General features: G+C 70.7%; 44 protein-coding genes and 1 tRNA gene (1 of these 45 cut by a window edge). 24 read left to right on the top strand and 21 right to left on the bottom strand.

All coding sequences use genetic code 11. The annotated features are described in order from the left end of the window. Nucleotides 1–383: 383 nt before the first annotated feature. Nucleotides 384–2,546 carry a primosomal protein N' gene (locus Q8Q71_RS05140; RefSeq protein ID WP_305758571.1) on the bottom strand — a complete coding sequence of 721 codons (2,163 nt, stop codon included), beginning with the start codon at nt 2,544–2,546 and terminating at the stop codon, nt 384–386. 30 nt (nt 2,547–2,576) lie between these two features. Here Q8Q71_RS05140 and fsa point away from each other — a divergent pair, with 30 nt between their 5' ends. From fsa to Q8Q71_RS05120, 4 genes are all read left to right on the top strand, one after another. After that, the gene (gene fsa, locus Q8Q71_RS05135; protein ID WP_305758570.1) at nt 2,577–3,230 is read left to right on the top strand and encodes a fructose-6-phosphate aldolase; all 654 of its coding nucleotides are present in this window, start codon (nt 2,577–2,579) and stop codon (nt 3,228–3,230) included. Nucleotides 3,231–3,252: 22 nt separating this feature from the next. Next, nucleotides 3,253–3,954: a DUF484 family protein gene (locus Q8Q71_RS05130; RefSeq protein ID WP_305758569.1), complete on the top strand. Its 702-nt coding sequence runs from the start codon at nt 3,253–3,255 to the stop codon at nt 3,952–3,954. After that, nucleotides 3,936–4,865, top strand: a complete 930-nt coding sequence (locus Q8Q71_RS05125; protein WP_305758568.1) for a tyrosine recombinase XerC — start codon at nt 3,936–3,938, stop codon at nt 4,863–4,865. Before Q8Q71_RS05130 ends, Q8Q71_RS05125 begins: the two co-directional genes overlap by 19 nt. Before the next feature lie 82 nt (nt 4,866–4,947). Further along, the gene (locus Q8Q71_RS05120; RefSeq protein WP_305758567.1) at nt 4,948–5,925 is read left to right on the top strand and encodes a retropepsin-like aspartic protease; all 978 of its coding nucleotides are present in this window, start codon (nt 4,948–4,950) and stop codon (nt 5,923–5,925) included. A gap of 2 nt (nt 5,926–5,927) precedes the next feature. Here Q8Q71_RS05120 and lpdA read toward each other — a convergent pair whose 3' ends face one another. The 7 genes from lpdA to Q8Q71_RS05085 form a co-directional block, all read right to left on the bottom strand. Continuing rightward, on the bottom strand, nt 5,928–7,334 hold the full coding sequence (gene lpdA, locus Q8Q71_RS05115) for a dihydrolipoyl dehydrogenase (RefSeq protein ID WP_305758566.1): 1,407 nt from the start codon (nt 7,332–7,334) through the stop codon (nt 5,928–5,930). Between the two features lie 108 nt (nt 7,335–7,442). Further along, entirely contained in the window at nt 7,443–7,934 is a 492-nt protein-coding gene (locus Q8Q71_RS05110; RefSeq protein WP_305758565.1) for a hypothetical protein, read from the bottom strand. 65 nt (nt 7,935–7,999) lie between these two features. Continuing rightward, nucleotides 8,000–9,787 (bottom strand): ATP-binding protein, encoded by a 1,788-nt coding sequence (locus Q8Q71_RS05105; protein ID WP_305758564.1) that lies wholly within the window; start codon nt 9,785–9,787, stop codon nt 8,000–8,002. 180 nt (nt 9,788–9,967) lie between these two features. Next, nucleotides 9,968–10,099 (bottom strand): hypothetical protein, encoded by a 132-nt coding sequence (locus Q8Q71_RS05100; RefSeq protein WP_305758563.1) that lies wholly within the window; start codon nt 10,097–10,099, stop codon nt 9,968–9,970. A 1-nt stretch (nt 10,100) separates the two neighbouring features. Beyond that, nucleotides 10,101–10,697: a helix-turn-helix transcriptional regulator gene (locus tag Q8Q71_RS05095; RefSeq protein ID WP_305758562.1), complete on the bottom strand. Its 597-nt coding sequence runs from the start codon at nt 10,695–10,697 to the stop codon at nt 10,101–10,103. Nucleotides 10,698–11,006: 309 nt separating this feature from the next. Continuing rightward, nucleotides 11,007–11,081: transfer RNA gene (locus tag Q8Q71_RS05090), tRNA-Gly, on the bottom strand. An 88-nt stretch (nt 11,082–11,169) separates the two neighbouring features. Continuing rightward, on the bottom strand, nt 11,170–11,952 hold the full coding sequence (locus tag Q8Q71_RS05085; protein ID WP_305758561.1) for an SDR family NAD(P)-dependent oxidoreductase: 783 nt from the start codon (nt 11,950–11,952) through the stop codon (nt 11,170–11,172). A gap of 54 nt (nt 11,953–12,006) precedes the next feature. Between Q8Q71_RS05085 and Q8Q71_RS05080 the strand changes: the two genes are divergently transcribed. Further along, a complete protein-coding gene (locus Q8Q71_RS05080; protein WP_305758560.1) occupies nt 12,007–12,405 on the top strand; it encodes a YkvA family protein in 399 nt (132 codons plus the stop codon). Here Q8Q71_RS05080 and Q8Q71_RS05075 read toward each other — a convergent pair whose 3' ends face one another. Next, on the bottom strand, nt 12,406–13,134 hold the full coding sequence (locus Q8Q71_RS05075) for a 2OG-Fe(II) oxygenase family protein (RefSeq protein WP_305758559.1): 729 nt from the start codon (nt 13,132–13,134) through the stop codon (nt 12,406–12,408). Then, a complete protein-coding gene (locus Q8Q71_RS05070; RefSeq protein ID WP_305758558.1) occupies nt 13,131–14,132 on the bottom strand; it encodes an NADPH:quinone oxidoreductase family protein in 1,002 nt (333 codons plus the stop codon). Before Q8Q71_RS05070 ends, Q8Q71_RS05075 begins: the two co-directional genes overlap by 4 nt. A gap of 105 nt (nt 14,133–14,237) precedes the next feature. Between Q8Q71_RS05070 and Q8Q71_RS05065 the strand changes: the two genes are divergently transcribed. Both Q8Q71_RS05065 and Q8Q71_RS05060 read left to right on the top strand, forming a co-directional pair. Continuing rightward, on the top strand, nt 14,238–15,107 hold the full coding sequence (locus Q8Q71_RS05065; RefSeq protein ID WP_305758557.1) for an isoaspartyl peptidase/L-asparaginase family protein: 870 nt from the start codon (nt 14,238–14,240) through the stop codon (nt 15,105–15,107). Nucleotides 15,108–15,485: 378 nt separating this feature from the next. After that, the gene (locus tag Q8Q71_RS05060; RefSeq protein ID WP_371315929.1) at nt 15,486–15,953 is read left to right on the top strand and encodes a hypothetical protein; all 468 of its coding nucleotides are present in this window, start codon (nt 15,486–15,488) and stop codon (nt 15,951–15,953) included. 9 nt (nt 15,954–15,962) lie between these two features. On the opposite strand, the gene Q8Q71_RS05055 is transcribed toward Q8Q71_RS05060, so the two are convergent. Beyond that, the gene (locus Q8Q71_RS05055; RefSeq protein ID WP_305758555.1) at nt 15,963–16,739 is read right to left on the bottom strand and encodes an MBL fold metallo-hydrolase; all 777 of its coding nucleotides are present in this window, start codon (nt 16,737–16,739) and stop codon (nt 15,963–15,965) included. Between the two features lie 27 nt (nt 16,740–16,766). Next, nucleotides 16,767–19,472: an aconitate hydratase AcnA gene (gene acnA, locus Q8Q71_RS05050; RefSeq protein WP_305758554.1), complete on the bottom strand. Its 2,706-nt coding sequence runs from the start codon at nt 19,470–19,472 to the stop codon at nt 16,767–16,769. A 201-nt stretch (nt 19,473–19,673) separates the two neighbouring features. On the opposite strand from acnA, the gene ccmA reads away from it, so the two are divergent. After that, nucleotides 19,674–20,273: a heme ABC exporter ATP-binding protein CcmA gene (gene ccmA / locus Q8Q71_RS05045; protein ID WP_305758553.1), complete on the top strand. Its 600-nt coding sequence runs from the start codon at nt 19,674–19,676 to the stop codon at nt 20,271–20,273. Continuing rightward, nucleotides 20,270–20,935, top strand: coding sequence for a heme exporter protein CcmB (gene ccmB, locus Q8Q71_RS05040; protein ID WP_305758552.1), 666 nt, complete (start codon nt 20,270–20,272; stop codon nt 20,933–20,935). The genes ccmA and ccmB overlap by 4 nt, the downstream gene beginning before the upstream one ends. 5 nt (nt 20,936–20,940) lie before the next feature. Here the strand turns inward: ccmB and Q8Q71_RS05035 are convergent, their stop codons facing one another. After that, on the bottom strand, nt 20,941–22,389 hold the full coding sequence (locus tag Q8Q71_RS05035) for an amidohydrolase family protein (protein WP_305758551.1): 1,449 nt from the start codon (nt 22,387–22,389) through the stop codon (nt 20,941–20,943). Between the two features lie 76 nt (nt 22,390–22,465). Next, on the bottom strand, nt 22,466–22,690 hold the full coding sequence (locus Q8Q71_RS05030) for an alkylphosphonate utilization protein (RefSeq protein WP_055754537.1): 225 nt from the start codon (nt 22,688–22,690) through the stop codon (nt 22,466–22,468). 116 nt (nt 22,691–22,806) lie between these two features. Between Q8Q71_RS05030 and ccmC the strand changes: the two genes are divergently transcribed. The 7 genes from ccmC (at nt 22,807) to Q8Q71_RS04995 (ending at nt 27,874) form a co-directional block, all read left to right on the top strand. Continuing rightward, entirely contained in the window at nt 22,807–23,529 is a 723-nt protein-coding gene (ccmC, locus tag Q8Q71_RS05025; RefSeq protein ID WP_305758550.1) for a heme ABC transporter permease CcmC, read from the top strand. Nucleotides 23,530–23,531: 2 nt separating this feature from the next. Beyond that, on the top strand, nt 23,532–23,687 hold the full coding sequence (gene ccmD, locus Q8Q71_RS05020) for a heme exporter protein CcmD (RefSeq protein ID WP_305758549.1): 156 nt from the start codon (nt 23,532–23,534) through the stop codon (nt 23,685–23,687). Next, nucleotides 23,684–24,262 (top strand): DsbE family thiol:disulfide interchange protein, encoded by a 579-nt coding sequence (locus Q8Q71_RS05015; protein WP_305758548.1) that lies wholly within the window; start codon nt 23,684–23,686, stop codon nt 24,260–24,262. The genes ccmD and Q8Q71_RS05015 overlap by 4 nt, the downstream gene beginning before the upstream one ends. Before the next feature lie 34 nt (nt 24,263–24,296). Further along, nucleotides 24,297–24,521, top strand: a complete 225-nt coding sequence (locus Q8Q71_RS05010; RefSeq protein ID WP_305758547.1) for a hypothetical protein — start codon at nt 24,297–24,299, stop codon at nt 24,519–24,521. A gap of 69 nt (nt 24,522–24,590) precedes the next feature. Continuing rightward, nucleotides 24,591–25,346: a thioredoxin family protein gene (locus tag Q8Q71_RS05005; protein ID WP_305758546.1), complete on the top strand. Its 756-nt coding sequence runs from the start codon at nt 24,591–24,593 to the stop codon at nt 25,344–25,346. Between the two features lie 97 nt (nt 25,347–25,443). After that, nucleotides 25,444–26,124: a hypothetical protein gene (locus Q8Q71_RS05000; protein ID WP_305758545.1), complete on the top strand. Its 681-nt coding sequence runs from the start codon at nt 25,444–25,446 to the stop codon at nt 26,122–26,124. A gap of 10 nt (nt 26,125–26,134) precedes the next feature. Continuing rightward, complete coding sequence (locus tag Q8Q71_RS04995) at nt 26,135–27,874, top strand: CHAT domain-containing protein (RefSeq protein ID WP_305758544.1); 1,740 nt, start codon at nt 26,135–26,137, stop codon at nt 27,872–27,874. On the opposite strand, the gene Q8Q71_RS04990 is transcribed toward Q8Q71_RS04995, so the two are convergent. Together Q8Q71_RS04990 and glpK are read right to left on the bottom strand one after the other, a co-directional pair. Beyond that, nucleotides 27,871–28,947, bottom strand: coding sequence for a phosphotransferase family protein (locus Q8Q71_RS04990; protein ID WP_305758543.1), 1,077 nt, complete (start codon nt 28,945–28,947; stop codon nt 27,871–27,873). The genes Q8Q71_RS04995 and Q8Q71_RS04990 overlap by 4 nt on opposite strands. Further along, nucleotides 28,944–30,449: a glycerol kinase GlpK gene (gene glpK, locus Q8Q71_RS04985; protein WP_305758542.1), complete on the bottom strand. Its 1,506-nt coding sequence runs from the start codon at nt 30,447–30,449 to the stop codon at nt 28,944–28,946. Before glpK ends, Q8Q71_RS04990 begins: the two co-directional genes overlap by 4 nt. A 44-nt stretch (nt 30,450–30,493) precedes the next feature. Between glpK and Q8Q71_RS04980 the strand changes: the two genes are divergently transcribed. Both Q8Q71_RS04980 and Q8Q71_RS04975 read left to right on the top strand, forming a co-directional pair. Next, nucleotides 30,494–31,474 (top strand): threonine/serine dehydratase, encoded by a 981-nt coding sequence (locus Q8Q71_RS04980; RefSeq protein WP_305758541.1) that lies wholly within the window; start codon nt 30,494–30,496, stop codon nt 31,472–31,474. Between the two features lie 14 nt (nt 31,475–31,488). Further along, the gene (locus Q8Q71_RS04975) at nt 31,489–31,971 is read left to right on the top strand and encodes a MaoC family dehydratase (RefSeq protein WP_305758540.1); all 483 of its coding nucleotides are present in this window, start codon (nt 31,489–31,491) and stop codon (nt 31,969–31,971) included. On the opposite strand, the gene Q8Q71_RS04970 is transcribed toward Q8Q71_RS04975, so the two are convergent. Genes Q8Q71_RS04970 through Q8Q71_RS04960 form a run of 3 tightly spaced genes read right to left on the bottom strand, consistent with a single transcriptional unit; the run spans nt 31,968 to nt 34,646 of the window. Beyond that, nucleotides 31,968–32,552 (bottom strand): GNAT family N-acetyltransferase, encoded by a 585-nt coding sequence (locus Q8Q71_RS04970; protein WP_305758539.1) that lies wholly within the window; start codon nt 32,550–32,552, stop codon nt 31,968–31,970. The two genes, Q8Q71_RS04975 and Q8Q71_RS04970, sit on opposite strands and share 4 nt — an antisense overlap. Further along, on the bottom strand, nt 32,549–33,481 hold the full coding sequence (locus tag Q8Q71_RS04965; RefSeq protein ID WP_305758538.1) for a Gfo/Idh/MocA family protein: 933 nt from the start codon (nt 33,479–33,481) through the stop codon (nt 32,549–32,551). The genes Q8Q71_RS04970 and Q8Q71_RS04965 overlap by 4 nt, the downstream gene beginning before the upstream one ends. A 4-nt stretch (nt 33,482–33,485) precedes the next feature. After that, nucleotides 33,486–34,646 (bottom strand): DegT/DnrJ/EryC1/StrS aminotransferase family protein, encoded by a 1,161-nt coding sequence (locus tag Q8Q71_RS04960; protein ID WP_305758537.1) that lies wholly within the window; start codon nt 34,644–34,646, stop codon nt 33,486–33,488. A 166-nt stretch (nt 34,647–34,812) separates the two neighbouring features. Here Q8Q71_RS04960 and Q8Q71_RS04955 point away from each other — a divergent pair, with 166 nt between their 5' ends. From Q8Q71_RS04955 to Q8Q71_RS04945, 3 genes are all read left to right on the top strand, one after another. Next, the gene (locus Q8Q71_RS04955) at nt 34,813–35,325 is read left to right on the top strand and encodes an HAD family hydrolase (protein WP_305758536.1); all 513 of its coding nucleotides are present in this window, start codon (nt 34,813–34,815) and stop codon (nt 35,323–35,325) included. A gap of 75 nt (nt 35,326–35,400) precedes the next feature. Continuing rightward, nucleotides 35,401–36,276, top strand: a complete 876-nt coding sequence (locus Q8Q71_RS04950; RefSeq protein WP_305758535.1) for an alpha/beta fold hydrolase — start codon at nt 35,401–35,403, stop codon at nt 36,274–36,276. Continuing rightward, nucleotides 36,276–36,581 (top strand): hypothetical protein, encoded by a 306-nt coding sequence (locus tag Q8Q71_RS04945; protein ID WP_305758534.1) that lies wholly within the window; start codon nt 36,276–36,278, stop codon nt 36,579–36,581. The genes Q8Q71_RS04950 and Q8Q71_RS04945 overlap by 1 nt, the downstream gene beginning before the upstream one ends. Here the strand turns inward: Q8Q71_RS04945 and Q8Q71_RS04940 are convergent, their stop codons facing one another. Continuing rightward, entirely contained in the window at nt 36,582–38,624 is a 2,043-nt protein-coding gene (locus Q8Q71_RS04940; protein ID WP_305758533.1) for an NAD(+) synthase, read from the bottom strand. Between the two features lie 98 nt (nt 38,625–38,722). On the opposite strand from Q8Q71_RS04940, the gene ftsY reads away from it, so the two are divergent. The 3 genes from ftsY to Q8Q71_RS04925 all read left to right on the top strand — a co-directional run bounded on the left by ftsY (nt 38,723) and on the right by Q8Q71_RS04925 (nt 41,059). Then, nucleotides 38,723–39,658 carry a signal recognition particle-docking protein FtsY gene (gene ftsY, locus Q8Q71_RS04935; protein ID WP_305758532.1) on the top strand — a complete coding sequence of 312 codons (936 nt, stop codon included), beginning with the start codon at nt 38,723–38,725 and terminating at the stop codon, nt 39,656–39,658. 3 nt (nt 39,659–39,661) lie between these two features. Then, the gene (locus Q8Q71_RS04930) at nt 39,662–40,357 is read left to right on the top strand and encodes an inner membrane-spanning protein YciB (protein WP_305758531.1); all 696 of its coding nucleotides are present in this window, start codon (nt 39,662–39,664) and stop codon (nt 40,355–40,357) included. An 81-nt stretch (nt 40,358–40,438) separates the two neighbouring features. Next, nucleotides 40,439–41,059, top strand: a complete 621-nt coding sequence (locus tag Q8Q71_RS04925; RefSeq protein ID WP_305758530.1) for a MarR family winged helix-turn-helix transcriptional regulator — start codon at nt 40,439–40,441, stop codon at nt 41,057–41,059. Nucleotides 41,060–41,072: 13 nt separating this feature from the next. Here the strand turns inward: Q8Q71_RS04925 and Q8Q71_RS04920 are convergent, their stop codons facing one another. Then, nucleotides 41,073–41,371, bottom strand: partial view of a prolyl oligopeptidase family protein gene (locus tag Q8Q71_RS04920; protein ID WP_305758529.1) — the 3' end only. Its footprint extends 1,930 nt past the window's final position; only the last 299 of its 2,229 coding nucleotides appear in the window; its start codon lies off the right edge, out of view; the stop codon is at nt 41,073–41,075.

The raw sequence follows: 41,371 nt of genomic DNA, 5'->3' as shown, positions 1-41,371 counted from the left end.
GCGGACGTCGAGGGATGGCGTCCGCCTGCTCGCCGCGCGCCGCTGGATGCGGACCGCCGACGCCTGATGGCCTCGTGTCCGCCCCGCGTCGCAGGCAGCAATGTCTGCGGCGGATGATCCGGCAAGGCCCGAATGTCAGGGCCGCCAGCCGGAGAGCGCGTGGAAAACGACCGCGCGGGGCAGGTCTGTCTCGTCGAAACGGTAAAACATTCAAGCACCGGGCGAGGCCCGGCCGCCCCGCACCCTCCCCGCACCGCCGCGAAAGCAGGCGGCGAAGAGTCACGCCCGCGCTCAAGCGGCGAGCGACCGCGTCGCGAGCGATGGCGCCCTGAAGAAAGCCCCGCGCTCAAGCAGCGAGCGACCGCGTCGCGAGCGATAGCGCCCTAGAGAAAGCTGTACGGATCCACATCCACGCTCAGCCGCACCGATCCCGGGACCTTCACCCGCGCCAGCCAGGCGCGCAGGAAGCCCTGCAGGTCGACGTCGCGGTCCGCCCGCACCAGCAGCCGCTTGCGCCGCCGTCCGCGCACGAGGGCCAGGGGCGCGTCGGCGGGGCCGTAGACCTCCAGCCGCTCGGCGTTGGGGATGTTCCCGGCCAGGTCGCGGGCGACCTTCTCGACCGCCGCGGCGTTCTCGCTGGACAGGACGATGGCCGCCAGCCGGCCGTGCGGCGGCAGGGACGCGGCCTCGCGTTCGGCCATCTCCGCCGCGACGAAGGCGTCACGGTCGCCGGCCGCCAGCGCCATCAGCACCGGATGCTCGGGCGTCCAGGTCTGCAGGATGGCCCGCCCCGGTTTGTCGGCCCGCCCCGCCCGGCCCGTGGCCTGGGTCAGCAGCTGGAAGGTCCGCTCGGCCGCGCGCAGGTCCCCGCCGCGCAGGCCCAGGTCGGCGTCCACCACCCCCACCAGCGTCAGATGCGGGAAGTTGTGGCCCTTGGCCGCCGCCTGGGTGGCCACCAGAATGTCGATCTCCCCGTCCGCCATGCGCTGGATCAGGGCCCGGGCGGACCGGGCGTCGGGCGCGGTGTCGCTGCTGAACACCGCCGTCCGCGCCTGCGGGAACAGCTGGCGCACCTCCTCCTCGACCCGTTCGACGCCCGGGCCGACCGAGACCAGCGAATCCTCCGCCCCGCAGGCCGGACAGTGTTTCGGCCGGATCATGGAGAAGCCGGTCAGGTGGCAGATCAGCCGCCCGGTGTAGCGATGCTCGACCAGCCAGCTGTCGGTGTCGGGCGCGGTCAGCCGGTGGCCGCAGACGCGACACAGCACCACCGGCGCATAGCCGCGCCGGTTCAGGAACAGCAGGGTCTGCTCGCCGCGCCGCAGGGTCTCGCCGATGGCCTCGCGCAGGGGCTGGGACAGCCAGGTCTGTGGGTCGGGCGGATTCTGGCGCAGGTCCAGCAGGGCGATGTCCGGCAGCACCGCCGCCCCATGCCGCGCCGCCAGCTTCAGCCAGCCGTAGCGGCCCTGATGGGCGTTCCACAGCGTCTCCAGCGACGGGGTGGCCGAGGCCAGCACCACCGTCGCCCCCTCGATCCGCGCCCGCGCCACGGCCAGGTCGCGGCCGTGATAGACCAGCCCCTCCTCCTGTTTGAACGAGCCGTCGTGCTCCTCGTCCACGACCAGCAGTTTCAGATTCACATAGGGCAGAAACAGCGCCGACCGGGCCCCGACGACAATGTTGCAGCGCCCTGCGGCCACTGCCTCCCACACCTGACGCCGGCGCGGCGGGGCGACGCCCGAATGCCATTCCGCCGGAGCGGCGCCGAAGCGGTCGGCGATGCGGGCGATCAGGGCCTGGGTCAGGGCGATCTCGGGCAGCAGGATCAGGATCTGGGCGGCGGGATCGGCCTTCAGCGTCCGCGCCGCCGCCTCCAGATAGGCCTCGGTCTTGCCCGAGCCGGTGACGCCGTCCAGCAGGAAGGGGGCGAAGCCGCCCCGGGCCGTCGCCTCGGCCAGCTCATGCGCCGCCGCCGCCTGATCGGGATTGAGCGTCGCCGGGGCGTGGTCGGGGTCGGGCGCGTCGAAGGCCGCGACCGCCTCGATCTCGATGACCTCCAGCACCCCTTCGTCGACCAGCCCCTTGACCACGCCCGACGACACATCAGCCGCCCGCGCCAGATCGGCTCCCGGCATGGACCGCTGGCCCAGCGCCTCCAGCACCGCCGTCCGGGCCGCCGTCGGCCGGGCCGTCGCCCTGTCGCCGACGCGCCGCACGCGGCGCTCGGGCCGGGGCTTCGGGGCGCGCAGGCCCTTCAGCGCCGCCGCCGCCATCTCGCCCGGGGCGCTCAGCGTCCAGCGGGCGGCCCATTCGACGAAGTCGACGGTGCGTTCGGGCAGGCGGGGATCGTCCAGCACATTGTCGATCGCCTTCAGCCGCCGGTTCGAGCCCGTGGTCTCCCGCGCCTCGGAGACGATGCCCCGCATCAGCCGCGGCCCCAGCGGCACGGCGACCTGGTCGCCGCGAACGACGTCCAGCCCCTCGGGCACCTCGTAGTCGAAGGCCTCGGGCACCGGCAGGGGAATGAGGACGCTGGCGACTTTCACCGCCGGGCCCGCTCCGCTAGAGAGACGCTCATGAAACTCTTCCTCGACACAGCCGACGTCGCCGTCATCAAGGACATGGTCCCCACCGGCATGGTGGACGGCGTCACCACCAATCCCTCGCTGATCGCCAAATCCGGTCGCAACATCGCCGAGGTCATCGCCGAAATCTGCGCCCTGGTCGAGGGCCCGATCTCCGCCGAGGCCGTGGCGACCGATTTCGAGACCATGGTGAAGGAAGGCGACAAGCTGGCCGCCATCGCTCCGAACGTGGTCGTGAAACTGCCCCTGACCTGGGACGGGCTGCGCGCCGCCCGCGCCTTCGCCGACAAGGGGATCAGGACCAACGTCACCCTGTGCTTCTCGGCCGCCCAGGCCATGCTGGCCGCCAAGGCCGGCGCCACCTTCATCTCGCCCTTCGTCGGCCGTCTGGAAGACCACGGCGCCGACGGCATCGGCCTGCTGGAGGAAATCCGGGTCCTGTACGACGTCCACGGCTTCGACACGCAGATCCTGGCCGCTTCCTTGCGCAATCCGAACCATGTCAGCGCCGCCGCCGTGGCCGGCGCCGACGCGGCGACCCTTCCGGCCGACGTTTTCAAGGCCCTGGTCAAACACCCGTTAACCGACAAGGGGCTTGATGCCTTCCTGGCGGACTGGGGCAAGACCGGTCAGTCCATTCTGTAGTTGATGCCTCGAGGAGAGGTTCGTGAGCGTTTCGCCTGACCTCTCGTCCAAGCCGGAAGAGCCGTACTGGCCGGAAATCCGCGCGTGGCTGCAGGCCAACGCCCAGATCCTGCTGGACGACCGCTCGCTGCTGGAAGAGATCGGGCTGAAACCCCACGGCCGCAATGTCGTGGAGTTCGGTCGCGCCGCCCTGACCCGGCTCGAGGAAGTCGCCGAACGCGAAGCCGACGCCCGCAAGCGGATCGAGAACATCGCCCGCGCCAATTTCGCCGCCCAGACCCAGACCCATGTCGCCGCCCTGGACCTGATGGAGGCGCGCAATCCCTCCGACCTGGCCCGCCGTCTCGATGCGGTGGCGCAGGGGCGGTTCGGACTGGCCGGCGCCGCCATCGCCCTCGAGAAGCCCGGCGGCGTGCCGTTCGGCTGGCGCGGCCTCGAGGCCGGCGGCGTCGATGCCCTTCTGGGCGAGCACGGCCTGACCTGGCTGGGCCCCAATTTCGACGGCCTGAAGCTGTTCGGCGCGGCCGAGGCCGGGGTGAAGTCGGTCGCCCTGATCCGCATGGCGCCCCAATTTCCCGGCGCCGAGGCGCCCGCCCGTCACGCCATCTGCGCCTTCGGCTCGCCCGAGGAAGACGGCTTCGCCCCGACCATGGGCTGCGAGCTGGTGGCCTTCATCGCCCGGGTGGTGGAACGGACCGCCGAACGATGGCCCATCCTCAGCTGACCGCGGATGAGGCCCTGTCGGCCTGGCTGGAGCATCTGGCCCACGAACGCCGGCTGGCTCCCAATACGCTGGAAGCCTATGGGCGCATCGGCCGGCTGTATCTCGCCTTCCTGCAGCGCCACCGCGGCGAGCCGCAACGTCTCGCCGATCTTGGAACCGTGACGGCGGCCGAGGTCCGCGCCCATCTGGCCGAGCGCCGGTCCGGCGACCGCCCGCTGGCGGCGCGGTCCATCAGCCAGACTCTGTCGGCCATCCGCGCCTTCCACGCCTTCCTCGACCGGCGCTGCGGCACGCCCGCGCCCCAGTTGGCCCTGGTGCGCGGGCCCCGCATCAAGCCCTCCCTGCCCCGGCCGGTCAGCGAGGATCAGGCGCGCGGCCTGATGCGGGAGCCGGACGCCGATCCCGACGCCGAACCCTGGGAGGCCGCCCGCGACCGCGCCGTCCTGATCCTGCTCTACGGCTGCGGCCTGCGGATATCCGAAGCCCTGTCCCTGACGGTCGCGGACGCGCCGCTGCCGGAGACGCTGCGCATCACCGGAAAGGGCGGCAAGACGCGGCTGGTCCCGGTCCTGCCGGCCGTGCGGGCGGCTGTGGACGCCTGGCTCGTCCTGCAACCCTTCCCCGTCGCTCCGTCCGACGCCCTGTTCCGGGCGCGCCGGGGCGGGCCGCTGGGGCCCCGCCACGTCCAGGCCATGGTCCAGCGCCTGCGCGGCCGGCTCGGCCTGCCGGCGTCCGCCACGCCACACGCCCTGCGGCACAGTTTCGCCACCCATCTGCTCGGGGCCGGCGCCGATCTGCGCGCCATCCAGGAACTCCTCGGCCACGCCAGCCTGTCGACCACCCAGAAATACACCGCCGTGGACGCCGGCCGTCTGCTGGAGGCCTATTCGGCCGCCCATCCGCGCGCCTGACAAGGGCGGGCTGGTCAGGACATACGAACCGGGTACAGTGCCGCCAGGGATCGCTGGGGAGGCGGCGCTGGGTTCGGATCAAATGCACAGGCTGGATCGTCGCGCCCTGATCGCTGGCCTGACATTCGCGGCCGGGGCCGGCGTTTCGCCCGCCGTGGCGCAGGAGGCCGAACCGGTCGTCCCGCCGATCCAGCTTCTGAGCAATCTGTTCACCCGGGTCGGGGCGGCGGTCTTCATCGAGGGTCGCGGACCCTTCACCTTCGTGATCGACACCGGCGCCGGGACGACCTCCGTCGCCGACTCTCTCGCCGACCGGCTGGCCCTGTCCCCCCTGCAGCCCATGCTGGTTCACGGCATCACCGAGGCGACCGTCACCCGCAGCGTGGCGGTCAACCGGCTCGTGCTCAGCGGTCTCGGGTTCCGCGACCTGGCCTGTCCGGTCTTCCCGCGCGCGCAGCTTGGGGCGGACGGCCTGATCGGCCTGGACGTGCTGGACCGGTTCAAGCTCAGGTTCGATGTCACCCGCCGGACGGCCAGCCTGACCATCCGCGGCGTCAGCATCGTTACGGGCGGCGACATGGCGACGGGCTCGCGCATCAACCGCGACGGCCTGCGGGCGGACCGAGGGCGTTTCGGCCAGTTGATCATCACCGCCGTGACCGTGGACGGCCAGGCCACGGCGGCCTTCGTCGACAGCGGTGCTCAGTATTCGATCGGCAATCAGGCTCTTCGAAGGGCGGTCGCGGCGCGTCGGCGGGACGGCGGACGCCTGGGTCGCGCCGTGCCGATCTACGGCGTCACGGGCCAGAGCCTGAGCGCCGACCTGGCCCAGGTGGACGATCTCAGGCTCGGCGCCGCCCGACTGGGTCCGACGCCGCTTCTGTTCGCCGACCTGCACTGTTTCGAGACGCTGGGACTGGCCGATCAGCCGGCCATGTTGATCGGCGCCGATCTCCTGGGCCGCTTCCGGGAAGTGACGCTGGACTTCCCGGGCAGCAAGGTGACCTTCGCCGGTCTCCGCCGGCAGACCACGCGGCTGCTGGAGATGCCGGGCCAGTAGGCCTAGGCCTGCATGGTCCAGCCCTCGACGCCCATGGCCGCCTGCTTGACGGCCTCGGAGCGGGTCGGGTGCGGGTGGCAGATGCGGGCTATGTCTTCCGAGGCTCCGCCGAAGGCCATGGCCACGCAGGCCTCGCCGATCATCTCGCCGGCCTGCGGACCGAGGATGTGGACCCCCAGAATGCGGTCGGTCGCGGCGTCGGCCAGCACCTTCGCGAAGCCGTCGGTCTCGTGGTTGATCTTGGCCCGGCTGTTGGCCGAGAATGGAAATTTGCCGACCTTGTAAGCGACGCCGTCCGCCTTCAGCTGGTCCTCGGTCTTGCCGACCCAGGCGACCTCGGGGGCGGTGTAGACCACGCTCGGCACCAGGTCGTAGTCGACATGGCCGGCCTTGCCCGCGATCAATTCGATCACCGCCACGGCGTCTTCCTCGGCCTTATGCGCCAGCATGGGGCCGTAGGTGGCGTCGCCGATGACCCAGACTCCGCCGGTTCCGGCTTTGAAATGATCGTTGGCGATGAAGCCGCGCTTGTCCGGCTCGACCCCGACCGACTCCAGCCCCAGGCCGTCCGTGTAGGGACGGCGTCCGATCGCCACCAGAACGACATCCCCCTTCAGCGTCTCGGCGGCGCCGCCAGCGGCCGGCTCGATGGTCAGTTCGACGCCGTCCTTGCCGGCTTTGGCGCCCGCGACCTTCGAGCCGAGCTTGAAGCTCATGCCCTGTTTGGTCAGGGAGCGCTGGAACGCCTTGGCCACGTCGCTGTCCATGCCGGGGGTGATCCGGTCCAGATACTCGACCACCGTCACCTCGGCGCCGAGACGGCGCCAGACCGAGCCCAGTTCCAGGCCGATGATGCCGGCGCCGACGACGATCAGGTGCTTCGGGACGGCCGGCAGCGACAGGGCCCCCGTGGAGTCCACCACCCGGCCGTCCTCAAAGGCCACGCCCGGCAGGGGCGTGGGCTCGGAGCCGGTGGCGATGACGATGTTCTTCGCGCCGAGGACAGAGACCGATCCGTCCGCTGCAGTCACGTCGACCTGGCCCGGGCCGGTGATGCGGCCGCGGCCGCGGACCCAGTCGACCTTGTTTTTCTTGAACAGGAATTCGATGCCCTTCGTCAGGGCGGTCACGCTGTCGTCCTTCTGGGACATCATCTGCGCGAGATTCAGTTTCGGAGAGACCTCGATGCCCAGGCCAGCGAAGTCCTTGCCCGCCGCTTCATACAGTTCCGACGCGTGCAGCAGGGCCTTGGAGGGCATGCAGCCGACGTTCAGGCAGGTCCCGCCGAGCGTCTCGCGCATCTCGACACAGGCCGCCTTCATCCCCAGCTGGCCCGCCCGGATGGCGGCGTTGTATCCGCCCGGCCCGCCGCCGATGATGACGACGTCATAGGGAACGGCTTCGGCCATGGTCTCTCTCGGGTCTGGTCGCGGGCGCGGGGAGGCGCGGGGAACCTAGCGGCCCCTCCGCGAGGGTCAACCGCGCATATGGGCTCTCCGGCCTCGCGCCGATAGCGGCTAGAAGTTGAGCTGGCCCGCCGTCCGCTTGCGGCGGATGCGCCGACCGGCCACCGCCACCAGAATTCCCAGCAGGAACAGGGCGCCCAGCATCAGCCAGACCGGATCGACCGGCAGGCCGTCGAAGGCTCCGGGGGCGGCCATGGTGGTGGGGCCGTCGGACCGGGCGGCGGCGTCGGCGCCCCCTTGCCGATCCAGCGCGAGACGGAGCACGGCGTCGGCGATGAAGCCGAGGAAATAGGCGGCCGCGGCCTTCGAATTGCCAGCTCCCAGCATCAGGGCGGCGATCAGATACAGGCCCACCGCCCCGACCCACAGGGTCCAGACCGGCAGGAAGCCGAACAGTTCGTCCCCGGCTCCGGCCTCGGCGCCCATTCGCGATGCCGCCACGTCGGGCCCGGCGCCTTCGAGGAAGGGAGATATGAACGGCCAGGCCAGCCAGCCGGCGTAACCGACGACCGCCAGCGCCACGATGAACCGCAACAGCTTCATGTCGAACCCTCCCGAGCCCCGTTAACCACCTTACCCCGGGGACCGCGGCGGCGAAAGCGGATGGTTCAGGTCGCGCTTGGCAGGGTGATCGAGACCTCGGCGCCTCCACCCGGCGCGCTGTCGATGGAGAGGGTGCCGCCCGACTGGCGGGCGAAGGCATAGGCTTGCGACAATCCCAGCCCCGCCGCCCCCTCGCGCGTGGTGAAGAAGGGCTCGACCGCCCGCGCGGCCAGGTCGCGATCCATACCGGGCCCGCTGTCCTTCACGCTCAGCCGCACCCCGCCCTCCAGCATGGTTTCCAGCCGCACCGCGACCGACCCCTTGCCCTCAACCGCCTCGATGGCGTTCCGTGTCAGTCCCTTCACCGCGCCCTCGAAGGCGACAGGATCCAGCCGCACCGGAGCCTTCTCGGAAGGCCCCTCGATCATCAGATCGACCCCGGGTCCGCCCAGGGCCCGCAGGCGCGTCTCCATGCCGCGCAACAGCACCCCGGCGTCGAGGACGCGCAGCACCGGCCCGTCGTCGCCTTGGGAGAAGGCGGTCAGTCGGCGGGTCAGCAGTTCGCCCTTCTGGCCGGCGGCCAGGGCCGCCTGTCCGATGCGGCGCACCCGGGCCGGATCGTCGGCCTGGCGCAGCATCATGTCGAGGGCCCCGGTCATCACTCCCAGCAGGGCGTTGAAATCGTGCGCCAGCCCCCCGGTCAGACGACCGACGCTTTCCATCCGGCGGCCCCCGGCCAGTTCGGCCTCGGCGTCCTCGACGGCCTTGCGCGCCGCTGTCCTGGCGGCTTCCGCCTCGTCGCGCGCGGCGGCGGCGGCGGCGAGCGCCTCACCTGCCTGCCGTCGTGCGGCTTCGGCGGTTTCGCGCAGGGCCAGGGTCTCGCTGGAGCCGGCCTCCGCCGCGCCCCCGCTCTCTACGATGACGGACTCCTGGGCCGGCGCCGGGTCGGCCCGCTCTCCGGCCAGCAGCAGGGCGTCGACTCCACCGCCGGCGTCGGTCAGGGGCAGCATGGACCAGCGGATGCCTTCCTCGGCGCCCTGACGCGAAACGAAGGCCTCCGCCTCGCCGGCCGGGGCGGACAAGGCGGCGCGCAGGGCCTGCCGGCCCTCGACGCGTTCGTCTCCGGCCAGGAACAGGTCGGCGAAATCGCCGACCGCCTCGCTGCCGCCCAGCACCAGCAGGGCGGTTCGGTTGGCCTCGCGCACCCGACCGTCGGCGCCGACGACCACCAGGGCGCTGGAGGCGGCGTCGAACACCCGGCGGGTCAGGTCGTCGGACGGCGACGCCATGGGTTCCGGCGCGATGACTTCCGGCGTCTGAAGGCTCTCGGTCTCGACGATGGCCGCGGTGGAGCCCGTGATCTGGCCCAGTTCGTTCTCGATCGGCATGGCCGTGACCGAGACCAGCATCTTGCGGCGCGAGGTTGGATTGGCGAGCAGATGCTGGAAGCCCCGCACCGTCTGGCCGCGCAGGGCGCGGGCGCTGGGCAGCAGGTCCGGCGGCACCGGTCGACCGTCGGGGAAGGTGATGCCCCAGGTGGCCGAATGGAAACGCAATCCGATCAGTTCGGCGTCCTTGCGGCCCAGAAGCTGGTGGGCGGCGCGGTTGGCGAAGACGAATTTGCCCTGTTTGTCGGTCTCGACCAGGGCCACGGGGATGGCGTTCAGCGTCTCGAACAGCCGCTTCTGGGAATCGTCGGCCACGCGCTGGACCAGATCCAGTTGGTCCGAGGCGCTGACGTGGCGCGTTCGGTTGCGCAGGGCGAACCACAGGGCGACGAGCCCCACTGTCCAGCCCAGGGCGGCCACCGCCCCCAGCACCCACACCCAGTTGACCTGGCCTTCGAGAAACATGCGACCCGACTGTCCCGTTCTGGCGCCCGTCGCGCCCGTTCGGGAGATACCTTGCAATCGGCGAACCGGACCCATCCGGTTTCGCCCCGAAGGCGACCTAGCCGGGGTGGAGCGCGCGGTCCAGCGTCAGCGCGCCGGATTGGGACAGCGATGTTCGCGGCGCGGCGACTGCGGCGGCGATCATTCGAACCCGCGGGCGCGCCGGCGCGCCTCCTGCCGCCGCCGGCGTCTGAAGAAGCGCGAGATCTCGGGCATGAACAGCAGGGCCGTCAGGGCGCTCGTTCCGACCAGCAGGAGAAGACCGTTCGCCATCTCAGCCCCAGCGATAGGGCAGGGCCGCGGCGAACAATTGCTCACGGTTGTTGACGCCCAGCTTGGCGTAGATGCGGCGGACGTGTGTGCGCGCGGTCTGGACCGAAACGGCGAACCGGCTGGCGGTCTGCTCGATCGACTGCCCGTCCAGGAGACTCCGCAGGATACGAATCTCGGAGGGGGTCAGCCGGAGGCTCTCGCCGATATCGGCCCACAGGTAACGGTCGACCTGGTCCATCGCCTGCCAGGTCAACATCCAGCCGGGCGGCGCGTCGACCGGGGCGATCGGCTCGACCCGCACCAGCCATCGTCCGCCGGCCTCCAGGGTCCAGACGCCGCAGGTCTCGCCCAGCCTGGCCAGAAAGGCGCGCAGGCTGTCTTCCTGCCGCCGCTGCGGCAGAACCAGCCGATCCTCGCCCAGGCGGATCGGACCTCGCCGCGACGCCAGGGCCAGCGCGGCGGCGCTGGTCCACAGCAGTTCCAGTTCGGCGCCCACGATCATCTCCATCGCCCGGCCCGTGGCCGCGCGATGCTCGAAATAGCGGCCCACATTCGTCCCGCGTCTTGTCGCCGGGGAAAAGGCGCGTTGCGCCAGCATGGCGGTGCTCTTGAACTGTTCGATCCGGGGCGGGAGGCTATAGCCGCGCGGAACCCGGACCCACGTCCGTCCGTCCCAATCGCTTGCCCATCCGTCCCAATAAGGGACGCGACGGCGGGCCGGGCCCCGGTCAATCCGTCCAGGTTTCGAAGCCGCATACAGGGGGTTCGCGACGGCGCCCCTCTCGCCCGTCCGTCGCCCGCTGGGCCGGCGGCGCGGCGACAGGACCGGGCATGCGGCTCTTGCTGATCGAGCTCAGGCGAGCAGCCGCGCCACGAGCACGCCGCCCAAAGAGGGGATTTTCTCGACTGGAGCGGGCGAAGAGATTCGAACTCTCGACCCCAACCTTGGCAAGGTTGTGCTCTACCACTGAGCTACGCCCGCACTCCGCGACGACCGCAACCGGTCTGTCTCGTCGAGAGGCGGGCCTATACCGGACCCGCCCGACCTGCCGCAAGCCCTTCCGCCAAAATTACCGGGGCGCGAGCCGGATCGCGCCGTCGAGACGGATGCATTCGCCGTTGATGTAGACGTTGCGCGCCAGCTCCAGCACCAGGGAGGCGTAGTCGGCCGGCGTGCCCAGACGGCTGGGGAAAGGGATGGCGGCGGCCAGGGCGTCCTGGATCTTCTGGTCCATGCCGGCCATCATCGGCGTCCACATGATGCCGGGCAGGATGGTGTTGCAGCGGACGCCCTCCTGGGCCAGGTCGCGGGCGACCGGCAGGGTCATGGCGTAGACGCCGCCCTTGGAGGCCGAATAGGCCGCCTGGCCGATCTGGCCGTCCTGGGCCGCGACCGAGGCGGTGTTGACGATCAGGCCGCGCTCGCCGTCGGCCATGGGCTCCAGCGTCACCATGCCGGCCGCCGACTGCGACAGGACCCGGAACGTGCCGAACAGGTTGACCCGCACGGTGCGCTCGAACTGGGTCATGTCGTGGGCGCGGATCTCGCCGGTGTCCTTCTTGCGGCTGACGGTCTTCTGGCCCGTGGCGATGCCGGCGCAGTTGACGGTCAGACGCTCCTGCCCGTGGGCGGCGCGGGCCTTTTCGAAACCGGCGGCGACCGAGGCGTCGTCGGTGACGTCGACGTGGCAGAAGACGCCGCCGATCTGTTCGGCGATGATCTCGCCGCGCTCCCCGTTCATGTCGAAGATGGCGACCTTCGCCCCGGTCGCCGCGATGGCGCGCGCCGTCCCCTCGCCCAGGCCCGAGGCTCCGCCCGTCACCACCGCCGCGATCGACCCGTCGAGTTTCATGGCCGGAGCCCCTATGTTGTCTGAACCTGAGAACGTCGCGGGGATTTAGCCGCCATGACCTCCAAAGCCAAACCGATCACGCCCGAAGAGGCGCTGGACCCGTCGCGCGCGCTCGTCCCGTCGATCCAGCAGGTCAACGAGGTGCGGGTGCAGAAGGGGTTCTGGCCCAAGATCCGGCGCACCGCGGCCCGCATCCCCTTCGCCCGGCAGGTGGTCAGCGTTTACTACTCCGCCCGTGATCCCGAGACGCCGACGGCGGCCAAGGGGATCATGCTGGGCGCGCTGGCCTATTTCGTCCTGCCGATCGACGCCATTCCGGACATTTTCGCCGGCATCGGCTTCACCGACGACGCGGCGGTGATCGCGGCCCTGATCGCCACCCTCGGCGCCAATATCAAACGGCGGCACAAGGACCAGGCCGACGCGGCGCTGGAACGGCTGCGCGACATCTGATCAAACGTCCGGCCCGACGGCCTGATGCGAGCGCAACCAGCCGGTGATCGACAGCCGGTCGCGCGGCGCGAAGCCGGCGACCTGGGTCACGGCGTGCCGCATCGGCACGGCGAATAGGTTCAGGGCGTTGAAAGCGGGGGCGAAGCCTTCCTCGATGTGGCCGTCCGCGCCCTCGAAGGCCAGCAGCCCGCCCCAGTCGGCGCGCCAGTCGCGGGTCAGGTTCAGCACATAGGCGTAGAGCCGGTTCTTGCCGGTCGCCGTGTCGTCATGGCCGGTCAGGACGTGGCCGGGCCGGTAGCGGGTGGCCTGGGCGTCGGCGAAATCGATGCGGTCGTCCCCGGTCACGCCCCGCACGAGGGAGAGGAAATCCTGTCCGTTGAGGAAGGCGAGCACCTCGCCGACGGCGTCCCGCGGGGCGTCCTGCGGCTCCATGTCCAGCCGGCGGGTGTCGAAGATGTACTGCATGCGGGGGTCGGCCCCGTCGATCCGGGCCTGGTCGATCCAGCCCTGTTTGCCGGGCTCGGCGGCGACGCGATCGGCCAGGGGCAGTTCGAAGGTCTCGCCCCCGGCGGAGACGCTGAGCTTCCAGCCGTCGAAGGTTTCCATGGCGGCGACCACCGCCTCGGCGCTGTCCGGATCGAGGACGCCGGGAATGTGCAGCCGCCGCCGCGCCTCGAACGCCGCGCGCAGAGCCGCGACGTCGAGCGAGGGCGACAGCCGGAGCGTCATGATTCGACCGTCACCACGACCTTGCCCATCACCGAGCGGTCGCCGAGGGCCTGGATGGCCTCGTGAGCCCGTTCCAGCGGGAAGGTGCGGCTGACGCGCGGGCGGATCTTGCCGTCCTCCCACAGGCGCAGCAGGTCGGCCATGTTGGCGGCGTGGGCGGCCGGGTCGCGCATCACCGCCGCGCCCCAGAACACGCCGATGACCGACACCGACTTGAGCAGGGTCAGGTTCAGCGGCAGGGACGGAATGCCGGCGGGGAAGCCGACCACCAGATAGCGGCCGTTCCAGTCCATGGCCCTCAGCGCCGGTTCGCAATAGTCGCCGCCGACCGCGTCATAGACCACGTCCGGCCCGTCGCGGCCCGAGGCCAGTTTCAGCTCGCCCGACAGCTCTTTCTGGGCCGCCTTGTCCATCTTGCCGGTGGGATAGATCAGGCCGTTGTCGGCCCCGGCCTCCAGCGCGAACTGGACCTTGTCGTTGGTCGAGGCGGCGGCGATCACATGGGCGCCCATGGCCTTGCCCAGCTCGACCGCCGCGACGCCGACGCCGCCGGCGGCCCCCAGCACCAGCAGGCTCTCGCCCGCCTTCAGCTGCGCCCGGTCCTTCAGGGCGTAGTATGAGGTGCCGTAGGTCATCACCAAGGCGGCGGCGGTCTCGAAATCCATGGCGTCGGGAATCTTCATCACCGAGGCCGCCGGCACCGCCAGCCGTTCGACCATGCCGCCCCAGCCGGGCACGGCGATGACGCGGTCGCCCTTGCGGACATTCGTCACCCCCTCGCCGATGGCCTCGACCACGCCCGCCACCTCGCCGCCGGGCGAAAAGGGCCGCTGCGGCTTGAACTGGTATTTGTCCTCGATGATCAGGGTGTCGGGGAAGTTGACCCCGACCGCCTTCACCTCGATCACCACCTCGCCCTTCATCGGGCGCGGGTCCAGCACCTCCTCGACCACCAGGGTTTCGGGACCGCCGGGCGCCCTGGACAGAACTGCGCGCATGGGAGGGTCTTTCGCAAAGGCGTCCCGCCCCGGTGGCGCGCGCGTCGGCTTGAGGCTAATCAGCGCCACGCCCGTTTGAAAGAGGCGATCCGGAGACGACCCTGAATGACGGCCCTCATCCTCCACGGCGGCGCGGGCGCCCGGCGCGAGCGGAACTACGACCGCGAGATCGCCCATATGCGCGAGGTGGTGGAGGCGATGAAGGCGCGGCTGGACGCGGGCGCCAGCGCGCTGGACGTGGCGGTCGAGACGACGGTGCTGCTGGAGGACTCCGGCCTCTATGTCGCCGGGCGCGGGGCCTCGTCCAATCTCGCGGGGGCCTATGAGCTGGACGCCAGCCTGATGGACGGCGCGACGGGCCGGGCCGGGGCGGTGGCGGCCTTGCAGGGGTTCCGCAATCCGATCGTCGCCGCCCGCGCCGTCATGGACCGCACGCCGCATGTCATGCTGGCGGGGGAGGGGGCCGCCCTGTTCGCCCTCGACCAGGGGCTGGAGCCCATCGCCGACGAAGAGGCCTGGTTCACCCGGGCCGGGCAGGGCGAGGACAATCATCCGCCCGGGACCCTGAGCCACGGCACCGTCGGCTGCTGCGTGCTGGACGGCGAAGGCCGGCTGGCGGCGGCGACCTCGACGGCGGGCGTGTTCGGCAAGATGCCGGGGCGGGTCGGCGACACGCCCATTCCGGGGGCCGGCAGCTGGGCCGACGGCCGCGTGGCGGTCTCGGGCACCGGCCAGGGCGAGTATTTCATCCGCGTCGCGGCCTGCGCCCAGGTCAGTTGGCGCGTCGGGGCGGGCCAGACCCTCGCCGAGGCGGGCCGCGCCGTGATCGAGGAGATCGGCGCCCTCGGCGGCGACGGCGGCCTGATCGCTCTCGACCGCGACGGCAACATCGCCGCGCCGTTCAACAGCCAGGGCATGAAGCGGGCCTGGCTGACGCCTGCCGGCGAGATCGGGGTCGAGGTGTTCGGGCGCTGAGCCGGGGGTTTTTGCCCGGATACAATCTGCAAAACACCGTCCACTCCGTCCATAGAGTCCGGTCCGTCGACCGCTGAGGCGGGGATTTCACCCGGGCGCAATCTGTAGGCGCCGTCCATTCCGTTCGTAGAGTCCACTCCGTCGATCATGGCGCCTGGGTGGTTGCGTCCATGCACCGGCCGGACCGCAGTCTGGCAGGCGGGTACGTCAGGATCGGTCGCAGGCGCCTTACGGCGAATTAACTCCCGGTCGAACGCGGTTCGTTCTATGCCGCCGCGCGCCAAGCCAAAGCCTGGCGCGAACCGGGAGCCCGAAATGAAGTCCGCCACGACCGCCGTCCTCGCCGCCGCCCTGCTCGCCGCCACCGCCTGCGCGCCTGTGATCGAGGGCGGCCCGCCCGTCCCCCTGCCGATCGGCCTGCAGGAAACCGCCCAGGTCGGCAGCCTCACCCTGTCCACCGCCATGCTCAACGCCGAAGACGATTTCGCCGACACCTTCTCCGAAGAGGTTCACGAGGAACTGGGCCGCTGCATGTGGGGCACGGCGCCGATCGACGTCCGGGTCCACATCGACGGGATGCAGCGCGCCGGACGGCTGGAGACCCTGATCAACGGCGACGGCGTCCACACCCTGTCGGGCACGGTGGAGTTCGTCGATCCGGCCGACGGCAACCGCGTCCTCGGCCGGTTCCCGGTGTCGGTGGCGACGAGCGCCCGGGGGCGCGCCGGCGGCCTGCTGGGCGACCGGCAAATGATGGTGTCGGAGGAGTTCGGGCGGGCCGTGTGCGAGCAGGCGTTCGGGCGGAATCCGCGCGATCGGGGTCCGCACAACGCGACGGGGGGATAAGGCCGCCGCTCAGGCCGGGCGTTGCGCGGCCGGCGGGAAGACGAGGACCTCACCGTCCGCCGGAATCCGCAGCCGGCGACGTTCCGGCCCGTCAAGGTCCGCAGCCGCGCGTTCGAGGTCGGCGCGCGAGACCGTCGCGTGATCAACCGCGTCCATATGTGTCGCCACGACGGTCGCGGGCGCGGACAGCCGCATGGTTTCCAGAACCATGGCCGTATCCATGACCAGCGGCGCCGACCCCTCCCAGTCCGCGCCGCATGCGTGCACGACGACGACATCCGGCCTTTCGGACCGGATCACCTGTCGCACCTCGTCGCACAGGATGCTGTCGCCGACCCAGTAGACGGAAGGTTCGCCCGGCGCGCGCAACAGGAAGCCCGCGACCTCGCCCATGGCTTCGAGGACCTCGTCCGGTCCGTGTCGCCCCGGCGTCAGGACGATCTCTACCGGACCGACCCTGGTCGGCCGGGTGATGGCGGAGACATGGGCCAGGCCGAACCCCTCCAGCCCCGCCACGTCATGCTCAGGCGCGAACACCGGCGTGCCCGGACGGATCGCCGCCGCCGCCGCCATGTCGAAATGATCGGAGTGCAGATGCGAGATCAGTACGGCGTCTATCGCCTCGACGACGGCCTGCGCGGGCATCGGCAGGTCGACGAGGGGCGAGCGGACGTCGCCCGAATAGCTTCGTCCCTCGCCCTTCGCCGCGAGCCACGGATCGATCAGCAGGGTGACGCCCGCCATGGACACGCGAATCGTGGCGCTGCGGACGAGCTGTATCTGCAATCCGGGCTCCCTTGCGCGACCTTTTGATTACTCCGCCGTACCGCGCGCCAGGTTTCTCAGCACGTAGGGCATCACCCCGCCGGCCTTGAAGTAGTCCAGCTCGGTCTGGTTATCGATGCGGCAGCGGACCGGGAAGCGGGCCATCTTGCCGTCCGAGGGGCGGAACAGCTCGACCCACAGGTCCTGACGCGGACGCAGGCGGCCGACATTGGCGTCGGTGAGGCCGCGGATGGTGACGATCTCCTCGCCCGTCAGGCCCAGACGCAACCAGCCCTCGGCCTTGAACTGCAGCGGCACCACGCCCATCCCGACCAGGTTGGAGCGGTGGATGCGCTCATAGCTCTCGGCGATGACCGCGCGCACGCCCAGCAGGCGGGTGCCCTTGGCCGCCCAGTCGCGCGACGAGCCCGTGCCGTATTCCTTGCCCGCGAACACGACCAGCGGCCGGCCCTCGGACTGGTAGCGCATGGCGGCGTCGTAGATCGACATCGTGTCCTGCGACGGGAAGTGGCGCGTGACGCCGCCCTCGATGTCGGGGGTGATCTTGTTGCGGATGCGGATGTTGGCGAAGGTGCCGCGCATCATGACTTCGTGGTGGCCGCGGCGGGCGCCGTAGCTGTTGAAGTCGAGGGCGTCGACGCCGCGGCCCGACAGATAGACGCCGGCGGGCGAGGTCTTCTTGATCGAACCGGCCGGGCTGATGTGGTCGGTGGTGATCGAGTCGCCGAAGATGGCCAGCACGCGCGCCTCGACGATGTCGGAAACCGGGGCCGGCTCCATCGACAGGCCTTCGAAGTACGGCGGGTTGGCCACATAGGTCGAGGCCTCGTCCCAGGCGTAGGTCTGGCCGCCTTCGACCTTGATGCCCTGCCAGTGCTTGTCGCCCTTGAACACGTCGCCGTAGCGTTTGGCGAACATGGCCGGGGTGACCGACTTCTTCTGGATGTCGGCGATCTCCTTCGAGGTCGGCCAGATGTCCTTGAGGAAGACGTCCTTGCCCTTCTTGTCCTTGCCGATCGGATCCTTGGAGATGTCGATCCGCATCGAGCCCGCCAGGGCGTAGGCGACGACCAGCGGCGGCGAGGCCAGATAGTTGGCCTGGACGTCGGGGTTCACCCGGCCTTCGAAATTGCGGTTGCCCGAGAGCACGCTGGTCGCGACCAGGCCGTTGTCGTTGATCGCCTTCGAAATGGTCTCGGCCAGCGGACCCGAGTTGCCGATGCAGGTGGTGCAGCCGTAGCCGACCAGATTGAAGCCCAGGGCGTCCAGATCGGCCTGCAGGCCGGCGGCGGTCAGATAGTCGGTGACTACCTGCGAGCCGGGGGCCAGCGAGGTCTTGACCCACGGCTTGACCTTCAGGCCCAGCTTGTGGGCCTTGCGCGCCACCAGGCCGGCGGCGATCAGGACCGACGGGTTGGAGGTGTTGGTGCAGCTGGTGATGGCGGCGATGACCACGTCGCCGTCGCCGAGGTCGAATTTCTCTCCCTCGACCTTGACGCGCGGGGCGTCGGCCGGGCGGCTGAAGACCTCGCCGAGGGCGGTCTCGAACGACGGGGCGGCGACGGTCAGCTCGACCTTGTCCTGCGGACGCTTCGGGCCGGCCAGCGAGGGCACGACCTCGCCCATGTCCAGTTCCAGCACGTCGGTGAAGATCGGGTCTTCCGAGGTTTCGTCGATCCACAGGCCTTGCGCCCTGGCGTAGGCTTCGACCAGGGCGACGCGCGCCTTGTCGCGGCCCGTGGCGGTCAGATAGTCGATGGTCGCGCGCGACACCGGGAAGAAGCCGCAGGTGGCGCCGTATTCGGGGGCCATGTTGGCGATGGTGGCCTGGTCCTCGATGGTCAGGCTGGTCACGCCGGGGCCGAAGAATTCGACGAACTTGCCGACGACGCCCTTCCTGCGCAGCATCTGGGTGACGGTCAGCACCAGGTCGGTGGCGGTCGTGCCTTCGGACATGGCGCCGGTCAGTTTGAAACCGATCACTTCCGGGATCAGCATCGGGATCGGCTGGCCCAGCATGGCCGCCTCGGCCTCGATGCCGCCGACGCCCCAGCCCAGAACGGCCAGGCCGTTGATCATGGTGGTGTGGCTGTCGGTGCCCACGACGGTGTCGGGATAGGCGACGGTCTTCTTGCCCTCTTCCAGCGTCCAGACGGTCTGGGCCAGATTCTCCAGGTTCACCTGGTGGCAGATGCCGGTGCCGGGGGGCACGACGCGGAAATTGTTGAAGGCCGACGAACCCCAGCGCAGGAATTTATAGCGCTCGATGTTGCGCTCGTATTCGCGCTCGACGTTCTGGGTGAAGGCGCCGGGCGTGCCGAAATGGTCGACCATGACCGAGTGGTCGATGACCAGGTCGACGGGGTTCAGCGGATTGATCTTCGTTGCGTCGGCGCCGAGGGCCGACATGGCGTCGCGCATGGCGGCCAGGTCGACCACGGCGGGCACGCCGGTGAAGTCCTGCATCAGCACCCGGGCCGGGCGGAAGGCGATCTCGTGCTCGACCGAACCCTTGTTCTCGGTCCAGGCGGCGACGGCGCGCAGGTCGGCCTCGGTGACGGAAACCCCGTCCTCGTTGCGCAGCAGGTTCTCCAGCAGCACCTTCATCGAGCGCGGCAGACGGGAAATCCCGGCCAGACCGGCTTCCTCGGCGGCGGGAAGGCTGTAATAGGCGTATTTCTTGCGCCCGACGGAAAGGTCCTGACGGGTCTTGAGGCTGTCGTTCGACGGCATGGAGAGGCTTCCTCTGGTCAACGCCGCCCGACAATCCGGTTGCACGAACGCGCGACTTGCGGCGGGGCGCACAGGTCCCCGACGCGCGCGGCGAACGCCTGCTGCGGCGGGGCCGGATATAGCGAGGGTTCCTTCCCCCGTCCATGTATCCGCGTCGGGCGCATGGGTATTGAGAGGAGTTCGCAACTGGAGGGGGCGCGGATGATTTCCGTTTCCGGCCTGACCGTCTCGCGCGGCGAACGGACTCTCTTTCGCGACCTGTCGTTCTCGCTGGCCTCCGGCGAGGCCCTGGCGCTGACCGGGGCCAACGGGGCGGGCAAGACCTCCCTGCTGAGGACGCTCGCCGGCTTCATCCGCCCCGACGCCGGGACCGTGGCCTTCGCCGCCGCCGATCCGGCCGGGGCGCGGGCGAACCACATCCACTGGCTGGGCCATCTGGACGGATTGAAGGGGGCGCGCCGGGCCCGCGACGAACTGGCCTTCCAGGCGGCGTGGCTCGGGGCCGGGGCCGACGGGATCGCCGCCGCCGTGGACGTCCTGGCGCTGGAGCCCCTGCTGGATCTGGAGGTGCGCAAGCTGTCGGCCGGCCAGCGCCGCCGCCTCGCCTTCGCCCGGCTGATCGCCACGCCCCGGCCGATCTGGCTGCTGGACGAGCCCTTCGCCCCGCTGGACGCCCGCTGGCGCGCCGCCCTCGGCCTGCTGATGCAGGCCCACCTCGACAAGGGCGGCGGCATCATCGCCGCCGTGCACGACCCCCTGCCCCTTCCGGCGCGCGGCCTCGACATCGGAGCGGGCCGGTGAGGGCGCTGACGATCCTGTGGCGGCGCGAGCTGGCCCTGGCCTGGTCGGGCGGGGGCGGGCCGCTGCTGGCCTGCGGCTTCTTCCTGTGCCTGACGGCGCTGGTCCCGCTGGCCGCCGGGGGCGACCCGTCGGGCCTGAAGCCGGTCGCGGGCGGGATCGCCTGGCTGGCCCTGGCCCTGTCGTCGATCCTGTCGCTGGAGCGGCTGTTCGAGCGCGACCACGAGGACGGCGCGCTGGACCTGATCGCCCTGGGGCCCGTCCCGCTGGAGCTGGTCGTGCTGGCCAAGGCCAAGGCCCAGTGGCTGGCCGTGGGGGCGCCGCTGGCGATCACCGCCCCGGTCGCCGCCATCACCCTCGGCCTGCCGCCCGGGCAGGCTCCGCTGGTCGCCCTGTCGGCGCTGATCGGCGCCCTCGGCTTCGCCCTGACCGGGGCGCTGGGCGCGGCCCTGGCCCTGGGGTCGAAGCGGGGCGGCCTGCTGATCGCCGTGGTCGTCCTGCCGCTGTTCATCCCGCCGGTGGTGTTCGGCGCGGGGGCGCTGGAGCGGGCCGTCAACGGACTGGACCCGGCCCCGGCCCTGGCCTTCCTTGGGGCCTATGTCCTGTTCGCGGCGGTGGTCACGCCCTTCGCGGGGGCCGCCGCCATCCGCAACGCCCAGGGCTGACCCGGTCAGTGCAGGCCGACCGTGCCCCGCAGTCCGGCCAGGATCACGGCCGGATCGTAGCCGACGCCTGACTTGAACACATACTGGAACCGGTCCAGCGCCGCGGGATCGGTCGACGGGTCGCCGTCGATCAGGATCAGGTCCGCCCGCTTGCCCGGCGCGATCGAACCGACCTCGGCGTCGCGGCCCAGCAGCCGGGCCCCGTCCAGCGAGGCGATCCGGACCACGGTCTCGAAATCGAACCCGGCCTCCAGCATCAGCTGCAGCTGGCGGCGCGAGGAAAAGCCGGGAATGACGCCGCCGTAGCCGGTCGGATCGGTGCCGGCGACCAGGGTCCCGCCGGCCTCGGCGAAGGCCCGTTCCAGCCGCATCATATTGGCCAGCAGGTTGCGCGAGCCGTCATCCGTGCGCTCCTGGATCAGGGGCCAGATCTGCTCGTACTGGGCCCGGACCGGCGGGGTCAGCAGCTCCAGCGCGCCGTCCGGCGCCCTGGGCCGGCCGGTCGTCAGGGTTTCGATGATCGTCAGGGTCGAGGTCAGGACGACGCCCCGGTCGACCAGATGCCGGATCAGGGCCCGGACCTCCGGCGCGTCCGGGTCGAGCGCCGCCAGCGAGGCCTGGACCGCGGCGTCGTCGGGACAGACGTCCGGCTGTTTGCCGGCCACGAAATCCGTGGCGGCGAAGAAGCCGTGCTCGAGGTTGTCGATGCCGAGGTCGGCCGCCTCGCGATAGGTCACCGAACAGAGATGGCCGGTGACCTTCTGGCCGCGGGCGTGGGCCAGTTCGATCACCCGCCCCAGCTCGGCGCGGCGGATCTCCATATAGGTCTTGTACGAGGTCGCCCCCTCGGCGGCCCAGTATTCGACCATGCGTTCGGCGTCGTCGGCGCCCTCCAGCGCATTGACCTGGACGATCGGCAGGCCCGGACCGTTCAGATAGGGGGCGGTGACGTCCATGTCCGGCCCGGGCGTGCGGCCGGCCGCGATCTCGTCCCTCAGGTTCAGGTCGGCGTACGGGGACATCGACCCGGCCGTGCGCATCGTGGTCACGCCGCCGGCGAGATAGAGGCGCGGAAAGCTGAAGCTCATCTCGCCATAGTTCATCCGGCCGGTCGGATAGAACATGTGCTCGTGCATCAGGACGAGGCCGGGGGTCAGGGTCTTGCCGGCGCCCTCGATCACCCGGGCGCCGTTCGGAGCCGCGAGGCCGGGGCCGACGCCGGCGATGCGGCCATCGCGGATCAGAACGCTCATGCCGGGCCGGGCGCGCGCGCCGGTTCCGTCGACCAGCCGCACGTCGCGGATCAGGATCACGGGTTCGTCGAACGCCACATACGCCGGGCGTTGCGGAGCCGGCGCGGCCTGCGCTTCCGGCGGAGCGGGAACCTGGGCGAGGGCCGGGCCGGCGGCCAGGGCCAGGGCCAGTCCGGCCATGATGACGCAGGCGGTAGTCATGATCGATCCTCCGACACCGCCAACAGCTAGCGGACCCCGGCCGGCCCGGCCACTTAAGCCTTGGTAACCTGGGCCGTCAGGCCTTTTTGACGAACTCGGTCCGCAGGACGAGGCCGCGCACCTTCTCGACATTGGCCTCGATCTCGTCCGTATCCCCGGTCAGGCGGATGTTCTTCACCAGCGTCCCCCGCTTCAGCGTCACCCCGCCCGAGCCCTTGACCTTGAGGTCCTTGATCAGGGTCACGCTGTCGCCGTCGGCGAGGATGTTGCCGTTGCTGTCTTTTGTCACGTCGTCGGTCATGGAGGGGCCTCTCGGGTCGGAAGAGCCGTCGCCTTAGCATGCCCGCACCCCACCCGCGCCACTCCGGTGAAGTCCCCATATGGCGCGCGCCCTCCCGGCCCGCTAAAGAGCCGGCGATGTTCGGCCTCGCCAATCCCGACCGGTTCCTGCGCTTCACCCGCCCGCTGACGCCGGTGCTGTGGGGGCTGGCCGTCGTCCTGCTGGCGGCGGGGGCGGGGTTCAGCTTCGCCGCGCCCGAGGACTATCAGCAGGGCGACACGGTGCGGATCATGTTCGTGCACGCGCCGGCCGCCACCCTCGGCCTGATGGCCTATGGCGCCCTGGGCGTGTCCAGCTTCTTCGCCCTGGTGTTCCGCCATCCGCTGGCCGACGCCGCCGCCCGGGCCGCCGCCCTGCCCGGCGCCGCCTTCACCGCCCTGGCCCTGGTCACCGGCAGCCTGTGGGGCAAGCCCATGTGGGGCGCCTGGTGGGCGTGGGGAGACGCGCGGCTGATGTCGGTGCTGATCCTGTTCCTGTTCTATCTCGGCTATCTGGCCCTGCGGGCCTCGATCGACGACGAGGCGAAAGCCGCCCGCGCCGCCGCCGTGCTGGGGCTGGTCGGACTGGTGAACCTGCCGATCGTCAAATTCTCGGTCGACTGGTGGAACACCCTGCATCAGCCGGCTTCGCTGCTCAGGGCCGACGGGCCGTCGATATCGGCAGTCTATCTGACGCCGCTGCTGATGATGATGGCCGCCTACGCCGCCCTGTTCCTGGCCATCTGGGTGACATCGATCCGCACCGAGATCGTCCGCCGCCGGGTCGTGTCGATCCGCGCCCGCAAAGCCCTGGAGGCCTGAGCATGTTCGACCTCGACATGGGCCGCTACGCCGCCTTCGTCTGGCCCGCCTGGGGCCTGAGCGCCGCCGTGCTGGGCGTGCTCGCCGCCCGCGCCGTGATCGCCGCCCGCCGCTGGTCGGCCGATCTGCGGCGGCTGGAAGAGATCCCGCCGTCATGAGCCGGTGGCTGTCGCTGATTCCGCTGGTCGTGCTCGTGGCGCTGGCGGCCCTGTTCATCGGCTGGTCGCTGAAGCGCGATCCCTCGATCAAGCCCGACGCCCTCGTCGGACGGCCGATACCGGAAACCGTCCTGCCCATGCTGACCGGCGACGTGGCGGGTCCCGGCCACCTGGACCTCAAGACCGCCGGCGTCGGCAGGCCGATGCTGGTCAATGTCTTCGCCAGCTGGTGCGCGCCGTGCCGGGTCGAGCACCCCAATCTGATGGCGCTCAAGGCCCGCGGCGTCGCCGTCGTCGGCGTGGCCTGGAAGGACGAACCCGTCGCAACCCGCGCCTTCCTCGACGAACTGGGCGACCCCTATTCCATGGTGCTGGTCGATCGGGAGGGCCGCGCCGGTCTGGACCTCGGCATCAGCGGCGCGCCGGAGACCTTCGCCGTCAACGCCATGGGCGTGGTCGTGGCCAAGTCGTCGGGGCCGCTGGTCGACGCCGCCGAGATCGAGCGGCTGGTCGAGGCCATCCAGGCGCCGTCCCGGCCCCTGCCCACGGCCACCGCCCGCGGCCCGGGTCGTTAACCCATTTCCGACGGTTTTCATTAACCCTGTCGGCATGAGCGCGATTCGTCCCCAGTTGCCCGCCGCCCTGTTCCCGCCGCACCCCGCCGGGCAGACGCCCGTGCGCGCCTCGCGCTCGGACTTCTTCAAGGCCGCGCTGGACGCGGTGCAGTCGGCCCCGGCCGAGCCGGGCCTGCGCGCCGCGGCCCCGCAGCCCACGCCGGCGGCGTTCGAGGAGCGACCGACGCGTCCCGGCGCCCTGCTGGACATCCGCGTCTAGAACCGCCGATTCGGCCTTCACGCGAAAATGAGCGGCGCGGTTTCGTCCGCCGTGATTAACCTCCCGGCCATGCGCACGAGGGGCTGGATCATCCCTGCGGCGGCCCTCGCGGCCGCTATCACCGCGGCGGGGTCGGCGGCCCAGCCGGCGACGCCCCGCGTCCCGCGCGACGCCGGCGCCCTGTCCGAACCCGTCGTCGTCGAACTGTTCACCGCCCAGGGCTGCGCCGGATGTCCGGAGGCCAACGCCCGCTTCGAGTCCGTCGCCGGCGAGCCCGGGGTGATCGCCCTGACCTATGCCGTGGACTACTGGGACTACCTCGGCTGGCAGGACACCTTCGCCCGCCCCGAATTCGCCCAGCGGCAGCGCGCCTATCGCCGGGCCCTGCGCCTGCGCGACATATCCACGCCGCAGGTGGTGATCGACGGTCGCCGCCAGGTCGTGGGCGCCCAGGCCACGGCCCTGCAGAGCGCCATCGACGAAGAGGCCGCGCGACGGAATTTTCCTCCGGAGATCGAATTCCGCATCGGCGGCAAGCGCGTCGGCGTCGGTTCGGGTCGCTCGCCCTCCGGGGGCGCGGAGGTGGTGGCCGTGACCTATACGCCCGGGCCCCAGGAGGTCGATATTGTCGCCGGCGACAACCGCGGCCGCACGGTGCGGCACGTGAACGTCGTGCGGTCGGTGCGGACCCTAGGCGACTGGACCGGACAGCCCGCGCTCTACGCCCTGCCCGGCGTACGCGAACCGGGCGAGGCCGTCGCGGTCCTGGTCCAGGCCAAGGTCGATCGGCGCATCCTGAACGGGGCCGTGCTGGACCCGGGCTGAACCCGTCAGCTTCCGTCAGTATCCCTGTTCTCGCAAACGCCCGGACAGTGCATGATCGGCCCGCGGTCCATGGGCCCGGACGGCGACGGGGACGACGATGCACATTGGCGTACGAAAACTGACCGCCCTCGGCCTCGTGGTCGGCGTCCTTCTCGGCGCGGCCGCGGCGGTCCCCGCCCGGCAGGATGACGCCGCGGCGACGCCCGCCGCGCAGGGCGTGACCCAAGTCGTGACCGCCGCCGAACTGGCCGCCTGGGGCCGCGAGCGCGGCGACGCCGGGGCCCTGATCATGGCCGCCAGACTGCTGGCCGAAGTGCCCCTGCGGTCGGCCGGAGTCGAGGGCGAGGGCGACCGCGAGGAGGAAAGGCCCTTCCTGACTGCCGTGACCCTGCTCGACGAAGCCGCCGCCATGGCCGGCGACAACACCGCCCTGATCGACGCCATCGACCGGCTGCGGGACCCGCTGACGCGCGGCGTCCGCTCGTCGACCTTCGGAGCCGGTCCGGTGCTGACGGTGAAATCCCTGCGCGCCCGCGAAAGCTGGGCCTTCGACGTGGAGGCGCGCGGCGGCGAAATCCTGCGGGTCGCGGCCATCGGCGACGGCGACACCAATATCGACCTGACGGTGCGCGACGCGCACGGGGCCGTGGTTTGCCGCGACGGGTTCGGCGACCATTATCCGGTCTGCACGGTATCGCCGCGGACAGGCGGCCAGATGCAGGTCGACATCGTCAACCGGGGCGACGTGTGGACCAAGGTCCAGGTCCTGAGCAACTGAGGTCCGCGGGATGATCGCAGCCAAGGCGGCAAGATGTCTGGCGACCGTCGCCGTGCTGGCCGTCGTCTTCCTGGCCGGCCCCGCTCCGGCGCGACAGGATACGCTCGCGAGCTTGCGGGCCGAAGCCTGGGAGGCGGCGCAATGGGCCATCGCCTCGGACGCCGCCGACGCCCTGGCCCGGGTCTCGGCCCGGTTCGCCCAGGGCGACGACGCCCTCGGCCGGCTGGCGGAAGAGCGCGAGGCCCTGATCGAGCGCCGCGACCGGCTGGAGCGCGAACTGGAGCGGCTTTACGCCCTCGACGACCCCGCGGCCCTGGCGACCCGGACGCAGACCCGGGCGGCCTGGGAGGCGGCGGTCGACCGGCTCAGGGTCGTGGACGCCGACATCGAGGCGCGTTTTCCCGCATATTCCGATCTGACCAGCCCGCGCGCCCTGTCGATCGCGGAGACCCAGGCCTTGCTGGGCCCCGACGAGGGCCTGCTGCTGGTCCTGGTCAATCCGGAGGCGACCTATGTCTGGGGCGTGTCCCGCGAGCGCGTCGAATGGGCCCGCGCCGACACCCTCGGGGACGCGGCGATGACCGCGGCGGTCGACCGGCTGCGCGCCTCCCTGACCAGCGCCGGGACGGCGAGGGGCGGTCAGGAGGTCGATCCGATCCTGTTCGCCGGTCCGCAGGCGACCCCGTTCGATCGGGCCACGGCCTATCATCTTTATACGGAGCTTGTCCGGCCGGTCGAGGCGGCGTTCGAGGGCAAGACCACCCTGATCTCGGTGGTCACCGGAGCCCTGACCTCGCTGCCGCTGTCGGTGCTGACCACCGGCGCCCCGGTCGGGGCCGACACGGCGTCCGACGCCCTCGCGGCGACGCCGTGGCTGATCGATCGCTACGCCCTCGCCACCCTGCCGTCGGTCTCGAGCCTCGAGGCGCTGCGTTGCCATCTGGTGGCCGACGCCGCCCTGCGCAGCCCCGGATGCCCGCCCCGTCCCGGCGCGGCGGCGCGCCCGGAAGCGGCGCGGGGAGCCCGGCTCGAGCTGGCCGCCTTCGGGGCGCCCCTGCTGACCGGGACGCCGCGGGACGCCACGCGCGGCGCTCCGGCGGCCGACGACGTCATGGGCCAGGGGCGGCTGGCCGATGTCGGCAAGCTGCGCGCCCTGCCGTCCCTGCCGGGCTCGAAACTGGAGCTGGAGACGCTGAAGATCCGCTATCCCGGGGCCCTGATCCGGATCGGATCCGAGGCGACCGAATACGCCGTCCGCGCCGACGACGCCGACGCCCTGTCGCGGGCGCGGTTCGTGGTCTTCTCGACCCATGGCCTGATGGCCGGGTCCGCTGCGGCCGAGCCGGGTCTGGTGATGACGCCGCCCGAGGAGGCCAGCGAGGCCGACGACGGCTATCTGAGCGCCTCCGAGGCCGCCCAGCTGCGACTGAACGCCGAGTTCGTGGTCCTGTCGGCCTGCAACACCGCCGCGTCCAACGGCCGGCCCGGCGGCGAGGGGCTGTCGGGGCTGGCCCGGGCCTTTTTCTACGCCGGCGCGCGCTCGGTGATGGTGTCGCACTGGGAGGTGTCCGACGCCGCCACGACCACGCTGATCACCTCGACCTTCGCCGACCTCGACGCCCGCGGCGCCGGCGACCCGGGCGCCCGCGCCCGCGCCCTGCAGGCCGGGATTCGCGCCGTCCGGGCCGAGCGTCGCTGGGCGCATCCGGCCTATTGGGCGGCCTTCACCCTCGTCGGCGAGCCGGGCTAGGCGCCCGCCTTCTTCGCGAAGCCCAGGGCCCCCTCGGCCAGCATCGGCACCTGGGCGGCCATGGTGCGGGCGTGGGCCGAGGCGGCCGTGCCGTCGCGGACCCGCCCGGCGATGCCCTGGCAGATGGCCGCCAGCCGGAACAGATTGTAGGCGAACAGCCAGTCGAGGTTCGCCGGCGCCGTCCCTGTCAGTTCCGCGTAGCGCTCGACCGTTTCGGCCACCGAGGGAATGCCCAGGGCCTCGATGTCGGCCCCGGCGAGGCCGTTGCGCGCCGTGGCCGGAATGACCCAGGCGATCAGCAGATAGGAGAAGTCCGCCATCGGATCGCCGAGCGTCGACAGCTCCCAGTCCAGCACGGCGCGGACCTGCGGCCCGTCCGGGGCGAGGATCAGATTGTCGAGGCGGAAGTCGCCGTGGACGATCCGCGTCGGCCCATCCGGCGGCAAGGTCGCGGGCAGGAATTCGATCAGCCGGTCCATGGCCGGGATCGGATCGATCTCGGACGCGCGGTACTGTTTGGTCCAGCGCCCCACCTGGCGCTCGAAATAGTTGCCGGGGCGGCCGTAGTCGCCGAGGCCGATGGCGGCCGGGTCGAAGGCGTGCAGGGCCGCCAGCGTATCCACCTGGCTGTCATAGATGGCGCGGCGCTGCGCCGGCTCCATGCCGGGCAGTTTCAGGTCCCACAGCACCCGTCCCTCGACCTTGTCCATGACGTAGAACATCGAGCCGATGACGCCGTCGTCGGTGCACAGGGCGTGCGGCCGGGCGACCGGATAGCCCTGTTTGTGCAGGGCCGAGATGACGGTGAACTCGCGGTCCACCGCATGGGCGCTGGGCAGCAGGGTCCCGGGCGGCTTGCGGCGCAGCACATAGGCGCGGCCGGGGGTGGCCAGCTCATAGGTCGGGTTCGACTGGCCGCCCTTGAACTGGCGTACGGTCAGGGGCCCGGCGTAGCCCTCGACATGGGCCGTCAGCCAGCGGTCCAGCGCCGCCTCGTCGAGGGCGTAACGGGGGTCCACCTCGCGAGTGCCGGAGAAGGTGGACTGGGCGTCGTCGGGGGCGGTCTGGGTCATGCGTCTTCCGGGTGGGCGGCGATGATGGCCGCCCGCACCGCGCCGCGCCAGCCCCTGAGCAGCCATTCGCGCTCTTCCGGCGCCATCCGGGGCGTCCAGCGCGCCGGGGCCTCGACCGGGTGATCCTCCAGATCGCCGATCAGGCCGACGCCCAGCGCCGCCAGCTTGGCCGCCCCGAGCGCCGTCATCTCCTGGAAGGCCGGGCGCTCGACCACCACGTCGCAGATGTCGGCCACGAACTGCATGGCGAAGGCGTTGGCGGTGACCCCGCCGTCGACCTTCAGCGCCTTGAGCTTCGGCGCCCCGTCCTTCGCCAGGGCGTCCAGCAGATCGCGCGTCTGGTAGGCGAGGCTCTCCAGAGCCGCCCGCACCATTTGGGCCGGGCCGCTGTCGCGGGTCAGACCGACGATGGTCCCGCGCGCGTCCGGCTCCCACCACGGGGCGCCCAGGCCGGTGAAGCCGGGGACCAGATAGACCCCGCCATTGTTCTTCAGCCCCTGGGCCATGGCCTCGGACTGGCGCGATTCGGTGATGACCTTGAGGCCGTCCCGCAGCCACTGGATGGCCGAGCCGGCCGAGAAGATCGAGCCCTCCAGCGCGTAGGCGATGTCCTCGCCGACAGCGTAGCCCAGGGTCCCCAGAAGCCGGCTGGTCGAGCCGACCGGTTCGGCCCCGACATTGGCGACCAGAAAGGCGCCGGTGCCATAGGTGATCTTGGCGTCCCCGGCCTTGAGCGCGCCATGGCCGACCAGCGCCGCCTGCTGGTCTCCCGCCGCCCCGTGGATCGGCAGGGCCACGCCGAACAGGGCCGGGTCGCAGTCGCCGAGGTGATCGGCGCAGCCGCGAATCTCCGGCAGCACCGCCATCGGCACCTTGAACAGGTCGGCGAGGTCCGGCCGCCACTGGCGCGTGGCCAGATCCATCAGCGAAGTCCGGCTGGCGTTGGTGGCGTCGGTGACGTGACTGGCCCCGCCCGTCAGCTTCCAGATCAGCCAGCATTCGATGGTGCCGACCTTGACCTCCCCCGCTTCCGCCCGGCCGCGCGCGCCGGGGACGGCGTCCAACAGCCAGGCGAATTTCGAGGCCGAGAAATAGGGATCGAGGATCAGGCCGGTCGCCGCCTGCACCATCGGCTCGTGCCCGGCGGCGACCAGTTTTCCGGTCACGTCCGCCGTGCGCCGGTCCTGCCAGACGATGGCGTGATGCAGCGGCTCGCCGGTCGCCGCGTCCCACAGCACCGAGGTCTCGCGCTGGTTGGTGATGCCGATCGCCGCGAACCGCCCGACGCCGCCGGCCTTGCGGATGACCTCGCGGCAGGTCTGCAGGGTCGCGGTCCAGATTTCGGCGGCGTCGTGCTCGACCCAGCCCGAGTGCGGGAAATGCTGCTGCAGCTCGATCTGGCTGACGGCGACGGGCCGCAAGCCACCCTCGGGCGCGGCCTCGAAGGCGATGGCGCGGGTCGAGGTCGTGCCCTGGTCGATGGCGAGGATGAGACTCTTCATCCCCCCACCTTACGCGGACGAAAGCGATGCGGTTAAGTGGGCGAATGCACACCGCTTCCTTCGCCGGCGTACAGGACGCCGCCCGCCAGCTGCTCGGCCACGCCGTCCGCACGCCCCTGATCGAAAGCCCGGCGCTGAACGCGCGCGTCGGCGGCCGCGTCCTGATGAAGGCCGAGACCCTGCAGCGCGCCGGGGCCTTCAAATTCCGCGGGGCCTGGAACCGGATCAGCCGGCTGACGCCCGACGAGCTGAAGCGCGGCGTCGTGGCCTATTCGTCCGGAAACCACGCCCAGGCCGTGGCCTGCGCGGCGCGGATGACGGGGACCAGCGCCGTCATCGTCATGCCCGCCGACAGCCCGAAGGTGAAGGTCGACGGCGTCATCGGCTTCGGCGGCGAGGTGCGGATGTACGATCGCTATGCAGAGAGCCGCGAGGATATCGGCGAGGAGATCGCCCGCACCCGCGGCTCCATCCTCGTCCGCCCGTTCGACGATCCCTTCATCATCGAGGGCCAGGGCACCATCGGGCTCGAGATCATGGACCAGGCGGACGCTCCGCTGGACCAACTGGTCTGCGGCGCCTCGGGCGGCGGCATGATCGCCGGAATCAATCTGTCGATGGCCGCCCTGTCGCCCGACACGCCGGTGATCGCGGTCGAGCCGCGCGACTACAACGACATGCAGCTGTCGATCGCCGCCGGCGAGCGGCTGACCCATGCCCCGGCGAAGGGCACCATCTGCGACGCCCTGATGACCGACCGGCCGGGCGCGCTGACCTTCCCCATCAACCGCCGGGTCGACCGGGTCGAGACCGTGTCGGACGCCGAGGTGGCCGAAGCCGTCCGCTACGCCTTCCACACGCTGAAACTGGTGGTCGAGCCCGGCGGCGCGGTGTCGCTGGCCGCCGTCCTGGCCGGCAAGGTCGAGGCCAGGGACCGCACCACCGCCTTGATCCTGTCGGGCGGCAATGTCGACCCGGCCCTGTTCGCCGCCATCATCGAAGACCGCTTCACCCCGGTCGCCTGAGGAGCCCGAAGCCCATGAGCCGCACCGAACGCAAGGGAACGCCGACACCGGTCGCCGACCTGCCCGGCCTGATCGGACAGGAGGTCGGCGTCAGCCGCTGGATCACGGTCGACCAGGCCCGCATCAACGCCTTCGCCGAAATCACCGAGGATCGGCAGTTCATCCACATCGACCCGGTCGCGGCGGCGCAGACTCCGTTCGGCGGGACCATCGCCCACGGCTTCCTGACCCTCAGCCTGCTGTCGGCCATGACCTATGACGCCGTCCCGCCGCTGGAAGGGGTGGTGATGGGGGTCAACTACGGCTTCGACAAACTGCGCTTCCTCGCCCCCGTGCCGGCGGGATCGAACGTCCGGGGCCGGTTCAAGCTCCTCTCCGCCGAGGACAAGGGCGGCGGGCGCTGGCTGCTCAAGCATGAGGTCACGGTCGAGATCGAGGGCGCCGACAAACCGGCCCTGATCGCGGAATGGCTGGGGATGCAGGTGGTGGGCGGCTAGTCGAAGGCCGCCAGCCGCTCGTCCAGCCGCGTCCGGATCGCAGGCCATTCCTCCGCGAGGATGGAGAAGATCACCGAACTGCGCACGCGGCCGGTCCAGGTGATCTTGTCGTTGCGCAGCGTGCCCTCCTCGACCGCGCCCAGCTTGCGCATGGCGGCGCGGCTGCGGGCGTTGATCGAATCGACCTGGAAGGAAACCCGGCCCGCGCCACAGGCGAAGGCGTGTTCCAGCATCAGCCGCTTCGTCGCCGGATTGACGACGCCGCCTCGGGCTGGGGGCCAGTAGTAGGTCGTGCCGATCTCGACCGCGCCGTTCTTCGCGTCGGGCGCGATGAAGGTGCTCAGTCCGACGACTTCGCCGGCGTGGATCACCGCGAACGGGATGCGCCATCCCTTCGCCTGCTGCGCCCGAATGGCGTCCCAGCCGCCGTCGAACTCCTGACCGCCCAGCGAGGTGTAGTACAGCGCAGGCCACAGGTCGGGATCGGCGTCGCAGGCGATGCGCAACGGCTCCTTGTGACGCTCCTCGAACGGTTCCAGCCGGACGAACCGGTTCTCCAGCACCGCGGGGACGAGTTTCATTCGCCCAGACACCTCAGCGCCACTTCCAGGTTCCGCAGCCCGTCCTCGCCGGTCACCGCCGGCGGTTCGCCGGTGCGGATCGCGTGGGCGAAGGCCTCCAGCTCCTTCTTCAGCGGCTCGGCGGGCCAGCTGTTGACGGCCCGGGTCTGGTAGGAGCCGTCGGCCTGCTGGCCGAAATACTCCGTGACCTGACGGGTGATCAGGTCGGCGACCACGAAGCGGTTCATGGTGGCCACCTGCAGGGTGCGGACCTTGTAGGGGGTCACCCAGTTGGTGGTGATGTGGGCGATGGTCCCGTTCGCCAGCCGGAACTGCAGCAGGGCCGTGTCCTCGCGCTCGGCGCGGGTGCGGGCCAGCTGGGGTTGGACCTCGACGATCTCCGAGTCCGTCAGGTGACGGATGATGTCGATGTCGTGCACCGCCAGATCGATGACCACTCCGACCTCGCCCATGCGCGGCGGGAAGGGGCCGACCCGGGTGATCTGGATCGAGATGACGTCGTCGCCGTCGATGGCGCGCTTGACCGCCTCGACCGCCGGGTTGAAGCGCTCGACCTGGCCGACCATCAGCACCCGGTCGTTGGCCCTGGCCGCGTCGATCATGCGGCGGGCGTCCGCGACCGTCGCCGCGATCGGCTTCTCGACCAGGACATGGACCCCCTTCTCCAGCAGGGCCACGGTCAGATCGGCGTGGGCGCGGTTGGGCGTGGCCACCACCGCCGCGTCCAGCCCGGCGTCGATGAAGGCGCCGGCCGTGGTGACCGGCTCGGCGCCGTAGGCGGCGGCGACGCCCTGGGCGGTGACCGCGTCGGGATCGAACACATGGGTCAGTTCGACGTCGCGGATGTCGGCCAGGACCCGGGCGTGGTTGCGGCCCATGACGCCCGCGCCGGCGACGCCGATCCTGAGGACAGGCTGGTGCTGGGTCATCGGATCAGGCTCCGTACGAGGCGACGGCGGCGATGACGCGGTCCTGCGTCGCCTCGTCCAGGTCGGCGTGCATCGGCAGGCTGATGACCCGGTCCTTGAGTCGTTCCGTCACCGGCAGCCCCTGCGGCCCGCGCGGGTACATGTCATAGGCCGGCTGCAGGTGCAGCGGGATCGGATAGTAGACCGCCGTGGGGACGCCCTGTTCCCTCAGATGCGCCGCCAGCCCGTCGCGGTCCTCGTGCTCGATGGTGTACTGGGCCCAGTTCGAGATGTTGCCCGCCGGCACGTCCGGCACGGCCGCCACGTGCGGACGCAGGCCCGCGTTGTAGCGGGCGGCGATGCGGTTGCGCCATTCGATCTCCTGACCGAACACCTTCAGCTTCTCGATCAGGACGGCGGCCTGGATGGTGTCCAGACGACTGTTCAGGCCGATGCGCATGTTCAGATATTTGGGATCGTGGTCGAAGGTCTTGCCGTCCAGATCCCGCGCCACCGCCTTGCCGTGCACGCGGATGGAATCGATCAGCTGGGCCAGGTCGTCGTCATTGGTCAGAACCGCCCCCCCGTCGCCGTAGCAGCCCAGCGGCTTGGCCGGGAAGAAGCTGGTGGTGGTGATATCGGCCCATTCCAGCGGATGCTTCCCGTCGAGGGTGCAGCCGAAGCCCTGGGCCGAATCGGAGATCAGCTTCAGGCCGTATTTGTCGCAGATCGCCTTGAGGGCCGGATAGTCGGCCGGCTGGCCGAACAGGTCGACGGCGATGACCACGCGCGGCTTCAGCCGGCCTTCCTTGAGCGTCGCCTCGATGGCCGCTTCCAGATGGCCGGGGTCCATGTTGTAGGTCGCGGCGTCCACGTCGACGAACACCGGCTCGGCATCGAACCAGGGCACGATCTCTGCGGTGGCGGCGAAGGTGAAGCTGGGCACGAAGACCGCGTGGCCGCGGCCGATCCCCCAAGCCATCAGGGGCAGGGCCAGGGCGTCGGTGCCGTTGGCGCACCCGAGGGCGTGCTTCGCCTGACCGAAGGCGGCCAGATCGGCCTCGAACTGCCGCACCTGCGGCCCCATCACCCAGGCGCCGCCGACCACGGCGGCCTGCACCGCGGCTTCGATCCGGCCGTTCAGGCGAAGGCGCTGGGCCTGCAGGTCGATGAAGGGAATGGTCATGTCGGGACGATCTCCGGGCGTGCCCGCGGGCACAGGCGGCGCGGGAGCAACGCCCGGCCGAAGCTGGCGCTCCCTACCAAATCGCGCGCCGCCAGGCCAAACCCGCGCCCGTCACTTCGCGTGACGGGTTGCAACGACCGTGTACGGCGGCGTATGCGCAGGGACCATGACATCCGGCGTCCCCGCCGTCTTCCTCGATCGCGACGGCGTGCTGATCGAGGACACCGGCTATCCCCATCTGGAAGAGGACCTGCGGCTGGCGCCCGGCGCGGCCGAGGCGGTGCGGCGACTCAATCAGCTCGGCTATCTGTGCGTCGTGGTGACCAACCAGTCCGGCGTGGCGCGGGGTCTGTTCAGCGAAGACCAGATGAAGGCCTTCAACGCCCTGCTGGTGCGGCGGCTGGCGGCGAAGGGGGCGATCATCGGCGCGGTCTACGCCTGCCCCTTCCATGCGGAGGCGCGCGATCCACGGTATTTCCACGCCGACCATCCGGACCGGAAGCCCAACCCCGGCATGATCCTGCGGGCCATCACGGAACACCGCATCGACCCGGCGAAGAGCTTCCTGATCGGCGACCAGCCCTCGGACATGGAGGCGGCGAAGCGCGCCGGCGTGCCCGGCTTCCGGTTCGAGGGGGGAAATCTGGATTCCTTCGTCCGCGACCTGCTGGGGCACTGAGCGGGCGTCAGGATTCGGCGGGTGGGATTTCTCCGGCCGATGAAATAACCTCCGGCAAACGCGCCGGAGCCCTCGATGACCCAGACCTTCGCCGAACGCCGATGGACCAGCGCCGACGGCCTCAGCCTGTACGCCCGCGACTACGCCGCGGCGTCGGGTCCCGCGAAGCTGCCGGTGATCGCCATCCACGGCCTGACCCGCAACTCGGCCGACTTCGACGCCATCGCCCCCCTCATCGCCCAGAGCGGCCGGCGGGTGCTGGCGGTGGATGTCCGCGGACGCGGACGGTCGGACCGGGCCCCCGACCCGATGACCTACCAGCCGCCGACCTATGCGCAGGACGTGCTGGCCCTGATGAAGGACCTGGGCGTCGAGCGCGCGGTCTTCCTCGGCACCTCGATGGGCGGGCTGATCACCATGGCCCTGGCCGCCATCCGTTCGAAGGTCATCGCCGCCGCCATCATCAACGACGTCGGCCCCGAGGTGTCGCCGGTGGGGCTGGCGCGGATCGCGGCCTATGCCGGACAGCCGGTCGAGATCAACAACTGGGCGGACGCGGCGGCCCATGTCCGCAAGACCAACGAGATCGCCCTGCCGCACTATTCGGACGCCGACTGGGACGCCTTCGCCCGCCGGACCTTCCGCATGGGCACGGAGGGGACGCCGGTGCCGGACTATGATCCCGACATCATGGCGCCGATCCGGGCGGCGGGCGCCAAGGCCCTGGTCCCCAATCTGTGGCCCTTCTTCACCCGGCTGGCCAGGGGCCGGCCGACCCTGCTGGTGCGCGGCGAGACCTCGGACCTGCTGAGTCCCGAGATCGCGGCCCGGATGCGCAAGCGGGCCCCGAAGATGGATTTCGTCGAGGTTCCGGGCGTCGGCCACGCCCCCATGCTGGACGAGCCCGAGGCCAAGGCGGCGATCTTCCCGTTCCTGGGGGAGGTGGACTGATGCCCTGGGCCGGCGGCGTGCTGTGGTCCGGCCTGGCGGTCAGCGGCATCGTAACGATCTCGCTGCTGCTCTATCTCGAATTTCGCCTTCACGCGCTGAAGCAATCGGGCGATCTGCCCGCTTCGACTCCCAGCCTGTTCGGGTTCGGAGGGAATTTCACAGGCGTCTGGCAGACGGTTGACCTGCCCCTGCTCTATTCCCGCCACTACCGGGAGATCGACGCGCATGCCCGGCAGATCGTGCCGATCGTTCGCATAACCCTGCCGCTTACACCGATCCTTCTGCTGGCGGCCGCCTTCACCTGATCAGGCGTCCGGAACATTCGCCTCCAGCTCATCCAGCCAGACCCGCGCCGTGGCGTCCGAGGGCGCGCGCCAGTCGCCCCGGGGCGACAGCGAACCGCCGGTGACCACCTTGGGCCCGTTGGGCAGGGCCGAGCGCTTGAACTGGCTGGTCTGGAAGAAGCGGACGAGGAATTTCCGCAGCCAGTGTTTGATCACCGCCAGGTCGTATTCGATCTTCTCTTCGTCGGGCGTCCCCGCCGGCCAGTGACCGACCGAGGCGTCCTTCCACGCCTGATGCGCCAGATACGCCGCCTTCGACGGCTTCATGCCGAAGCGGGTGACGTAGAACAGGAAGAAGTCGTTCAGGGCGTAGGGCCCGACGGCGCTCTCGGTCGACTGGATCCTGCCGTCCTTCGCCGGCACCAGTTCCGGCGAAATCTCGGTCCCGAGGATGCCGCGCAGGACCGGAACCGCCTCGGCTCCCACCACCTCGCGGTCGGCTACCCAGCGGATCAGGTGACGCATCAGCGTCTTCGCGACGCCGCCGTTGACGTTGTAATGGCTCATGTGGTCGCCGACGCCGTAGGTCGACCAGCCCAGCGCCAGTTCCGACAGGTCGCCGGTGCCCAGCACGAAGGCGCCGTTCTGGTTGGCCAGCCGGAACAGATAGTCGGTGCGCAGCCCGGCCTGGACATTCTCGAATGTGATGTCGTGGACCGGTTCTCCCTTGGCGAAGGGATGGCCGATGGCCTCCAGCATGGTCGTGGCGGTCGGCCTGATGTCGATCTCGGCCCCGGTGACGCCCAGCGCCCTCATCAGCGCCCAGGCGTTCGACTTCGTCCCTTCCGAGGTGGCGAAGCCCGGCAGGGTGTAGCCGAGGATGCCGGTGCGCGGCAGGCCCAGCCGGTCGAAGGCGCGGCAGGCGACCAGCAGGGCCTGGGTCGAGTCGAGCCCGCCCGAAACGCCGATGACGAGCCGCTCGCCATTGGTCGCCTTCATCCGGCGCATCAGCCCCTGCACCTGGATGTTGAAGGCCTCGTAGCAGTCCTGGTCCAGCCGCGCCGGGTCGTCCGGCACGAAGGGGAAGCGGTCGAGGGGGCGGAGGAGGTCGCCGGCCGGGCCCGGTCCCGCCTCGAACGGCACGACGGTCGCGGGCTCGCCCTCGATGCGGGCGCAGTCGGCGAAGGTGCCGTTGCGCAGCCGGTCCAGTCCGATCCGCTCGACGTCAATGTCGGCGACGGTCAGGTGGGACTCCAGGGCGAACCGCTCGCCCTCGGCCAGTTTCGCGCCCGTCTCGTGGATCGTCGCCTGGCCGTCCCAGGCCAGGTCGGTGGTGCTCTCGCCCCAGCCCGAGGCGGTGAAGACATAGGCCGAGATCGTCCGCATCGACTGGCTGGCGCACAGGATCGCCCGCTCGTCGGCCTTGCCGATGACGATATTGGACGCCGACAGGTTGAGCAGGATGCGCGCCCCGGCCAGGGCGGCCCGGGTCGAGGGCGGTTGCGGGGCCCAGAAGTCCTCGCAGATCTCGATCGCGAAGACGAAACCCGGCCGGTCGGCCGCCTCGAAGATCAGCCCCGGGGCGAAATCGATCGTCTCGCCGCCCAGCACCACCGCGTCTTCCGACCGGCTGGCGGCTGGCGCGAACCAGCGCTTCTCGTAATATTCCCGATAGTTGGGCAGATAGGTCTTGGGCACGACGCCCAGCACCGAGCCCGAGCCCAGGGCCACGGCGCAATTGTACAGGGCGTCGCCGTTGCGGATCGGCGCGCCGACCACGGCGATCACCCCCGCCGCGTCCGCCGCCTCCGCCAGGACGGCGATCTGCCGTTCCACCTCGTCCAGCAGGGCGTCCTGCATCAGCAGGTCGTCGATGGCGTAGCCGCTCAGGGACAGCTCCGGAAAGACCAGCAGATCCACGCCCTGTTCGCCGGCCTGGCGGATCAGGGTGATGTGCTCCCCGGCGTTGGCGACGGGGTCGGCGGTGTGGACCACCGGCGTCGCGGCGGCGACGCGGACGAAGCCGTGGGTGCGGGGCGAGTGGAACGGATGGGACTTGGGCAAGCGTCGGTTCCTGCGGTTCAGTGCTCATTTAGAGGCAAAGGCCGCGGCGCGCCACGATTGCCCGTGACCTTCAAACCCCCGGCGGCTAAAGCGGGTCCATGAACGACGCGCCGAAAAAGGGCTGGCTCTCGCGCCTGACCGAGGGCCTCTCCCGCTCCTCGAAACAGATGACCGAACAGGTCGTCTCCGCCTTCGTCAAGGAACCGCTGTCCGAGGCCGCGCTCGAGGGGCTGGAGGAGCATCTTCTGGAGAGTGATCTCGGCCCGGCCGCCACCGACCGCATCGTCGCCCGCTTCCGCGACCTGCGTTTCGGGGCCGGGGCCAATGAACGCGAGGTCAGGGAAGCCCTGGCCGAGGCGGTCGCCGCCGAGCTGGTCTCGCACGAGGCCCGCTACGCGCCGCTGGACGGCCCGCGCCCTTTCGTGACCCTGTTCGTCGGGGTCAACGGCTCGGGCAAGACCACCACCCTGGGCAAGATCGCGGCCGACCTGACCGGTCAGGGCGCCAAGGTGATGATCGTGGCCTGCGACACCTTCCGCGCCGCCGCCCGCGAACAGCTCAAGGTCTGGGCCGAGCGGGCCGGGGCGACCTTCGAGAGCCGCCGCGACGGCGCCGATCCGGCCGGCCTGGCCTTCGACGCCTATACGAGGGCGAAGGCCGAGGGCTACGACGTGGTCCTGATCGACACGGCCGGCCGGCTGCAGAACAAGTCGGCCCTGATGGACGAATTGCTGAAGATCGTGCGGGTGCTGAAGAAGATCGATCCGGAGGCCCCGCACGAGACCCTGCTGGTGCTCGACGCCACCGTGGGCCGCAACGCCCTGGCCCAGGAGCAGATCTTCGGACGCACGGCCTATGTGTCGGGCCTGGTCATGACCAAGCTGGACGGCACGGCGCGGGGCGGGGTGCTGGTGCCCGTGGCCCAGGCGTCGGACGCACCGATCAAGCTGATCGGGGTCGGCGAGGGGATCGACGACCTGCAACCCTTCGACGCCCGGGCCTTTTCACGGTCCCTGGTGGGGCTTGAGGACTGACGCATGAACGACGCCGAACCCGCCCCCGCCCCCGCGCCCGCACGCGACAACCGTCTGCGTCAGGCCGTCGATTTCGGCGGCCTGCTGGCCTTCGGCCTCGCCTTCCTGGTCCTGCGCCTGCGCGGGATGAGCGGCGACGAGGCCCTGGTCCAGGCCACCTGGGCCCTGGTCGCCGGCTCGGCCATCGCGGTAGTCGTCGGCCTGGTGGTGGAAAAGCGGCTGGCCCTGATGCCGCTGCTGGTCGGCGGCTTCGCCCTGGTCTTCGGCCTGCTGACCCTGCTGACCGGCGACGGCCTGTGGGTGAAGGTCAAGGTCTCGGTGCTCAACGCCTCGCTCGCCGTCGCCCTGCTGGGCGGGCTGCTGCTGGGCAAACAGCCGCTGAGGGCCCTGCTCGGCACGGTCATTCCGATCAACGACCGGGCCTGGCGGATCCTGACCTTCCGCTATGGCCTGTATTTCCTCGCCGTCGCCGCGGTCAACGAACTGGTCCGCAGCGAGGCCCTGGTCGGCTGGGCCGCCGCCCGCATCGGCCGCGCCGACGTCGATCCGGCCGATGTCTGGGTCAGCTTCCGGGGCGTGCTGTGGGTCGCCTCGTCGGCGTTCGGCCTGTCCCAGATTCCGCTGATCATGAGGAACCTGACCTCGACCGACAAACCCGTCGATCCGATGGCGCCGGCGGAGCCCGACACCGCGCCCTGAACCGCCGGCGGATCGTCCGTCGTCAAACCGTAAAGCGCCGCTGCTACGTCTGCGTCATCGAGGCCCAAGGGGATACGGTTCATGGTCAAGTCCGGGAACAAGGCGAAACGCGCCGCAGGGCTGGCGGGATCGCCCAGCCACCTGATGCATCGCGTGCTGCAGCTGGCGCTCGACATCTACGCGGAAGAGACCGGGCCCGACGGCCTGACCCAGCGCCAGTTCGCGGTGCTGGAGGCGGTGTCGCACAAGTCCGGCCTGACCCAGACCGATCTGGTCCGCGCCACCGGCATCGACCGCTCGACCCTGGCCGACCTGGTCTCCCGCATGACGACAAAGGGTCTTCTGGACCGCGAAAAGTCGACGGTCGACGCCCGGGCCAAGGCGGTGCGCCTGGCGCCCGCGGGCGAGGCGGCGCTGAAGGCGGCCCGGCCGCGCGTCGAGGCCGCCGACAAGCGCATCCTGGCCCTGCTGCCCAAGGGCAAGCGCGACGGCTTCCTCGATCTTCTGGCCGAACTGGCCGGCGAGGCCGACGCCGCCCCCGCCAAGGCCCGGGCCGAGGCCAAGGCGGCCAAGAAGGCCGCCCGCGAGGCGAAGAAGGCCGAGAAGCTGGCGAGGAAGGCCGACAAGCCGGCGAAGGCCAAGGCCGAAAAGCCTGAAAAGGCCGCCAAGGCGAAGAAGGCCAGGGTCGTCGAGCCGGCCTGACGCCGGGCCTCCCTCAGTCCATCAGCTGCTGGGCCAGGTAGACGTAATGCCGGGCCCAGCGGCGGGCGTTGGCGACCGGGTCGGCGTCGTTGGAATGGCCGCCTGACGTCTCTTCATAATAGAGGTGGTCGTAGCCCATGTCGGTCAGGCGGGCGGCGAATTTGCGCGCGTGGCCCGGGTGGACGCGGTCGTCGCGGGTGTTGGTGGTGATGTAGACGCGCGGATAGTCCGCCCCCGGACGAAGGTTCTGGTAGGCGGAATAGCGGGCGATCCAGGCGGCTTCTTCCGGAATGCGCGGATCGCCGTATTCGC

Origin of the sequence: Brevundimonas sp. (assembly GCF_030704825.1) — a bacterium.
Taxonomy (GTDB): Bacteria; Pseudomonadota; Alphaproteobacteria; order Caulobacterales; family Caulobacteraceae; genus Brevundimonas.
Note: the sequence above shows the minus strand (reverse complement) of the source record. Positions and strands in the feature narration are given on the sequence as shown.

Excerpts from the sequence above, each read along its gene's own strand:
- fsa (WP_305758570.1), top strand. The coding sequence starts at position 2,577 with ATGAAACTCTTCCTCGACACAGCCGACGTCGCCGTCATCAAGGACATG.
- Q8Q71_RS05125 (WP_305758568.1), top strand. The coding sequence starts at position 3,936 with ATGGCCCATCCTCAGCTGACCGCGGATGAGGCCCTGTCGGCCTGGCTG.
- Q8Q71_RS05120 (WP_305758567.1), top strand. The coding sequence starts at position 4,948 with ATGCACAGGCTGGATCGTCGCGCCCTGATCGCTGGCCTGACATTCGCG.
- lpdA (WP_305758566.1), bottom strand. The coding sequence starts at position 7,334 with ATGGCCGAAGCCGTTCCCTATGACGTCGTCATCATCGGCGGCGGGCCG.
- Q8Q71_RS05110 (WP_305758565.1), bottom strand. The coding sequence starts at position 7,934 with ATGAAGCTGTTGCGGTTCATCGTGGCGCTGGCGGTCGTCGGTTACGCC.
- Q8Q71_RS05105 (WP_305758564.1), bottom strand. The coding sequence starts at position 9,787 with ATGTTTCTCGAAGGCCAGGTCAACTGGGTGTGGGTGCTGGGGGCGGTG.
- Q8Q71_RS05100 (WP_305758563.1), bottom strand. The coding sequence starts at position 10,099 with ATGGCGAACGGTCTTCTCCTGCTGGTCGGAACGAGCGCCCTGACGGCC.
- Q8Q71_RS05095 (WP_305758562.1), bottom strand. The coding sequence starts at position 10,697 with ATGCTGGCGCAACGCGCCTTTTCCCCGGCGACAAGACGCGGGACGAAT.
- Q8Q71_RS05085 (WP_305758561.1), bottom strand. The coding sequence starts at position 11,952 with ATGAAACTCGACGGGTCGATCGCGGCGGTGGTGACGGGCGGAGCCTCG.
- Q8Q71_RS05080 (WP_305758560.1), top strand. The coding sequence starts at position 12,007 with ATGACCTCCAAAGCCAAACCGATCACGCCCGAAGAGGCGCTGGACCCG.
- Q8Q71_RS05075 (WP_305758559.1), bottom strand. The coding sequence starts at position 13,134 with ATGACGCTCCGGCTGTCGCCCTCGCTCGACGTCGCGGCTCTGCGCGCG.
- Q8Q71_RS05070 (WP_305758558.1), bottom strand. The coding sequence starts at position 14,132 with ATGCGCGCAGTTCTGTCCAGGGCGCCCGGCGGTCCCGAAACCCTGGTG.
- Q8Q71_RS05065 (WP_305758557.1), top strand. The coding sequence starts at position 14,238 with ATGACGGCCCTCATCCTCCACGGCGGCGCGGGCGCCCGGCGCGAGCGG.
- acnA (WP_305758554.1), bottom strand. The coding sequence starts at position 19,472 with ATGCCGTCGAACGACAGCCTCAAGACCCGTCAGGACCTTTCCGTCGGG.
- ccmA (WP_305758553.1), top strand. The coding sequence starts at position 19,674 with ATGATTTCCGTTTCCGGCCTGACCGTCTCGCGCGGCGAACGGACTCTC.
- Q8Q71_RS05035 (WP_305758551.1), bottom strand. The coding sequence starts at position 22,389 with ATGACTACCGCCTGCGTCATCATGGCCGGACTGGCCCTGGCCCTGGCC.
- Q8Q71_RS05030 (WP_055754537.1), bottom strand. The coding sequence starts at position 22,690 with ATGACCGACGACGTGACAAAAGACAGCAACGGCAACATCCTCGCCGAC.
- ccmC (WP_305758550.1), top strand. The coding sequence starts at position 22,807 with ATGTTCGGCCTCGCCAATCCCGACCGGTTCCTGCGCTTCACCCGCCCG.
- ccmD (WP_305758549.1), top strand. The coding sequence starts at position 23,532 with ATGTTCGACCTCGACATGGGCCGCTACGCCGCCTTCGTCTGGCCCGCC.
- Q8Q71_RS05015 (WP_305758548.1), top strand. The coding sequence starts at position 23,684 with ATGAGCCGGTGGCTGTCGCTGATTCCGCTGGTCGTGCTCGTGGCGCTG.
- Q8Q71_RS05010 (WP_305758547.1), top strand. The coding sequence starts at position 24,297 with ATGAGCGCGATTCGTCCCCAGTTGCCCGCCGCCCTGTTCCCGCCGCAC.
- Q8Q71_RS05005 (WP_305758546.1), top strand. The coding sequence starts at position 24,591 with ATGCGCACGAGGGGCTGGATCATCCCTGCGGCGGCCCTCGCGGCCGCT.
- Q8Q71_RS05000 (WP_305758545.1), top strand. The coding sequence starts at position 25,444 with ATGCACATTGGCGTACGAAAACTGACCGCCCTCGGCCTCGTGGTCGGC.
- Q8Q71_RS04995 (WP_305758544.1), top strand. The coding sequence starts at position 26,135 with ATGATCGCAGCCAAGGCGGCAAGATGTCTGGCGACCGTCGCCGTGCTG.
- Q8Q71_RS04990 (WP_305758543.1), bottom strand. The coding sequence starts at position 28,947 with ATGACCCAGACCGCCCCCGACGACGCCCAGTCCACCTTCTCCGGCACT.
- glpK (WP_305758542.1), bottom strand. The coding sequence starts at position 30,449 with ATGAAGAGTCTCATCCTCGCCATCGACCAGGGCACGACCTCGACCCGC.
- Q8Q71_RS04980 (WP_305758541.1), top strand. The coding sequence starts at position 30,494 with ATGCACACCGCTTCCTTCGCCGGCGTACAGGACGCCGCCCGCCAGCTG.
- Q8Q71_RS04975 (WP_305758540.1), top strand. The coding sequence starts at position 31,489 with ATGAGCCGCACCGAACGCAAGGGAACGCCGACACCGGTCGCCGACCTG.
- Q8Q71_RS04970 (WP_305758539.1), bottom strand. The coding sequence starts at position 32,552 with ATGAAACTCGTCCCCGCGGTGCTGGAGAACCGGTTCGTCCGGCTGGAA.
- Q8Q71_RS04965 (WP_305758538.1), bottom strand. The coding sequence starts at position 33,481 with ATGACCCAGCACCAGCCTGTCCTCAGGATCGGCGTCGCCGGCGCGGGC.
- Q8Q71_RS04960 (WP_305758537.1), bottom strand. The coding sequence starts at position 34,646 with ATGACCATTCCCTTCATCGACCTGCAGGCCCAGCGCCTTCGCCTGAAC.
- Q8Q71_RS04955 (WP_305758536.1), top strand. The coding sequence starts at position 34,813 with ATGACATCCGGCGTCCCCGCCGTCTTCCTCGATCGCGACGGCGTGCTG.
- Q8Q71_RS04950 (WP_305758535.1), top strand. The coding sequence starts at position 35,401 with ATGACCCAGACCTTCGCCGAACGCCGATGGACCAGCGCCGACGGCCTC.
- Q8Q71_RS04945 (WP_305758534.1), top strand. The coding sequence starts at position 36,276 with ATGCCCTGGGCCGGCGGCGTGCTGTGGTCCGGCCTGGCGGTCAGCGGC.
- ftsY (WP_305758532.1), top strand. The coding sequence starts at position 38,723 with ATGAACGACGCGCCGAAAAAGGGCTGGCTCTCGCGCCTGACCGAGGGC.
- Q8Q71_RS04930 (WP_305758531.1), top strand. The coding sequence starts at position 39,662 with ATGAACGACGCCGAACCCGCCCCCGCCCCCGCGCCCGCACGCGACAAC.
- Q8Q71_RS04925 (WP_305758530.1), top strand. The coding sequence starts at position 40,439 with ATGGTCAAGTCCGGGAACAAGGCGAAACGCGCCGCAGGGCTGGCGGGA.